Here is a 56906-nt window from a genome sequence, read left to right as displayed (position 1 = left end):
CCAGTTGGTCGGCATATGCGCGACCCGAGTATATAGCTGCGGTTCGGAGCCGACGTCGACGGACCGCGGCGGTTAAGCGGGTCGGGAGGCGGCCGTACCGGCACGCTTTTCGACGCGCCGTCCTCCCGTTCACGTATGGACCGACGCGCGTACCTCGCGAGCGCGGGCACGGTAGTCACGTCGGCGCTCGCCGGCTGCGGGGGGAGCGGCGGCGGTGGAACCGCGGAGTCGACGACGTCGCTGCCGCCGGACACCGTCCAGTGCGATCTCGTGGACTACGCCTTCCGGCCGGGGACGGACGAGACGCTGACGATCGACACGGGGACGACCGTCCGCTTCGTCTGGCAGACGGGCAACCACAACATCGTCGTCGAGGAGAAGCCCGCCGAGTCCGACTGGGACGGCGTCACGGAGATCTACGGGCAGGGCCACACGTACGAACACGAGTTCACGGTCCCCGGGAGCTATCACGTCGTCTGCGAACCGCACGTCAACATGGGGATGGTCGGGGACATCCTCGTGACCGAGTCGTCCGATTCGGGCGCGAACGGCACCGACGCCAACGGCTCGGCCTGACCGGCGATCGGCATCGCCCCTCCCGCGGCAATTCTCTCTCGTTCGTCGAGATCCAAACGACTATTAGTGTTTAGGCTAGCCTAAAAGCATGGTCACCGGACGCGACGGGCACGGAGGTGATCCGTGTGCGAACGACCGCCGTCGGGGAGAGACGCGACGAGAGCGAGACCGACGATCGGCTCCGTCCGCGACGGAGGGCGAACGATGGTAGCGACGGCCGAAGCGAAGACGCCCCCCGTCTCCGCCGGCTCGTGGACGGGGTACGTGATCCTCCTCACGCGCCTGCTGCTCGGGTGGTGGATGCTCCACGCCGGACTGGCGAAGTTCGCGTTCCTCTGGGACGCCGGCGCGAAGCCGTTCGCGGCCAGCCAGTGGCTGGTCGCCGGCACCACCGCCGCGCCCGGGTGGCTGCACGGCTTCCTCGCGTGGGCCGCCAACACCCCGTTCCTGCTCGCGGCCACGAACGTCGCCATCCCCGTCGGTGAAGTGCTCATCGGCCTCGGCGTCCTCATCGGGGCGTTCACCCGGCTCGCGGCCTTCTTCGGGGCCTTCCTCGCCGCCGTCTTCTACCTCTCGACCGTCGGCTACGCCGGCACCTACGTCACCGGCGAGCTCCTGCGGATCGTCCTCTTCGCCCAGCTGATCGCCTTCGGCGCCGGCCGCGTCTGGGGCGTCGACGCCGTCCTCGAACGGACCGCCCTCGTCGAGAATCACCCCCGACTCCGCGCCCTCCTCGGCTGAACCATGACGGGACACACACGCTCCGCCGACCGGATCGCCATGTGGCTCGGCGGCGGTCTCGTCCTCCTCGGGACCGCCGGATTGGGACTCGCGGGCACGTTCGTCGGCGAGCGCGCGTGGCTCTCCGTCGACGTCCGTGGCACGCTCGTCGTTCTCGGACTCGCCGTGCTCGCGTGCTACGCCGTCTACCGGGCCGTCGCCGGGGACTTCGTCTCGCCGCGCTGAGCGCCGATCCGCCCCTCCCCCGTCTCCCGTGCCCTCGTCCGTCCGCGTCTCCCGATCCCGGGCCGGCTCTCGCTCGTCCTCCGTTCCGTCATTCGCCGTCCCGGCCGTCCGCCAGCGACCGATAGACCGCGGCCGTGGCGTCGAGCATCCCGCGTCGCGCGAACGTTCCGTGGACGCGCTCGCGGGCGTTCGCGGAGAACCTCTCGTAGCGCTCGGGGTCGGCGAGCAGGCGGGCCGCGGCGTCCGCGATGGCCGCCGGATCACCGGGATCGACGGTGTACCCCGTCTCGCCGTCGACGCTGACGTACGGGACGCCGGTCGGGAGCGCCGTGTTGACGACGGGGAGGCCGTGCGCCATCGCTTCGAGTTGGACGATGCCGAACGACTCGTTCGCACCGACGGACGGCAGGACGAAGACGTCCGCCTCGCGGTACTGCCGTTCGAGACGCTCCTCGGAGACGTAGCCCGCGAACGTCACCCGGTCCGCCACCCCCCGCGCCGCCGCCCGCGCTTCCAGCGCCTCCCGCTCCGGGCCCGCGCCGACCACGGTGAGCGTCGCGTCGTCGAGGTGCGTCATCGCCGCGACGAGATGGCGGACGCCCTTGAACGGGACGAGGCGGCCGACGAAGAGGAGCTCCCGTCCGTCGGGCCGCCGGCCCTCGCGCGGGACGTCGTCCGTCTCGATGCCGAGCGGGATCACGTCGGTCTTGCCCCGGTACGGCGCGACGCGCGCGCACCCCTCGCGCATGTTGGGCGAGGTGACGAGCAAGCGGTCCGCGGCGTCGAGGAAGCGGCCCAACACCGGCGCGTACGGGTAGACGGCGGGGCCCTTCCCGACGATGTCGTCGTGGAAGGTCACGACGCTCGGCGTCTCGCCCCCCGGGTCGATCAGGGCGCTGACGGGTCCGAGGGGGAACGGCAGGTGGTAGTGGACGACGTCGGCCCACCGGCGCTCGCGGCGGAGGTGGCGCGGGAACGCCGGCGCGAGCGGCGTCGACAGCGCGCTCCCGAGGCTCCCCGCGCGGACGACGCGCGTCCCGTCGACGGTGTCGACCCGGCCCCGACCCTGCCCATCGCGGGTCGTGAGCACGCGGAAGGTGGCGTCGTCGATCCCGGTTACGAGGCTCCGCACGACGTTCTCGATGCCGCCCGTCGCGGGGTGGTAGTGCTTGCACACGTGGAGGACGCGCGGGTGATCGTTGTCGGCGGCCATGGTGAGTCGAGACCGGCCCGGCTCGCGGACCGGCGTCGTCGCGCTCAACGACGAGCGGCACCGAAAGCCCTTCGCGTCCGTCCCGAACCCGGGCACTTACGCCGTCCCATCGCCCACCTCCGCGTGATGACCGACGACGCGGAGCGACGGGGTGCGCGGGCGCCGTGAGCTACCGGCGCGCGCTCCTGACGCGGTGGTCGCTCCGCGACCGCCTCGCCGTCCTCGTCGTCGCCGTGACCGCGGCGTTCCTCGTCGGCGCGGTCCTCGTCCTCCTGGCCGTCTCGGGGCAAGCCACGGCGATGGCGGCCGACCACGGCGCCGACGCCGCGGTCGTCCTCACGAGCGACGTTCCCGACGGCGCGCCCCCGGGCGCGGCGGTCTTCCCGCTCACCACGGCGCGCGTCGCCGGCGACGCCCACACCGTCGTCGGCGTTCCGCGGCCGAACCCGCTCGGCCTCGATCTCCCGGACGGCGTCGCCGGATCGCCCGTCGGGACGACGGTCGAACTCGCCGGCCCAGACGCCACGGTGGCGCGCGCGAGCGCCGATCGCACGGCCGACGCCCCCTTCCCGGACAGCTGGCTCGTCACCGACGCCGCGACGGTGCGAGAGCTCGGTGCCGAGCGCGCGCTCGTCGTCCGCGACGCCGAATCGGCGGTCCCGGACCCCGGCGCGCCGCTCGTCGGCGCGCTGTCGTTCTTCCTCGCGGGGACGGCGGGCGTCCTCGAAACGCTCGGCGTCGTCTGCGCCGGCGTCGCCGTCCTCGTAGGTGTCGTCGTGTTCAGCGTCACGCGGATGACCGTCCGCGAGCGCCGCTCGACGCTCGTCGCGCTCCGCGCCACGGGGGCCTCCGCGCGCCGCGTCCGCCGACTTGTGGCGGCCCGGGCCGCCCTGCTGACGCTCGCGGGGGCGACGCTCGGCTACGGGATCGGCGTGATCGCACCGAACGCGGCCGCGACGGCCGCCGTCCGCTTCGGCCTCCCGGTCGGCCTCCCGCTCTCCCTCGACACGCGCGCCGCCGCCCTCGTCGGTGCGATCCTCCTCGCGCTCGTCTGCGTCGGCGGCCTCGCCGGCGCGCTCGCCGCTCGACCCGTCGTCGGCGGGGCGCCGCTCGACGAGTCCGACACCGGCTCGCGGGGGTGGCCCGGTGGGCCGCGGCTCCTGCCCGCGCGCGCCGTCGTGCCGACGACGGCGACGCTCACCGTCTTCGTCGCGTTCGTCCTCGTCGTCGCCGCGCTCGGCGGCGTTCTCGGCAGTCTCGGCGCGACCGGCGGGGGCGCGGGCGGCGTCGTCACCGAACCCGGGTCCGTCCACCCCGTCGACAGCCACATCCCGGTCGCGTACGCGGACGAACTCCGGCGCTCGGGCGTCGCCGCGAGCCCCGAGATCCTGCTCTTCCTCGCCCACGACGGACGGGCGTTCCCCGCCCGCGGCGTCGACTTCGACGCCTATCGAGCGGTCTCGGACGCCACCCTCGTCGCCGGCCGCGCGCCGACCGCGAGCGACGAGGCGGTCGTCGGGGACGACCTCGCGCGGACGCTCGGCGTCGACCCGGGCGATTCGCTCGCCCTCGGCGGGAGCACGGTGGCCGCCGTCGGCACCGTCGATATCGTCGGCGCCTACGACGCGCGCGGCGCGGCCGACGACCACCTCCTCGTCTCCCTCCCGCTCGCCCGACACTTGGAGGGGGTTCCCGCTGGCGCGGCCAACGTCGTCCGATTCGGCGGCGCGCGGGCCGCGAACGGCACGGTCGCCGTCCTCGGCGTTAGCGCCCCCGATCGCGTCGCGCGCGGCGAGACGGTCACGCTCCGGGTCCGGCTCCGCAACGTCGGTGACGACGCGGCGACGCGGACGGTCCGCGCGGCCTTCGACGGCGCCCGCGAGACCCGGTCGGTCGCGCTCGACGCCGGCGAGCGCCGAACCGCCTCGTTCGACTTCGCCGCGAACGCAGCCGGGACGCACACCGCGCGGGTCGCGGGCGCCACCAGACGGGTGCGTGTCGTCGCGCCGGGGACGCTCACGCTCGCCCCGCTCCCGGCCCGCGGACCGCCGAACGCGTCGCTCGACGTCGCCGTCGGGACGGTCGCGGGCGAGCGCGTCGAAGGCGCGCGCGTGGCGATCGGGTCGAACGCGAACGCGACGACCGCGGACGGCGCGACCCGCGTCCGCCTCCCGGCGACGCCCGGCCGCTACGAGATGCGGGCGTCGGCCGGCGATCGGCGAGCGACGCGGACGGTCCGGGTCGCCGACGGGGCGGTGCGCGGCCCCGGCGTTCGACTGCACGTCCCGGAGCGCGTGAGCGTCTTCGGCGCGCCGCGTGCGGCCCTACGGGTCACGAACCCGTGGCCGGCGCCGCTCGAACGCTCGGCATCGATCACGGGACCGGGCGTCGATCGGACGACGACCGTCGCGCTCGACCCGGGCGCCGAACGGACCGTGACGGCGGCGATCGCGCGCCGGCCACCCGGATCCTACGACGTCGCGGCGCGCGTCGGGAACGCCACGGCGAGCACCAGCTACCGCGTGACGGGCGACGCGCGGTTGGCTAGCGCGCTCGCAGCGAGCGGTCGCAGCGCCGGCGGTGTCGGGACCGCGGGGATCCTCTCACGGGCCTTCGGGAACCTCGGACTCGTGCTGGCGACGCTCCTCGGACTCGGCGTCCTGATGACCGTCGGGAGCATCGTCGCCACGTTCGCCGACGCCGTACAGGCGCGTCGGCGCGACCTCGGCGTCCACCGCGCGATCGGTGCCGACCCGCGCTGGGTCGTCGGGACGGTGCTGGCCGACGCCGCACGGATCGCGCTCCCCGCGACCGTCGCCGGTCTCGCCCTCGCGTGGCTGACGCTCCGCGCGCTCTCGTGGGCCGGCGCGCTGACCGCCTTCGGCGTCCGCGTCGCGCCGAGCGTTCCCCTCTGGACCGTCGCCCCCGTCGCTCTCGGGACGTTCGCGCTCGCGCTCGTCGGCGCCGGTGCGCTCGCCGTGCGCGACGCTCGCCTCGATCCGTCTCGACTCCTCGGAGGTGGCCGATGAGCGGCGACGACGCGGGCGCCGGGCCCCCTCGCGTCGATCCGCTGCTCCTCGTCGCCGTGGTCGCCGTCGGGATCGCCGCGCGCCTCGCCAGCCTCCACGTCTCGCCGCTGCCGTACAACACGGACGCGTTCGTCTTCGCCAGTAGCGCCGAACGTCTCCTCGCGGCCGGCGGCGTCCCGCTCGATCCGACGGCGGCCGCCGCCCCCGCGGCCGATCAGTACCTCTTCGTGACGCTGCTCGCCGCCGCGAGCGCGCTCACCGGCGTCGCGCCCCTGTTCGTCGCCCAAACCGTCGTCGCCTGTCTCGCCGTCGTCCCGCCCCTCGTCGCCGTCGTCTTCGTCCGCGACGTCACCGCCGACCTCCCCGCCTCGCACGGGCGCGCCGCGGCCGCGTTCGCCGGCCTCGCGCTCGCCGTCGAGGGCCCCTTCCTCTTTCGCACGATGTCGGTCAGCGGCGAGGTGTACGGGCTCGCGGTTCTCGCCGTTCTCGTCCTCGCGCTCGGCCGCGCACACGTCACCGGGAGTCGTCGCTGGCTCGCGCTCGCCGTCGCCGCGGGCGCGACGATGCCCGTCGCGCACAACCTCAGCGCCCTCGTCGCCGGCCTCGTCTGTACGACGCTGATCGCGCTCGCCGTCGCGCGCTCGCCCACTTGCCGCCGCCTCGTCGGCGGGGCGATCGGCACGCTCGGGTTCTGGGCGCTCACCGTCGGCTACTACGAGGCGATCGACCTCCCGAAGGCCGACACCGCCGTCGCCTCGCTCGGGCTGTTCGCCGCGTGGCTCGCGCTCGTCGTCGTCCTCGCCCGCTGGCTCGACGCGAGCTCCGCGCGCGTCCAGCGCGCCGTCCCGCTCGCCGCGTTCGCGGGCGGCCTCGCCGTCCTCGCCGCGAACGCCGTCGTCGCGCTCTATCCCGCTCGCGCGACGACCGCCCCGCTGCTCCTGTGTCTCACGCTCCCGCTTTTCGCCCCCCTCGCCGCCGCCGCGATCGGCGTGCCGCGGCTCGCCAGTGACCGCGGCATCGCCGCGCTCGCCACCGTCCTCGGGCCGCTCGCGGCGATCGGGTTCGCCCTCACCGCGGGGAGCACGCCCCGCTATCTCGACCTCGCCGTCCGCGCGACGGGGTTCGTCCACCTCGGCGCGCTCGTCGCCGCGGCCGCGGGGCTGGCCGCGCTCGTCCATCGCCGCCCACACCTCGGCCGGGTCGCCGCCTGTTGCGCGGTCGTCGCGCTCCTCGCCTCCGCGCCCCTCCCCTTCCTCGGCCTGCAGGCCTATCCCTTCGAGCCGATCACTCACCCCGAGACGTTCGACGCCGCGACGTTCGCCACGACGCACCTCGACGGGACGTGGGCCGCCGACGACCACGTCGCGCTCGTCGCCGACAACTACCGCTCGGCGGACGTCGCCCGCGCGCCCGTGACGGCGTGGCTCCGGGGCGACGGCCCGCCGCCCGACTGCCCGACTGTCGCCCGCGATTCGTGGACGACCGTCGGCGCGCCGACGGCGACCGGACCGGTCCGACTACCCCGCTCGACCTACGAGTCGTGGGTGATGAACGGAAGCGTCGTCTACGACGGGGGACCGGATCGCGTCGTCGTTCGCTGGGCACCGGGGACGTGTCGCGCCGGGGTGGCGCCGTGAGCGACGCGCCGCCCGTGCTCGACGCGCGCGATCTGACGCTGACGCGCGGCGAGCGCGCCGTCCTCGACGGGCTCTCGCTGCGCGTCCCGGCGGACGCGCGGACGCTCGTCCGCGGGGCGAGCGGCGCGGGCAAATCGACGCTGTTCGAGGTGCTCGGCCTCCTGACGACGCCGGACGCCGGGACGCTCCGCGTGCGCGGACGGGACGCGACGGCCCTCTCCGAGCGCGAGCGCGCGGCCCTCAGGCGCGACCACCTCGGCTTCGTCTTCCAGTCCTTCCGGCTCATCGACGACCTCACCGCCTACGAGAACGCGCGCGTCCCGCAGGAACACGCGGGCGCGATCGACGAGGCGTGGCTCGACACCCTCTTCGCGCGTCTCGGCGTCGCCGACCTCGCGACGCGCCACCCGCCCGCGCTCTCCGGCGGCGAACGCCAGCGCGTCGCCATCGCCCGCGCGCTCGCCAACCGACCCAGCGTCGTCCTCGCCGACGAGCCGACCGGCCAGCTCGACCCCGAGACGACGGACGCCGTGCTGTCGACGCTCGACGCGGTGCGCGACGACTTCGACACCGCGCTGCTCGTGGTGAGCCACGACCCCCGCCTCGTCGAGCGCTTCGACGACCGGTACGTCCTCCGCGACGGGACGATCGAGGGCGACTGAAGCGGAGCACAACGCACTTGCGCGCGCGGCGGATCTACGGACACGCATGCCGCCTCGCGCCGCGCCGCGCGTGCCCCGCGATCTCTCCGCCGCGATCGGGCTGACGCTCCTCGCCGACGCGTGCGTCCTCCTCTCGCCGCTCGGCGGCGCGCTTCGCCTCCCGCTCGGCCTCGCGCTCGCCCTCCTCGCGCCGGGGTACGCGATCGTCGCCGCGCTCTTCGCTGACGACGAACGCCCGGGGGCGACCCGCCTCGCGCTCGCCGTCGCCGCGAGCGCTGTTGTCACGCCGCTCTGCGCCGTCGGCGTCTCGCTCTCCCCGTTCGCCCTCGGTCCCGTCCCGCTCGCCGGTGCGCTCACCGCCGTGACGTGTCTCGCGGTCGTCGTCGCCGCTCGCCGTCGCTCCGCGGATTCGGCGCCGTCCGAGAGCGGTGCCCCCCCGGGGACCGCCGTCGCGTCGCCCGATGCGACCGACGACCGCTCGCGGCGCACGCTCGACGCCGCGCTCGTCGTCCTGATACTGCTCGCCGCCGCGAGCGTCGCCCACGCGGCGCTCACGCCCGCGACCGCCGGCGCGTCGCTCTCGCTCACGACCGGGGACGGCGGGGCGGTCGCCGGCGGCTATCCGGGCGAGAACGAGACGCTGAGCGTCGGCGTCACGAACCACGGGACGGGAACGGCGACGTACACGCTCGTCGTGCAGCGCCAACGCGTCGCCGCCGAGAACGCGACGCGTGTGCTCGCGCGAGACGAGGTCCGCCGCGAGACGCTCACGGTCCCGGCGGGCGAGACGCGACGCCGGTCGTCGGCCGTCGCGGACGGTCCGGGGAGGACGCGGGTCGTCTACCTGCTGTACGACGGCGGGGTGCCGACGACGCCGACCGCGTCGAACGCCGATCGCGAAACGCACGTCTGGATCGACTAGCCGTCGCCGAATCGGACTCCCTCGCCCGAGACGCGCCGTTTATGCCGCGCTCGAACGTATCGCGGCCCATGCCAACGCTCACGGTCGCGGCCGTCGCCGACGTCGGCCCGCAGACGGTCGCCATCGAACTCGACGCTCCGGCGTCGTTCGACGCCGCTCCCGGTCAGTTCGTCCTCGTGCGCCGCCCCGGCGGGGACGACGCCGGCTACTACACGATCTCCTCGCCGGCGGTCGCCGAGACGTTCGAGATCACCGTCGGCTACCCCGTCGACGAATCCCCGGAAGAGTCGCTCGGCACGTGGCTCGCGCGGCGCGAGGTGGGCGACGAGATCGAGATCGAGGGCCCGCTCGGGACCATCGAGTACCGCGGCGAGGGCGACGTCGCCGTCTACGCGGCCGGACCCGGGATCGGTCCCGCGGTCGGCGTCGCCGAGCGCGCGATCGAGAGCGGCCACGACGCGACGGTCGTCTATCGGGGCGACGCGCCACCGCACCGCGCGCGCCTCGACGCGCTCGCCGAGGCCGGCGCGACGGTCGCCGTCGTCGACAGCCTCGACGACCTCGCTGACTTCGACGCCGATCACCCGTCCGTTCCCACGCCCGCCGTCTACGTCTTCGGCTTCGACGACTTCGTCGCCGAGGCGAAGGCGCTCCTCGAGGCCGCGGATCGCGATCCCGCCGAGGCCGCGATCGAGAGCTTCGGGCCGGCCTGACGCCCGAACTCGAACCCGCAAGCGTTAACCGTCAGTTTAGGGTTGCCTAAATCATGGTAGACCGGACGCCACGCACGACGCGGCGCGCGTATCTCGCTGGCGCGGGAGCCGTCGGGAGCGCGCTCGTCGCCGGCTGTACGGGCGGGAGTAGCGACGACGCCGACGAGACGTCGAGCTCCACGACGGCCGGGGGGACGAGCGCGGCCGACTCGTACACCGCGAGCATCGCGCCCGTCGGCGAGGTGACGTTCGACGAGGTGCCGGAGAGCGCCTTCACGATGTACCCGCAGTACGCGGACATGCTCGTCGCGCTCGGCCACGGCGACGCCGTCAACTCGCTGTTCGTCCCCGAGATGTCCGGGACGACGATGAACTACTACTACGAGCACCTCGACGGCGTCGCCTTCGACTGGGAGGGCCTCCCGAACCCGTTCGACAACTTCACGAAGGAGTTCTTCTACAACCTCGACAGCGACGTCCACCTCCTCGGACCCGCGTGGGCGAGCACGCAGAAGAACTGGAGTCGCAGCGACGTCGACGACGTCGTAGAGAACGTCGGCCCCTTCTTCGGGAACTTCTACAGCGGCACGCGCAGCGCGCCGCCCGAGGCCTACGCCGACGCCTACGAATACTACACGCTCTGGGAGATCTTCGGCCGCGTCGCCTCGGTCTTCCGAGAGCGCCGGCGCTTCGAGCGGCTGAACGCCGTTCACGCCGACCTCATCACCCACATCGAGGAGAACCTCCCGCCGAGAGAAGAGCGCCCCACGGCGGTCCGCGTCACCCTCGGTGACGGCCAGTTCTGGACGTACCACCTCAATCGGCCCGGGTTCTGGCTCGCGGACACCCGCCCGCTCGCCGCGACCGACGCCTTCGGCGACGCGGAGTGGGACGGCCTCTGGGGCTCCGTCGGCTACGAGACGATGGCGGACGCCGACCCCGACGTCATCCTCCACCTCTGGGGGATGACCTCGCGCTACGACATGGCGACCGTCCGCGAGCAGCTCCGCGACCACCCGGTCGGCAAGGAGCTCTCCGCCGTGCAGAACGATCGTGTCTACGCGCAGGGGATGCGCTATCAGGGCCCGCTGATGAACCTCTTCCAGATCGAGATGACGGCGAAACAGCTCTACCCCGACGTCTTCGGCGAGTGGCCGGGCTACACCGACGGCGAGCCCTATCCAGCGATCCCCGAGGGCGAACGGCTCTTCGACCGACAGCGCGTCGCCGACATCGTCACCGGGAACTGACCGACACCGCTCCTCCCGCCGTCGCCGACGCGCCCGTCGTCTCACCGCTCCTCCCGCCCCCGGTCGTACTGTCTCCACCCGCGCCTGAGTGACCAGAGACCGACGAGCATCGCGGTGACCGTAGCTTCGTACGTGTACGCGTCGTCATCGTCTGCTCACACGCTGATCGGATCGACGAGCACGGGCCCGAAGACGGAGACGGAGACGAGGACGAGCACGGGCCCGAGGAGCAATCCCGCTCGAAGCCGATGCGATCCGACGCTATCGGAGAGCGCCGCCCGGGGCACGCAGCCCACCTCTCGCTGTCGGGACCCACACGTCGGGCTACGCGGGGCCGCGACCAAACCGATTACGACCGGCTCGATCGGTCGGCTTCGATCGGTCGCGGGTCGGGCACGGTACCCGACGTACGTACTCTTCCATCTCGCCCGCATCCGAAACGCGAAAGCATCCCCGACACGACCCCTTCGGTGTGTCGCTGGCCTCCAACCTCCTCTACATGTTCGGCCTCCTCGGCGCCGGGCTCGTCGCCCGCCGCCTCGGCCTCCTCACGGCCACGCGCGCGGACTACCTGACGCGCTTTGCGTTCTACGTCGCGCTCCCCGCGCTCGTCTTCGCCTCGACCGCGACGACGGACCTCGTCGCGGTCTTCTCACCGCGCATGATCGCCGCGTTCGTCCTCGTCGAGCTCGCCGTCGCCGCGATCGCGTGGCTCGTCCACCGCCGCCTCGACGACCCCGCGAAACGCAGCGTCGCCATCGTCCAATCGTACCACAGCAACTTCGGCTTCCTCGGGCTCCCGATCGTCACGATCACGCTCGGATCGGTCGCGGCCGGGAAGGCGAGCGTCCTCCTCGGCGTCGGCGCGCTCGTCCAGATCCCGCTCACCGTCCTCGTCCTCATGACGATCAACGACGCCGAGGCCGACCTCCGCGACGAATTCCTCGGCATCGTACGCAACCCCGTGATCGTCACGCTCGTCGTCGGCCTCGGCTTCGCCGCGTTCGGCCTCCCCGTCCCGGACGTCGCTGCGACGGCGCTCGGGTGGCTCGCGGACCTCGCGCTCCCCGCCGCGCTCCTCTCCGTCGCGGCCTCGCTCACCTTCGACGCCGACGGCGTCGACGTTCCGACGGTCGGTGCCGTCGTCGCCCTCAAGATCGTCTGTATGCCGCTCCTCGCCTTCGGCGTCTTCACGCTCCTCACGAGCGATCCCCTCACCGTCCGCACCGGCGTCGTCATGCTCGCCATGCCGACCGCCATCTCGACGTTCATCTACGCGACGCAACTCGGCGGCGACACCCGCCTCGCGTCCGCGAACGTCTTCGTCACCACCGTCACCTCGCTCGCCGCCGTCTTCGTCCTGCTCCAGTTCGTCCTGTGAGCGCCACCCCGTTCACGAGGCCGGCGATCGGGCCGTGGACGCGTCCGCCGTCCGCCGGTGGCCGCCGTCGGCCGTCGGTCTTCGAGACGGTTCGGGGCGTGAGGTACCCGTCGTCCGATCACTCGCCGTGTCCGTTCGGTTACGCGCCGCCGTAGCCGTCTGATTCCCGTCCACTGTGGCCGTTCGGTTACGCGCCGCCGTAGCCGTCTGATTCCCGTCCACTGTGGCCGTTCGGTTACGCGCCGCCGTAGCCGTCTGATTCCCGTCCACTGTGTCCGTTCGGTTACGTGCCGCCGTAGCCGTCTGATTCCCGTCCACTGTGGCCGTTCGGTTGCGGGCCACGGTAGCCGTCCGATCACCCGTCGCCGTAGTCGTTCGGTTGCGAGCCATCGCACCCGTCTGATTGTTCGCTACCGTGTCGGTTCGGTCACGGATCGGTACCGTCCGGTTGGGAGCCGGTGTCGTAGTCCGGTCGGGACCCGGTGTGACCGTCTCGGTGTCCGCCGATCGCGCCGGTCGCGTACGCCGGTCGGTCGCGTTCACCGGACCCTGACCGTGGTCGGGGCCGGTAATCGTTCGTGCGACGCGCGCGACTTCCGGTCCGCTCAGCTCCCCAGCGCGTCGCTGGAGCGTTCTGATCGCGGTGGCGTTGACACCGTTCGCGCGGAGGGCCTCCGCAGGGAGGCCCTCAGAGACGTTCGCGGTCCGGCTCGTCACCGCCGCGACGGCGTTCAACTCGGCACGCGTCTCGGCCACGCGTGCGGCGTACCGACCCTCGCTGATCGTTCCGTTCCGCCGGGCCTGCTGAAGTCGCGTGAGCCGGTCGGCGAGTCGCTCGGCTCGTGCTCGGCTCTCCTCGAACTGTGCGCTGACGATTTCGGCCTTCGCGTCCGGCGTCGCCGCGCTTTCGACCCGTCGACCGAACGTTCGGGATTCGAGATCCCCCTTGAGATCGGCGCCTCGGACACCGACCACGCCCGCGAGGCGCTCCCCGGGCGCGATCGCGTCCGACGCGGTGTCGTTCGTCGTCCCGTTCGGTACGGCATCGCGGGCGTCGCCGTCGACCGAACCGACGCTCGCCGTGACAGACGCCGACCCCGCGACGACGAGGAGACACACGAACAACGTGATGACGGATTGGCGCATCCTTTCGTCTCTAGTCACGGACTCACCGACATATATACGCCCGAGTTCGTCAACCCGAATTAACCGCAGTTACGCCGAATAGCGACGAACGAACGCGCGACGTCGCCGCCCGACTTCCCGATACGGGAACTCGACCCCCGGTCTCGGCGGCCGCGCTCACTCGGACTCCTCGGGCAGTCGTACGACGTTCTCGCGGCCGATTCGGAACGTCTCGATGTCCCCCGCCTCCCGGAGGTCGCCGATGACCTGACTGGTCTTCGCGTCCGTCCACCCGAGTTGCTGAACGACTTGCTGTTGTTTCATCCGTCCGCCGTGGGTTTCGACCAGTCGGAGCACGCGCTCCTCGTTGCTCAGCAGTTCCTCGGGCGGTTCGGTGGATTCCGCCGCCCGCGTGGACTCCTCCGCGTTGGTCGACGCTTTCTCCGCCGTCCGTTCGCTCTCGCCCGTTCCCGTTGCCGGTCCGGGTGATGGGCCACCGGACTCGACGGACGCCGTGTCGTCGGCGTCACCACGCCGATAGAGGTAGAGCGCCCCACCGACGCACGCGAGCAGGACGAGCGCACCACCGGCCAAGAGCGCCGGTGACGGACCCGACGACGTCGGTCGTCGAGACGACGTGGATGCGGTAGTGGCGAGGAGCGTCGGCTGTCCCGCCGTGAACTCCAGCGGCCCCTCCCAGATGACCGCGTTCTCGCGCTCGTCCGTCGGTTGTGGGTCGACGGCCGTGGCGTGATATGCCTCGGGCCACTCGACGAGGAGCGTCGTCTCGGCATCGAGGAAGAGTTGCGAGAGGGCGTCGCCGGCGCGGAGTCGCGGGCCGTCGACCGCCGCGAAGTTTGTCCACGTGAACCGATAGGTGATGACGCCGTAGGACTGCGGTAGCTGGCGCGTCTCCGCGTCGACGGAGACGTTCGTGACTCGCATCTCGCGGCCGGTCGCGTTCTCCGCCGCCAGCGCCGTCGCCCTCATCTGCCGCTCGAACCCGGACGTGTACTCCGCCGGCGACCCGCGGACGTCGGCCGCGAGCTCCTCGAACGCGTCGGTCTCGTTCTCCGTGGACAACCGCATCCTGTACGTGACACGCCACGTCGCGTTCCCGTCAGCGTGTAGGGATACCCCGAGCACGACGTCGTCGGGATCGATCTCGACGTCGCCGACGGTGACCGTCTCGCTCGCCGTCGCCGGCGGCGAGGCGACTGTCGCCGTCGGTATCGCCGCGGCGACGACGAGCGCGAGCACGAGGAGGCGGATCCATCGGCGATCGGGCATACGTTCATCCACCCTTCGAGCGAGGTCGGGAAATCGTTTGCTACAGGCGTCTCCCACCGCCGGGGTGGTCCCGGCCGGCGACGAGCGGCGGCCGAGACGCGCTTTAGCGCCGAGCGTCGTCCGACTCTCCGACCGTGTTCCGCAGGGTACCGACGCCCTCGTAAGTGATCTCGATCTCGTCGCCGGGTTCGATCAGGCCGGGGTTGGCCGGGCTGCCGAACGCGACGACGTCGCCCGGCCGGAGGGTAAATCGCTCCGAGAGGAACGCGATGACCGTCCGCGGCGAGAAGAGCATGTGGTCGGTGTCGGAGCGCTGGCGCTCCTCGCCGTTGACCTCCGTGTGCATCTCGATCCCGCCCGGGTCGACGTCCGTCTCGATCCACGGCCCGAGCGGGGCGGAGCCGTCGAAGGCCTTGCGGGCGGTGCGTCCCGGTTGGTCGAGAGCGTCGACGTCGTTCATGATCGTGTACCCGCGGACGACGTCGTCCGCGTCCGCCGCGGCGACGTCGCTGCACCGCTCGTCGATGACGGCGGCGAGTTCGCCGGCGTACGTGACCTCCTCGGAGAACCGCGGATAGGGGATCGGGCGCTCGGGGCCGAGCACCGAGACCGGCGGCTTGATGAAGAAGTCCGGTTCCGTCGGGCGCTCGTACTCCATCTGATCGAGCGTCGCCGCGTAGTTCCGCCCGACGCAGTAGAGCGTCGAGGGCGCCGCCGGTGCGAGTAACGCCGCCTCGTCGCCGTCGAGGTCGTACGCCTCCGTCTCCGTTTCGAGGACGCCGTCGTCGTACGTTCCAGTCACGATCCCGTCCGGCGTCCGCGCACGAGCGAGTCGCATACCGGCCGTACCGCGACCAGCCACAAGAACGCTCGTGCCGCGGTGATCCTTACCTCACGGCTCGACGAGGATCTTCACCGCCTCGCGATCGGGATCGAGGAGCGCGTCGAAGCCGTCGTCGACGATGTCGTCGAGGGCGATCCGGTCGCTGACGAGGGGGTCGGGATCGAGCGTGCCGTCCGCGAACATGTCGGGGACGGCGTTGAACTCCACGCCGCCGCGCGGTCCAGCCGCGTACGCGGTCGAGCCGCCGATCGCGCGCTCGCCGAGCACGATCTCGTTCGGGTCGAACGCGACGTCGTCCTCGAAGATGCTGACGATCGTCACCGACCCGTCGTGTTTCGCGGCGGTGATGGCGTCCCGTACGGTCTGTTCGATCCCGGCGACCTCGAACGTCGCGTCGACGCCGCCGTCGGTCTCGTCGAGGAGCGTCTCGAGCGCGTCCGTCGCGCTCGGATCGAGCGTGACGTCCGCGCCGACCTCGGCGGCGAGGTCGCGCCGCGTGGCCTGTGGCTCGACGGCGTAGACCGTCCGGGCGCCGGCCGCGCGGGCGGCCTGGACGACGGTGAGTCCGATCGGCCCGGTCCCGAACACGGCGACGTCGTCACCGGCCTCGAAGTCGGCGTTCCGGACGGCGTGGAGACCGACGCTGAACGGCTCGACGAGCGCGGCGTACGCCGGGGGCACGGAGTCGGGGAACGAGACGACCTTCTCCCGAGGGACGGCGATCTGCTCCGCGAACCCGCCGCCGCCCCCGGAGAGGCCGATGAACCCCAGGGACTCGCAGAGGTGGTAGCGACCGGCGGTGCAGTAGCGACAGTCGCCGCAGTAGAGGATGGGGTTGACGGCGACTACGTCGCCCACGTCGACGTCGGTGACGTCGTTCCCGACCGCCGTGACCGTCCCGCCGAACTCGTGGCCCATCGGGATCGGGGCGGTCTCGCCCGAGACCGGATGGGGCTCCTCGCCCGGCACGAAGATCGGCCCGGCGGCGTACTCGTGGAGGTCGGACCCGCAGATCCCGCAGGCGGCGACCTCCACCAGCACGTCGCCGTCGCCGACCGTCGGCTCTTCGATCTCTTCGACGCGAACGTCCTCCCGTCCGTGGTACACTGCGGCACGCATACGCGGCAGTTCCCGGCGGATCCACTAAAGTGTGTCCGGCGACTCAGCGCTCGGTCGCGTCGTAGACGCCCGCGACGCCGACCGGACTCGCCTCGATCGCGATCCGGTCGCCCTCGGCGTACTCCTCGGCGGTGACGACGGTGATCGCGTCGATCGACCCCCCGCGGAGGAGCGACCAGACGCGCCGGAGGAACGAGGGGGAGCCGCCGCGGCGACAGACGACGATGTAGTTGCCGGCGGCGCGCTCGGCGAGCGCGGGGTCGAGGTCGTGATCGTCGCGGTCGTCCGGGGGGACGACGTGGATGACCGTCCCCGTGATCGTCTCGGGCATCGTCGCGGCCTACGCGTCGGGGGTGGGTGAGCCCTCCGACTCGCGTTCCGGGGCGTCGAGTCGCGAGAGCACGGCGTCGAGGATCGCCGTCGTCGCGCCCTTGTGGAGGGGTTCGTTGTCGTTGCCGCACTGTGCGGACATGAGACAGGAGGGACAGCCGGTCGGGTCCGCGCAGTCGCAGCGCGCGACGCGATCGCGGGTCTTCGCGGCGACGGCCTCGACGTGGTCGTAGATGCTGTGCGCGAACCCGACGCCGCCCTCGACGGCGTCGTGGATGAACCACGTCGGCGCGCCCGTCTCGGGGTGCATCGGCGTGCTGAGCCCGCCCATGTCCGAGTTGTCGAGGCGGAGTTCGAGCGGCGCGAGCTTGATCATGCCGTGCTCCGCGCCGTGGAGGCCGCCCGCGAACGTCCAGCCGGCGTCGGAGGCGGGCGCGCCGTCCGCATCGAGGAGCGCCGCCGGTCCGAGCGCGTCGACGACCCGGGACTCCATGTCCGCGGGGAGCTCGACCCACGTCAGGTGCGTTCGCAACTCGATCGGCGGCAGGTCGATCGGGTACGGTCCCTCGACGCTGCCGTCGCCGATGTCGTGTCGGCGGTACTGCGTGTAGTCGATCTCGACGGTGCCCGTCCCCGCGTGGAGCGAGTAGCCGTCGCCGAGGTCGCGCGAGCGCGTCGCCTCGATGTCGTGGACTCGCTTCTCGTGGGCGGTCGTCGTGTACTCGTTCGTCCGGACGCGTTCGAGCTCGACGTACGGCCGGTGGCGGTCCTCGGCGAGGTCCACCACCTCGTACTGCTCGCCGTCGTACATCACGAGCGCGCCCGGGTGGTAGTCTCGATACGCGCGCTCGCGGCCGATCGGCTCCATGTCGATCTCCCCGTCGACGCGTCGGACCTCGTATTCGACGTCCGTCGTCGCGTACAGCGAGATCGACGCCTGCGGGCGCGGGCGACCGTCGTACTGTGCGCCGCGCTCTAAGTCGCCGACGATCTCCCCGGCGTCGCGCCAGACGGAGACGGCGCGTTCGAGGCGCTCTCGCGGGCCGAACCACGCCGCGTCGTCGGCGGTGAGCGGGAGCTCCTCGGCCGCACACCGGACGTGGCGCGCGTAGACGTGGTTGTTCGAGACGTCGACGACCGCGTCCTCGATCTCGTCGCCGAGCAGGTAGTCCGGGTCGTCGAGGATGTACTGATCGATGGCGTCCCGCCGCGGGACGAAGACGGAGAGCGCCTTCGACGTCCCGCGCCCCGCGCGTCCGATCTGTTGCCAGAACGACTGGCGGGTCTCCGGGTAGCCCGCGAGCACCGTCGCGTCGACGCCGCCGATGTCGATCCCGAGTTCGAGCGCGCTCGTCGTGAAGACGGCGTCCGTCCGCCCGCTCTTCAGGGTGTTCTCGACCGCGCGGCGCTTTCGCTTGCTCAGCCCGGCGTGGTACGGCTTCGCGTCGAGGCGCGCGTCCGTCGGGTGCTCGCGCGCCGCGTCCCGCGCCCGCTTCGCCGCGATCTCGACGCCCTGCCGCGATCGGAGGAACGCCAGCGTCTGCACGCCCGAGAGCCCGAGGTGGCTCGTGACGCTCGCGGCCGCCGCCCCCGCGCGCTTCCGGGCGGTCGGGGCGTCCGCGTCCGCGGGGGCGGAGGCGGCCCCCTCGTCGCTCCCGCTCCCGCCTCCGTCGTCGTCCCGCCGCGGCAGCCAGAACGCGATCTCGCGGCGCCCCCGCGGGCTCCCGTCGGTCTCGACGACGCTGAACTCGCGGCCGACCAGGGCCTCCGAGTGGTCCTTCGGGTTGCCGATCGTCGCGCTCGTACAGACGAACTGCGGCGTCGAACCGTAGTGATCGAGGACGCGGCGGAGCCGCCGGAGTACCCACGAGACGTGCATCCCGTGGACTCCCGTGTACGTGTGCGACTCGTCGATCACGACGAGGTCGGTGTTCGCGTACACGTCGCGCCACTTCGCGTGGTTCGAGAGGTAGTGGTTGATCCCCGCGAAGTTCGTGATGACGACGTCGCGGTTCGCCCGGATCAGCGGTTTGCGCTCCGCCTTGGTGTCGCCGTCGTACGTCTCCGCGCTCGCGTCCACGCCGAGGTCGCCGAACAGGTCGTTCAGCGCCCGCTCCTGATCGGTGCTCAGCGCCTTCGTCGGGTAGACGAACAGCGCCCGCGCGTCCGGATCCCGCCGCTTCAACAGCGCGTAGTAGAGCGCGTAGACCAGCGTCTTCCCCGAGGACGTCGAGGTGGCGACGGTGACGTTCTCGCCGTCCCGGAGCGCGTCGAGCGCCGCCGCCTGGTGCGAGTAGAGGTCGTGATCGAGCGCGTCCGCGAGCCACGCGGGGAGGACGTCGCCGGGCGCGACGGTGTCCGCCGCCACCGCCGGCACCGTCTCCACGTGCGCGAGCTGATCCGGTTCGGCGTCGGGGTACGTCGCTTCGAGGGCGGCGGGCGTGAGCTCGTCCGCCAGCCGATCGCGGTCGTCGCTCATTCGAAATCACCCAGCGTCCCCTGCGTGGTCGTCGTCGCCGCCGCGTCTCGCGGCCCGTCGCTCCGGGCGACGCCCGCGATCGGCTCGGCGTCGCGCACGGCCTCGTAGACGTACGCGAGGGCGCGCACGTCGTCCTCGCAGTAGCGCTCGTGGCGCGCCCAGTCGAGTTCTGTCGCCCGCGAGGGATCGGCGAGCCACCGTCGGAAGCGCTGGCCGACGACCGCACCGCTCAGGCCCGTCCCGGCGGACTCCCAGCCGAGCGCGCCCGCGACGTCGTCGAGCGCGTTCGTCGCCCCCGGGAGGACCGCGTTCCCCTCCGTCGAGGCCCACCAGAGCAGATCGAACGTCCACGCGTCGCGCCACGTCGCGGCGTACTCGGGGCAGTGGCGGGTGACGTGCTCGTGGAGGTGCGGGAAGTCGAAGCGCTCGCCGTTGTACGCGACGAGCGGCCGTCCGCTCGCGCGCGTCGCGTACCACTCCGCGAACGCCGACACGGCGCGTCCGCTCGCGTTCGGGTCGGTGGCGAGGAACGAGCGGTACTCCTCGGTACGGCTGTCGTACACGCCGATCAGCCAGATCATCGTCGGGCTCAGCCCGTCCGTCTCGATGTCGACGAACACCGGATCGTTGCCCGGCAGACGCTCCGCGGAGGTTCGGTAGACGACGCCCTCGCTTCGGGCCTTCGCGCTGTAGCGGATCGTCCGCTCCGTCGTCGCGCCGATCCCCTCACAGCGCTGGAGCTCGCCGGGATCGCTCGCCGCGACGGCCGCTTTCGTTGCGTAGCCGGCCTCGCGCAGCGTCGCCGCGCGCGTCGGTCCGACGCCGTCGAGGCCTTCGAGGCCGAACCGCCCCGGATCGTACGTGTCGCTCGCCACGGTCCCGTCGCCGTACAGGCGGAGCGCGGCGATCCGGGCCGGCGGTGACGCGCTCGTCTCGCTCGCGCCCGGCCAGACGCCCGCGACGGCGAGCCCGTCCCAGTCGTTTCGGTATCCGGGGTCCGCGTTCGTCGTCAGGTGCGTGTACGAGCCGTCGATCGCCGCCCCGTCCAGCGCCTCCTCGTACGCCGCGCGGCCCTCCAGCGTCGTCTCCAGCGCCGTCAGGTCGACGTCGACGGCCAGCGCGTCGGAGAGGACGTACGTCTCGCTCGCGGCGTCGAGGTCGCCCCGTCGCTCGTGACCTGCGAGCGTCTCGAACCCGCGCGGCGTCGAGAGACACGCGAGCTGCGGGCCGGACGCACCGGCGACGACCCCCGTCGGGAGGTCGGTCAGACGGAGCACCCGGCGGTCGCTCCCGACGGCCGCGAGCCGCGCCCCGTGTCGCGGCCGCTCGACGAGCACGGCGTCCGGGTCGAGGTACGCGAGGGACTCCCGGAGCCCCCGGTCGGTGAGCCGGTCGAGAACGGTGGCCGGATAGACGGCGAGCGCGACGGACCCCTCCATTCGGCCCGACTGAGGGGCGGCACGCGCTTAAACGGATCGTCGGGCGACCGACGGGGCGTGGCGGGACGCCGGTGACGAAGGGGGAGGAGAGATCGGGATGGCCCGCCCGGACGGGTTCGAAGAGGTCGATGCCGTCGCACTCCGGGAGGTCGTGCCCGGAGACGACGCAGCGACGGCGCCGCACGATCCGGCTCCCGGCTCTCTGCTATCCGTCGTCCGGTCCGGTGACTGCGCGCTCCGCCGGGCGTTCGGGCGTCTCGATCCCCGCCTCCTCGAAGGCGGCGAGGCTCCGCTCGGTGACATCGGAGGCGAACGCGAACTCGTCGCGGAGGTCGGCGACGTACGCCTTCCCCGTGACCGTCCGGTAGTACGCCTCGTCCTCGACGACGACCGCGGTCGGGTGGTCGTCGTCCACGTAGACGTACGGCGAGGTGACGAGGGCGTCCGCGACGACCTCGCTCGCTCGCGCCACGTCCGCGCCCTCCGCGACCGCGAGATCGACGGTCACCAGCATCTCCGGCGCGCCCGCGTTCGCGTTGGCGACGTTCGAGTCGAAGACGGTCGCGTTCGGCACGCGGACCTCGGTGTCGTTCGGCGTCGTCAGCGTCGTCGCGCGCAGCCCGATCCCCGTCACCTCGCCGTAGTGCTCGCCGATCTCGACCTTGTCGCCGACGCGGTACGGCTTCTCGGTGACGAGCACGAGCCCGCCGACCACGCCCGCGACGAGGTCGCGCAGACCGAACCCGAGCGCCGCGCCGAACAGCCCCGAGAGCGCGACGACCTGCGTCGACGACAAGCGCAGGAGGGGGCCGGCGATCACGTACGCGGCGCCGGCGTAGACCGCGAACGTCACCACCGGCGTCAGCATCTTGATAGCGATCCGGCGGCGCGGGACGCGCTCGGCGAGCGCCCCGATCGCCCCGGTCGCGACGCGGACGAGGACGTACGCCGCGACGAGCACCGCGACGCTGTTGCCGAGCAGCACCGGATCGATCGACACCGCGGTCAGCCCCGTCCGGGGCGGGATCATTGGAGCCCCCGCCGGTCGGTCTCGCGCGCGGCGGTCGGGACGGCCGCGGGCGCGAGCCGGACGATCCCCTCGTCGACGGTGACGACGTCGGCGCGGCGGAGGCGGGCGAGCGCGCGCGTCGCGTGGTCGACGAGTCGGTCGAGCTCGGGGCGCGCGACGCGCTCCTTCGAGAGGAGGACGCGCAGGCAGAACGCGGTCTCGCGGTCGAAGTCGAGGCCGTCGCCGGCCGGCGCGACGTCGCTCGGTCGGAGCTCGTCGCGGCGCGTCGCCTCCCAGATGGCCGTGGCGACGCCGACGTTCCCCATCGACACCGCGGCGAGACGCTCGAAGACGACGTCGGTCGGATCCACCTCTCTGCCTTCGGGTCTCGGTCCGAGCACGCGGCGGTTCGGGACCGGGATCGAGACGCCCACCGTCCGCCCGCGAAGCGTGGCCGAGACCCGGCGGGTCGTCACGATCCCGTCGGCCGTCCGGTCGGTCGCGAACGTCGGCAGGTCCTCGTACCGGTCGAGGAGGAGACCGGCGAGGTCCGACGCGCTCGCCGGCGCCGTCTCGACGCGCTCCGCGAACGTCCGATCGACGTCGCGGACGTGCGCCAGATACGTCCACGCGTAGCTGTTCCACCCCGCGACCACCGGCGTCTCCGTCGCCGCGAGGGCGCGCACCGCCGCGTCGAGGTCGTCGAAGCCGCCGATCCGGCGCTCGTAGAGGTGGTGGCAGTCGTCGACGACGAGGGGGCCGTCGCCGAGGGCGTCGCGGACCGCCGCGGCGTCCGCACCGGGGTCGAGGCGGCGATACGTCGCGCCGGCGGCGTCGGCGAGGCGTTCGAGCAGGTCGTGACGGCCCCCGTACGGCGGTCCGCAGACCGCCAGCGGCCCGGCCCGCTCCCCGCGGATCGTCCCCTCGACGGTCGCCGCGTCCTCCTCGTGTAGCGGCGCGAACTCACCGACCGGGTCGCCGGCGTCGTCATCGACCGCCGCGCGGTCGCGCTGTCCCGTCATGTCTCCGGCTTGTGGGAGGAGGACCGTAAGCGTTCGTCGCCGCGCCAGCGTCTTTCAGGTTCTCGAAGGCCGCGACCGTGGACGTCGCCGACGGCATCCTCGTCGCTTATGTGACCGGGAGCCCTCGCCCCGTCCGAATGCGCTCCAGACTCCGCCACCCTCTCACTGCCGTCGCCGTCACGCTCCTGTTGACCGTGCCGTGGCTCTGGTTCTTCGTGACCTACGGTGGCTACGGCGCGGTCCACGTCGGTGAGAACATCACCGCCGGGATGGCCGTCCTCGTCGCCGGAATCGCCATCCTCGGCGCCGCGTTCCTCCTGGCGTGGGCGGCCGAGACCGCCGAGAAGGACGTCCCGCGGGCGTTCGCCATCGCCGTCCTCGCGGTGCTCGCCGTCGCCCCCGAGTACGCGGTCGACGCCCTCTACGCGTGGCAGGCGGGCGCCGGATCGGCCGACGCGGCCAACCTGGCGATCGCCAACATGACGGGCGCGAACCGCATCCTCATCGGCCTCGGCTGGGCGGGAATCGCCCTGTTCAGCATCTACCGGGCGGGCAGTAGCGCGGACGCCGCGGTCGAGAAGCGCGACGGCTTCCTCGCGGACACGGTGACGCTCGATCGGAGCATCGCCGTCGAGATAACGTTCCTGCTCGCCGCGACGGCCTACGCCTTCGTCGTCCCGTTCGGGGGCATCGGTCCGCTCGACACCCTCTTCCTCGTCGGCTTGTACGTCTGTTATCTCCTCATCATCGTCCGCGGCGAAGTCGAGGAGCCCGAGGCTCACGTCGGGGTCCCCGCGTACTTCCAGAACTACCCGCGCCTCCCGCGGATCGCGCTCGTGCTCGTCGGCTTCGTCTTCTCCGGCGCGATCATCTTCACCGCGGTCCACCCGTTCGCGGAGGGGTTGGAGACCCTCGGACTCCAGTACGGCGTCCCCGAGTTCTTCATGATTCAGTGGATCGCGCCGCTCGCCTCCGAGAGCCCCGAGCTCGTCGTCGTCGCCTACCTCGTCAACAAGGCGCGCTCGACCGCGGGGTTCAACGCGCTCATCTCCTCGAAGCTCAATCAGTGGACGCTCCTCGTCGGGACGCTCGCCGTCGTCTACTCGATCTCCGCGGGCGCCGTCGGCGCGCTCCCCTTCGACACGAAGCAGGCGGTCGAGATCTGGGTGACGGCCGCCCAGAGCTTCTTCGCCATCGCCATCCTGACGAACTTCGAGATCGACGCCCGCGAGGCCGTCGCGCTCCTCGCGTTGTTCTCGACGCAGGTGTTCGCGGAGTTCTACGTGATCCGGACGTACGCGGAGCCCGTCGCCACCGAGATCAGCATCACGATCCTCTACGCTTACACCGCCGTCTACCTCGTCCTCGGCGCCGTGCTCTTCTACCTGCGTCGGGACAGTCTCCAGCGGCTCCTCCGCACGACGGTCCGCGACGCGCGCGGTGCATTCAGCTCCGGCGAGAACTGAACGCCGGCGCTGACCGTCCGCTGCCCGCCCGCCGTCTCAGTCCCACTGCCAGCCGCCGAGCGGGGGAACGCCGTCGCCGAGGTAGAGGTACGCCCGCGTGAGGAGCGTCGCGTTGAGAACGGAGACGCCGGCCCCCACGACGAGCGAGACCGCTTGGACGGCGAGGAAGCCCGCCAGCGTGGGGTCGGGGAACGCCACCTGCGTCCCCTGACTCACGAGGAGCGACGCGGCCATCGGACCCAGGAGGAGGGCGAGGATCCGCAGTCGGTTCCCCCGCGTCGTTCGCCAACTCTCGACGAACGCGCGCGCGGCGTTCCGATCCCGCAGGGCGATGGCCTGCGGGACGAACGAGAACGACAGCATCACGAACAGCGCGGGGAGGCTCAGGACGACGAACGCGACGAAGACGACGATCCCCGGCGACGCGACCGCGGTGAGTCGGAGGACCGCCCGGGGCGCGTATCGGAGCGCGACGTAGCCGACGAGCCCGATCGTGAGCACCTCCAGACAGACGAACAGGACGAACTGGACGAGACCCCCCGCGAGCGTGTTGAGCGACGCCCAGCCGAGTCGGTGGAGGACGAGTTCGTCGGAGAGCTGTCGGCGCGGATCGGCGACCATCACGCGCGTGGCGACGACCTGTACGGGCGCGGTCAGGAGCCCGCCGGTGACGGCGCCGAGCGACCCCGCGGCGACGGCGATCGAGAGCGGGAGGGACGTGCCGGGCGTCGGGGCCGCGGCGAGCGGGGTCCCCGGCACCGACATCGGCACGTACGCCGTCGCGAGCGCGTAGACGAGTCCGACCTGCACCGCGGACGCGAGCGCGAACGCGACCACGAGGAGGGCCCCCGTGCGGGTGAACGCGAAGGAGAGACCGGCGGAGAGCGTGCGACGTATCGGGAGATCCATACCGGGCGTACGTCCCTCGATAGTTGAAACCCGCGGGTCGCTTTCCGGGACGGAAAACGTCCGCGGGGCCGGTCTCGTGGACCGTGGAGGGCCGAAGGGGAAGGGATCGGCGGGCGGCCCGCCGACGTCGACACCGAGACCGGCCACTGGCATAACACCCGAGCGCGGTTTTCCGGGCCGGACAACCGGCGGCGGGTATTAAGCCGTCCCGGTCGAACGGTCCGGCGTGAGTGAGGACCGGCCGGACGAGGAACTCTTCGCGCTCCTCAACGACGAGTACGCGCGCGCCATCCTCACTCAGACGAGCACCGAACCGATGTCCGCGAAAACACTCCGCGACCGATGCGACGCCTCGCTTCCGACGATCTACCGGCGGGCGGAACGGCTCGTCGACGCCGGGCTCCTCACCGAACGCACCGAGATCGGCGAGAACGGGCACCACTACAGCGTCTTCGAGGCCCGCCTCGACCGCCTCACCGTCGATCTCGACGACGGCGAACTCACCGTCGCGGTCGAGACGACGGCGGACGACCCGGCGGATCGCTTCACCGACATGTGGGAGGGGATCTAGATGCCGGACGAGACGGCGTACGTCGGCTACCTTGTCCTGCTCGCGGTGACGCTGCTCGGTCTCGTCCTGAGCCTCGCCATCGTCCTCCAAGCGTACCGCGGCTACCGGCGCAACCGCAGTCGCCCGATGCTCTACCTCGCGCTCGGCCTCGGCCTCCTCACGGTCGTCCCGTTCGCCATCTCGCTCGCGGTCGCGTCGCTCGGCCAGCACCTCGGCTTCGGCCCGCTCGTCTACACCTATTACGCGCCCATCGTGAGTCGCGTCGTCGAGATCGCCGGCCTCGCCAGCATCCTCTACTCGCTCTACGTCGGCCGGTAGGGCGTGCCGTCCTCGGACACGGGCGACCCCGCGGGCGACGCCGAAGACGAGGGACGGGATCGCGGTCGCGAGATCCGCATCGGGCGTCGGTTTCCGGGTTGGAACATCGTCGCCGTACTTAAGTCACGGGCACCGAAAGGACTGGTCGTGTCCCTGAACATCGGTTCCTCCCTGACCGGCGGCCTCCGACGCGTCGCCACCAGAAACGGCGCCCTCATCGTGTTGGCGTACGCCGCGATCGGCCTCGTCTGGCAGGTCGCCCTGTATAGCCTGCTCGCCACGCAACTCCCGCGCGACGCCGCGACGGAAGCGACGGCGCTCCCGTCGATCGACGCCCCCCTCTCCGTCGTCGCGCTCGTCGCGGTGCTCGCGTTCGTGGCGCTCCAGTACCTCACGATCGTCGCGGTCCGCGTCTTCGTCGGCGGCGACTCGCGCTCGATCCCCGGCGAGTACTACCGGCGGAACGCCGTCGGCGCGTTCGTCAACACCGTCATCGGCGGTCTCGTCTACGGGATCCTCGTCGCCATCGGGACCGTCCTCCTGATCGTTCCCGGGATCATCGCGTACGTCGCGTTCTGCTTCACGATCTTCTACGTCATCGTCGACGACGAGAACTTCGTCGCGGCGCTCCGCGATAGCTGGCGGCTGACGCGCGGCAACTGGCTCCGCCTGTTCGTCGTGCTCTTCATCCTGTTCGTCGTTGTCGGCATCGTCGGCGCCATCGTCTCCGTCGTCGCGGCGGCGGTCGTCACCGCCGCCGCCGGGGCGTCCGCCGGCACCGTCGTCTCCGGCGTGCTCGTCCTCCCGTTCTCCATCATCACGATCGGCGTGCTCGCCGAGGCGTTCGTCCAACTCCGCGAGGGCGACGGCGCGATCTGAGCTGAGCCGTCTCGCACCTCCGCGTCGCGGTGCGGCTCGCGCCGCGTCACGTTCGCGTGACTCCGACCCGGCCTACCACTCGGCGACGCTGCCGTCGTCGTGTCGCCAGACGGGGTTGTGCCAGTCGACGTCTTCGTCGGCCTGCTCGCGGACGTGTTCCTCGTTGATCTCGACGCCGAGTCCCGGCGCGTCCGGTATCGAGACGTACCCCTCATCGTACTCGAAGACGGACGGGTCCGCGAGGTAGTCGAGGACGTCGCTCGTCTCGTTGTAGTGGATGTTCAGACTCTGCTCCTGGATCGTCGCGTTCGGCGAACAGGCGTCGACTTGGATGCACGAGGCGAGCGCGATCGGCCCGAGCGGACAGTGGGGCGCGAGCGCGACGTCGTAGGCCTCGGCCATCGCCGCGATTTTCTTCACCTCCGTGATGCCCCCGGCGTGCGAGAGGTCGGGCTGGACGACGTCGACCGCGCCGCTCTCGAAGACCTCCTTGAAGTCCCAGCGGGAGTACATCCGCTCGCCCGTCGCGATCGGGATCGAGGTGCGCGCGGCGATGTCCGGGAGCGCGTCGTTCTGCTCGGGGAGCACGGGCTCCTCGATGAACATCGGCTCGTAGGGTTCGAGGGCGACGGCGAGGCGCTTCGCCATCGGCTTCGTGACGCGCCCGTGGAAGTCGACGCCGATGTCGACCTCGTCGCCGACGGCCTCGCGGACCTCGCGGAGGCGGTTCACGGCGGCCTCGATCGCCGCGGGGTCGTCGAGGCGCTCCAGCTCCTCCGTTGCGTTCATCTTCAGCGCCGAGAACCCCTGCTCGACCTTCCGCTCGGCCTCGGCGGCGACGTCGCTCGGGCGGTCGCCGCCGATCCACTGATACACCTCGATCCGATCGCGGGCCGCGCCGCCGAGGAGCTCGTACACCGGTACGCCGAGTGCCTTCCCCTTGGCGTCCCAGAGTGCCTGATCGATCCCCGCGATGGCGCTCATGAGGACCGGCCCACCGCGGTAGAACCCCCCGCGGTACATCGTCTGCCAGTGGTCCTCGATGGGGTGAACGGGCTCGCCGAGCAGGTAGGTGTCCATCAGTTCCTCGACGGCCGCCCGCACGGTCTTCGCGCGTCCCTCGACGACCGGCTCGCCCCAGCCGACGAGACCGTCGTCCGTCTCGATCCGGAGGAAGAGCCAGCGCGGCGGGACCTCGAAGAGTTCGTAGTCGACGATCTGCGTCATCTGCCGACATCTGCGGCCACCACGCTATTGTAGGTTCCCGTCTCCGGCTCGCGCGACGGCGCAGGCGTCGACGCGTCGTCCGGGGACGCACCACGGCGACGATCCGCGGCCCGTCGGGGCGTCACGATCCCGAGCGCGTGGCGGCGCGTCCGAGGGCGGCGACGAGCGCCATCGCGACCACCCCGGTGAGCGAGAGCGCGAGCACGCCGGCGAGCGAGTCGGCCATCCGGAACGTCGCCGCGGTGTCGATGAGGTAGCTCCCGAGGTCGCCCGCGTAGAGGAACAGCTCGGCGGCGACCATCCCGCGGATCGCGCGCCCCGCGCCGAGTCGGAGGCCGGTCAGGATCGACGGGAGCGCCGAACGGAGGTACACTTCGCCGTAGACGACGCACGGTCCGGCGCCGAAGACCCGCGCGGCGTCGACGGCGCCCCGATCGGTCTCGCGGACCCCGGTCTCCGTCGTGACGATGATCACGAACACCGCGAAGAGGAAGACGAGTACGGTTTTCGCCAGCGGCGTCAGGCCGAACCAGACGACGAACAACGGGGCGAGCGCGACGACCGGCGCGGCGTAGAGCGCGTCGACGGCCGGGTCGTAGGCCGCGGCGAGGCGCTCCGAGAGGCCGAGCGCGAAGCCGAGCGGGACGCCGACAGCGACCGCGAGCGCGTAGCCGAGCGCCGCGTGGACGAGGGCGTCCGCGATGGCGCGCCGGAGCGTCCCCGTCACGACGAAATGCTCGACGAACGAGGCGGCGACCGCGACCGGCGACGCGAGCAGCGTCCGGGCCGCGGTCGTGTAGGCGTACCACGCGAGGAGGAGGGCGACGACTGACGCGACGCGGAGCAGGACGCGGCGCCGGCGGTCGGTGAGCGCGCGCGTATCGGACACCGTCAGCGAACACCCCCCTCGACGTGGTGCCACGGGGCGTAGCGGCGTTCGAGCGCGCCGAGGCCGCCCGCGATCCCGACCGAGAGCGCCATTAGGACGAGGACGACGGCGAGCGCGCTGTCCGTCTGACCGTACCGCTGATAGCCGTGGAGGAGACTACCGAAGCCGGCGTACACCCAGAGCTCGCCGACGACCATTCCCTTCACGGCGCGGACGGCACCGAGTCGGAGCGCGGCCGCGACGTGCGGGAGCGACGCCGGGAGGAGGACGTGTCGATAGACGCCGAGCCGCGACGCGCCGAAGACGCGGCCGGTCTCGACGAGCGCGTCGTCCACGTCCCGCACGCCCGCGCGGAGAGTGAGGGTGACGTGGAAGACGGCGAAGAGGAAGACGACGACGACGTAGAACCCGATTCCGGCCCCGAAGACGGCGATGAGCAGGGGGAGGAGGCTGGCGACGCTCGTCACGAACAGCGTCGTCACGGGCGTGTCGGCGAGCGCGTCCGCGGTCGACGAGAACCCCATGAGGAGCCCGAGCGGGACGCCGACCGCGACGGCGAGCCCGTAGCCGAGCGCGAGCTTCGGGAGGCTCGCCGCGAGCGCCACGAACAGCTCGCCGGAGGCGACGAGACCGACGCCGGCCGCGAGGACGTCCGAGAGCGGCGTCAGTCCGTCGACGGCGAGCCGGGCGAGGAGCTCCCACGCGAGCGCGAGCGAGCCGACGCCGAACAGCGGGTAGCGGACGCGTTCGTTCATCGCGGTCATCGGTTCCGTCGTCGCGGGCGTCGATCCGTCCGCCGCGAGCGTCGCCGGCTCGCTCGCGTGATCCACCGTGTACGCTCGGCGCGTCGGGCGTCAGTGATCACTGTTCGTCCCGGAGGTGATCCCAGATCTCGCGGCGGTAGTCGGCGAACGCGGGCGTCGTCTCCAGCTCGCGGCCGTGGCGCGGGCGTTCGAAGGGGACGTTGACGGTCCGCGTCACCGCGTTCGGTGCCGCGCCCATCACGAGCACGCGATCGGAGAGCAACAGCGCCTCCTCGATATCGTGCGTGACGAAGAGGACGGTCGTCCGCCGGTCCTCCCAGAGGTCGAGGAGCTCGGACTGGAGGACGGCGCGCGTCTGCGCGTCGAGCGCGCCGAACGGTTCGTCCATCAGGAGGACGTCCGGGTCGACGGCGAGCGCGCGCGCGAGACCGACGCGCTGGCGCATCCCGCCGGAGAGCTCGTCGGGATAGGCGTCCGCGAAGTCGGTGAGGCCGACGGTGTCGAGCCAGTCGTCGACCCGCTCGCGGCGCTCGGCCTCGGGGACGCCCCGCCGTTCGAGCCCGAACGCGACGTTCCCGCGGACGGTCCGCCAGTCGAAGAGGTTGAACGACTGGAACACCATCGCGCGCTCCGGCGAGGGGCCCTCGATCCGATCGCCGTCGACGAGCACGCGCCCATCGGTCGGCGCTTCGAGCCCGGCGAACAGCCGGAGGAGCGTCGTCTTCCCGCATCCCGAGGGACCGACGACGGAGACGAACTCCCGGTCGGCGACGGTGAGCGAGACGTCCGCGACGGCCGTCACGTCCCCGGCGTCGCTCCGGTAGGTCTTGCGGACGCGCTCGGCGCGTAGCGTCGTCATCGCGGCTCACCGCGCTCCGACGCGCGCGAGCGCGTCGTCGAGGATCGAGCGGTCCATCACGTCGTCCGTCGGGATGCGTTCGTCCGTGAGGCCGACCCGCGCGGAGAGGTCGAGCATGTAGTCGACCTCGTCCCTCCCGAGCCCGCCGCCGGGCGGCCAGACGTCGACGTCCGTGAGGAAGTCGTAGGTCCGGCGCTGGACGCGTTCCTCGGGACCGCCGCCGTCGACGTACTCGTCGATCAGCGTCCCGTAGCGCTCGTAGTCGTCGGCGAGGCGTCGGTTGGCGAGCAACTGGGCCGCGACGAAATCCACGAGCTGCGGGCGCTTCTCGTCGATGACGGACTGCGGGACCATGTAGGTCTCCTGAATCCACGACGTCAGCACGTCGCCGAAGGTGGCGAGGCGCGTGAGGCCGTCGCCCTCCTCGCGCATCGCCAGCCACTGCGCGTAGTGCTGGGGCGAGACGTCGATGCTCCCCTCGGCGAGCGCGGCCCGGCGCGCGCTCGAATAGCCGACGCGCTGGAAGTTCAGCTCGTCCGCGCTCTCGATGACGCCCTCCTCGCTGAGGAGCGCGATCGTCTGCACGGCGTCGAGCCCGTTCGGCGCGGACATTCCGATGACGGCGTCCTGCTCGACGATCGCTTCGAGCGAGTCGATCTCGCCGTCGGTGACGAGGACGTAGTCGGTCGATCGGATCGGAACGGAGACGAACGTGAACTCCCGCCCGGCCGCGACGAGGTTCGCGGCGGCCGTGACCGACCCGCGCGCGACGTCTGCGTTCCCCGACAGGACGGACTGTGCGGCGAGGTCGACGCCCTCGAAGACGTCGATGGAGGTGTCGAGGTCGTACTCCGCGGGCGCGACCCGATCGGCCGCGTCCCACGTGTTGACGTCGACGGTCTCCGCGGGAGCCTGGAACGCGAGCCGGAGCGTCCCGCCGTCCCCGCCGCCACCCGATCCGCCACAGCCGGCGAGGCCCGCGATACCCGTGCTCCCGATCACCGCCGCCCCGGTTCGGAGGTACGCTCTGCGACGCATTCATCGATGATATTGACCTCGAATACAAATCACTTCTGCATTTTCTCGCCATCGGGGTCTTTCGGAGAACAATTCTCTTCAGAGTACGTCGGAACCACCACCTACTGATTCAGGTACGAGACCCGGAGCGTTTTGTGGCTACGGACTGTCCGTTCGATATGGACACGAGACCACACGCTTTCCTCGAAGAAGACGGGGCCGGCTGGCGGGACGTGACGAGCGCGCTCGTCGAGGGCCACGACGCCGACGCGGTCGTTCGGACCCGCGATTCTGGGATCGCCGCGGGCGTCGCGGAGGCCCGCTCGCTCTTCGAGCACGTCGGTCTCACCGTCGAGACCGTCGTCGACGACGGGGACGCCATCGCGGCTGGCGACGACGTCCTGCGAGTGTCGGGCGACGCACGCGCGCTCCTCGAAGCCGAACGCCTCGCCCTCAACTTCCTCGGGAGCATGAGCGGGATCGCCAGCGCGACCCGGACCTGCGTCGATCGGGCCGGCGAGACGCGCGTCGCCGCGACCCGCAAGACGACGCCCGGCTTTCGCTACTTCGAGAAGAAGGCGGTCCGCGTCGGCGGCGGCGACCCGCACCGCTACGACCTCGCGGACGCCGTGCTCATCAAAGAGAACCACATCGACATCGTCGGATTGGAGACGGCCGTCCGCGAGGCCTGCGAACGCGCCTCCTTCACGACGAAGGTCGAGGTCGAGGCGGAGACGGAGCCCCAAGCCCGCCGCGCCGCGGCCTACGGCGCGGACATCGTCCTGCTCGACAACATGACGCCCGCCGAAGTCGCGGACTGCGTGGAGACGCTCCCCGACGACGTGCTCACCGAGGCCTCGGGCGGGATCACGCCGGAGACCGTCGCGGACTACGCCGCCGCCGGCGTCGACGTGGTCTCGATGGGGAGCCTGACGCACTCCGCGAACTGGCTCGACGTGACGCTCCTCACCGAGTAGCGGGCCCTCACCCGGCCGGCGGACCCCGTCCGGCTTCCCCGCCGGCGATCGCGTCGCCGAACCCGTCGTCGACCGCACGAGCGACGTCGCGGTTCGCGTCGTGCTCCTCCGGGTTCCGGTCGTACGTCTCCGCCCGCTCCTCGCGCACGTCGCGTTCGCCCGCGACGCGCTCGAAGATCGCGGCGAGCTCTGAGACGTATGATGACGTTCCGCACGGTGGTTCTCCGGGCGTGTCTATGTACGCCCCGGCGGGTCAGCCGGTCGAACCGCTCGACCGGTCGACTCGGTCGGTGACCGACTTCCCGCCCGACGCCCCTCCGAACTTATCCCCATGCGGAGCTAACGCACGCCAATGAGCGTGCTGGCGGATCGGCTGGACAGAGCCGAGCTGGCCGTCTTCGCCTCGGGGGTCGTCAGCATGGGCCTCGAAATCCTAGCGGGACGGATCGTCGCGCCCCAGTTCGGCAGTTCGATCTACACGTGGGGGAGCGTCATCGCCGTCTTCCTCGCCGCGCTGAGCGTGGGGTACCACTACGGGGGAAAGCGGGCCGCCGAGGAGGCGACGAACGGTCGGCTCGTCCGCCTGCTGCTCGGCTCCGCGGTGTACGTCGCCGTCCTCATCGTCTTCGCCGATCAGCTGTTGGCGTCGGCGGCGGCGCTCCCGCTCCCCGCGCGCTTCGCGTCCCTCCCCGCCGTCGTCCTCCTGTTCGGACCGCCGACGTACCTGCTCGGATTCATCAGCCCGTACGCGGCCGAACTCACCGACCGGGAGGGGATCGGCGAGGCCTCCGGGCGCGTCTACGCGCTCGGGACCGTCGGGAGCATCGTCGGAGCGTTCGGTACGACCTTCGTCCTCATCCCCTCGCTCTCCGTCTCGCGGATCGCCTTCGCGCTCGGGGCGACGCTCGTCGTGACCGCGGGCGTCCTCGCGTGGCCGTCGGACCGACGAGCGACGCTCTCGACGCTCGTCGTCGCGCTCCTCCTCGTCGCGGCGACCGCGACCGGCGCGTTCGGCTACACCGCCCGCGGCGACGTCGTCTACGAGACGAACACGGCGTACCAGGACCTCGCGGTCGTCGACGACGGCGACACGCGGACGCTCTACCTCGACGGCCAGCGCCACAGCGCGATGGACAAGAGCGACCCGACGCGACACGTCTTCGAGTACACCCAGTACTTCCACATGCCCTACCTCCTCGCCGACGACCCGGACGACATCGACCGCGTGCTGTTCGTCGGCGGCGGCGGGTTCACGGGGCCGAAGCGCTTCGCCGCCGAGTACGACGCGAGCGTCGACGTCGTCGAGATCGACCCCGAAGTCGTCCGCGTCGCCGAGGCGTACTTCCGGGCGGACGAGTACGACGTCACCGCCCACGTCGGTGACGGCCGTCAGTTCCTCCGGGAGACGGACGAGACCTACGACCTGATCGTCCTCGACGCCTACAAGAAGGACAAGGTACCGTTCCAGCTGACGACCCGGGAGTTCATGTCGCTCGCGTCGGATCGCCTCTCCCCGAACGGGGGGGTCGTCGCCAACGTCATCTCCGCGCCCACGGGTCCCGCCTCGCAGTTCTACCGCGCCGAGTACGAGACGATGAACGAGGTCTTCCCCCAGGTGTACAGCTTCCCGACCACCGACACGAACGTCGTGCAGAACGTCGAACTCGTCGCCACGAAGCGCGGGACGCACGTGACGCAGGCCGAGTTGCGCGAGCGGAACGCGGCGCGCGACATCGGCATCGACCTCGGCGACGCGATCGAGCAGTACGCCGTCGACGTGCCGACGGACGACGTGCCGACGCTCCGCGACGACCGGGCACCCGTCGACACGCTCCTCGATCCGATGGTCGGCCAGCGCTACGTCATCGAGGAGACGGGGAACGTGACGAACGCGACGGACTCGACGGACGCGCCGACCGCGACCGGTGTGACGCTCGCCGCGCGCGTCGCCGGCTAGTCCGCCGGTCTCGCCGCTCAGTCGGACTCCCCGTAGCCGTCCGCGTGCGCCGTCTCGGCCCGCCGTTGTGCGAGCGTGCCCGCGGTCCGCGCCCACTTCTGCACGCACGCGATCACGTACCAGACGAGGAGGTCGCGGCGGCGCGCCGCGGGCGCGTCGAGGGAGTCGGCGAACCGCCCCGGGTGGACCGGGAGGACGTTCCGCGGGTCGGCGAGCGGCCGGACGTCGAAGCGCTCGCCGTGGTAGCGTCGCAGTTGCTCGCGCCCGCGGCCGATTCGGTAGTTCTGCGAGAGCACGCTCCGTAGCGTCGAGCGCGCCGGGTGATACAGCGTGACGTCCGGCTCGTACGTCAGCGCGAAGCCGGCCCGGCGCGCCCGGCGGCCGAACTCCAGGTCGCCGTTCGACACCAGACGGGCGTCGAAGCCGCCGATCTCGTCGAGTAGGTGACGGGTGACGACGAGACAGCACGTCGGAGCGAAGCCGTGTTCCTCGACGTACTGCTCGATGGGGAAGCCGCTCGCGCGCCGGTAGCGCGCGACCGTCCCGTCGCCGGCGACGAGCTCGACGCGACAGCCCACGTACTCCCGATCCGCCACCGCCCGCGTCACTCCGCGCACGTAGTCGCGCTCGACCCACATGTCCGCGTCGACGAAGGCGATCACGTCGCCCGCGGCGGCCTCGATGCCGGCGTTGCGCGCGGCGTACGAACTCTGGACGTCGCCCTCGACGACGTGGCGGACGCGGGGCTCCGAGTCCGCGAACGCCGCGGCGATGTCGGACGTCTCGTCCGTCGAGCCGTTGTCCGCGACGACGATCTCGTAGTCGTCGGTGTCCTGCGCGAGGAGCGACTCGACCGTCGTCGAGAGCCCGTCGGGGTCGTTGTAGACGGGGACGACGACGCTCGTCGTCACCGCCGTCACGGTCCACCACCGCGGCGGCCGGCGTTCGACGTCGCGCGGCCGCCCCCGCCCGCGGCGGTCGGCCCGCGTGTCGCGTCCGGTCCCTCTCGACGACGGTGCTGAACGTGGCGCACGAGTGGTCGCCGGGGGGAGGCGCCGGAGGCGAATGACGGTTTCGATGGCGTCGCCGGCTCCGACCCGCACCGATCCGACCGCCGCGTCGCTCGCCACTGCGGCACCGACGGGTCGGAGTAACATATCGGGCACTTCGGGGCGCGAAACGAGCAGAATGTCGCACTCGTTCGGTTCGCTCGAAAAGAGACCCGCCTCGATCACGGACATCCGCCCGAATATTACGAACGACACGGAAAGTATTATTGACCTCCTCGCACTCGATCCGGACACGCATGCACATCCCCGACGGCTTCCTCGACCCGTGGGTCGCGGGCCTCTTCTGGCTCGGCTCCGGCGCCGCGATCGGTCTCGCGGTCCGGCGCGCCCGCGATGAGCTCGGCGACGAGCGGACCCCGCTCCTCGGCGTCGTCGCCGCCGGCGTCTTCGCCGCACAGATGTTGAACTGGCCGATCCCGGGCGGAACGAGCGCGCACTTCGTCGGCGGCGCGTTCGCCGGTGTCCTGCTCGGTCCCTCGCTCGGCGTGCTCGCCATGACCGCCGTCGTGACGATTCAGGCCCTCGTCTTCGGCGACGGCGGGATCATCGCGCTCGGCGCGAACCTCTTCGCCATGGCCGTCGTCGACGTCTTCGTCGGCTACGCGCTCTTCCGCGCCTGCCGGGGCGTCCACGAGACGGGCGCCGCCTTCGTCGCCGGATGGGGGGCGATCACCGTCTCCGCGCTCGTCGTCGGCCTCGGCGTCGGCTTCTCCTCGGCCTTCGCCTACGCCGTCGGGACCACGGTGCCGATCATGGTCGTGGGCCACGCGCTGCTCGGCCTCGTCGAGGGCGCCATCACCGCCGCCGTCTACGGCTACGTCGCGGACGCCCGTCCGGACCTCGTCCTCGGACGCTCGGCCGACGAGGTGGCCGCCCCGGAGGTGGGCGCATGAGTGCCGGCGTCCCCTTCACGCGCCCGTGGGTCCGGCGCGCGCTCGCGTGTCTCCTCGTCCTCGTCTTCCTCGCGCCCGTCTTCGGGTGGGCGTCGGGCGCCGTCGGCTACGCCGAACCGCTCGAGAACGCCGCCCACGCGACGGGCGCCGCGGACGCCGCCAGTACCGTTCTCCCGGGCCTCCTCCCCGACTACACCGTCGCCGGCCTCGACGGCCCGCTCGGCACGCTCGCGGCCGGCGGGATCGGGACGCTCCTCACGCTCGGCGTCGCGCTCGGCGCCGGACGCCTCCTCGAACGGTGAGCGGCGTCCTCGGTCGCTCCGTCGAGACGATCACGGGCGCGCTGCGCGCTCTCTTCGCGGCCGAACAACTCGCGACCGCCGACGGGTTCCTCCAGCGCCGCGACCCGCGCGTCTCGCTGTGCGCGATCACCGCGCTCGCGCTCGGCGTCGTGCTCACGCGCACGCTCGGCGTCGCGCTCTGCTTCGCCGCCCTGACGGCCGGCTTGGCCCGCCTCTCCGCGGTCCCGCTCCGCCGACTGCTCGCGCGGTCCGCGGTCGTCCCGCTCGTCTCCGCGCTCGTCGTCCTCCCGCAGGCGATCCTCCTGCCGGGCGACGCGCTCGTTCGGCTCTTCGGTGTGACCGTCACCGAGGCCGGCGTCGCCTACGTCCTCCTGTTCACCGTCCGCGTCGGCGTCGGCGTCGCGCTCCTCTCGCTGCTCGTGTTGACGACGCCGTTCTCGGCCCTCGTCGCCGCGCTCCGCGAGCTTCGCGTGCCGGTCCCGCTCGTCTGGGTCGTCGCCGTCACCTACCGCTACCTCTTCCTCTTCTTCGACGAACTCCAGCGCCTCGTGCTCGCGCGCAACAGCCGAACGACGGGCGAGACCGGTCTCCGCGACGGCTGGCGCGACGCGCGGCGGATCGCCGGGACGTTCGTCCTCCGCACGCTCGATCGGGGCGAACGCGTCGGGCGGGGGATGCGAGCGCGCGGCGGCTCGCGTCCGCCGTCGCCGTACGGTCGCTCGCGTCGCGTCGGCGTCGCGGACTACGCGCTGCTCGCGCTCGCGGCCGTCGCCGTCGTCGTCTCGGGGGTGATCCGGTGGACACCGTGATCGACGCTCGCGGGCTGACCCACGCCTACCCGGACGGCACGACGGCGATCAGCGACGTCGATCTGACGATCGAGCGCGGCGAGCGCGTCGCCGTCGTCGGCGCGAACGGATCGGGCAAGAGCACGCTCCAGCTCGCGCTCGGCGGCCTCGTCGCCCCGACCGCGGGCGAGGTGACGTACTTCGGGGAGACGACCGACGCCGAGGCCGTCCGCGAGCGCCTCGGCGTGCTCCTCCAGGACCCGAACGACTACCTGTTCAACACGACCGTCCGGGAGGACATCGAGTACGGCCCGGCGCAGCTCGGGCTCCCGCGCGAGCGCGCGGAGCGACGCGTCGCATCGCTCGCCGACGAACTCGGACTCACCGACCTGCTCGACCGGCCGCCGTTTCGCCTCTCCGGCGGCGAGAAGCAACGCGCCGCGGTGGCGAGCGTCCTCGCCTTCGATCCGGACGTCCTCCTCCTCGACGAACCGTTCGGCGCCGTCGACGCGCACTACCGCGCGCGCATCCGCGACCTCGTGCGCGATCACGACGGCACCGTCGTCGTGTTCACGCCGTCACTCGACGCCGTCCCCGAGATCGCGGAGCGCGTGCTCGTCGTCGACCGCGACGGGTCCATCGCCGCCGACGCGTCCGCCCGCGCGGTCCTCACCGACGGCGACCTGCTCGCCGACGTCGGACTCCGGCCGCCGACCACGGTCCGGGTGTTCGCGGGACTCCTCGACGATTCGGACGTCCCGCTCACCGTCCCCGAGGCGCGAGAGCGCCTCCGGGACGCGCTGTGAGACCCCGTGGGAGCGGGAGGGGCGGTCGTAGGACGCGCCGGCCGTTGACCTGTTCCGTCACCCGCGCCCGACCGACAGCGAGATCTCGGTCGCGCTCGCGGTGTACGTGAACAGGTGGGTGAGCGTTCCGGGCGCCCCGTTCGTCAGCGACGCGACGGCGAGGACGTCGAGCGCGCTCGTCCACCACCTGAGTCCGGGGTGCGCTCCGTCGATTCCACGGAGGGACGTCCGCCGGCAGGCGCATATATCGGTCGGTCGTGACGGGTACCGGTCGGACGCGCCGTCGGTCGCCGCGGCAAGAGGTATTAAGCCCGGAGGGTCGGTACACGTGGATATGACGACGCCGACGCCCGGGAGGGGGACAGCGGACAGGGAGTACGCCGCGCGCGCGCTCGACTCCCTCTCGAACGGGATCACCATCGTCGACGACGCCGGGACGGCCGTCGTGGCCAACGAGGCGTGGCGGACGTTCGTCGACGCGACGGGGATCGATCCGGCGGTCACGCGAACGGCGGCGACCTACCTCCGCACGCTCCGCCGGGGCGACGCGTCGCTCGACGACATCGCGGACCCGACGACGCCGCTCGACCTCACGCTGACGCTCCCGTATCAGGAGAGCGACGACGCGCGCTCGCATCGCCTCCGTATCTCGCCGTTCGTCTACGACGGCGAGGCGTTCGCGAGCCTGAGCGTCGCGGAGGACGCGCGCGAGAAGCTGCCGACGACGCCGCTCAAGACCGGGGCGATCGACGCCGCGCCCGTCGGGATCACGATCTCGGACTACACCCGTCCGGACAACCCGCTGATCTACGCCAACGCCGCGTTCGAGCGGATCACCGGCTACGACGTCCTGGAGACGCTCGGCCGGAACTGTCGGTTCCTCCAGTGCGAGGCGACCGAGGAGGCCGCGGTCCAGCGGTTCCGCGACGCGATGGCGGCCAACGAGTCGACGACGGTCGAACTCCGCAACGAGCGCGCGGACGGCGAGGAGTTCTGGAACGCCGTGACGATCGCGCCCCTCCGCGACGAGCGGGGCGTCGTCACGAACTGGGTCGGGTTCCAGCAGGACGTGACCGCGCGCAAGCGGGCCGAGGAGGCGCTCAGCACCGAGCGCGATCAGTACGAACTGCTCAATCAGATCATCCGTCACGACATCCGTAACGACATGGCGGTGATCCGCGGGTGGGGCGAGGAGTTACGCGGGAACCTCGACGCCGACCAGCGCGAGACGCTCTCGCGCGTGATGAACGCCGCCGTCCACACCCAAGAGCTCACGGAGGAGGTGCGCGATCTCACCGCGATTCTCGGGAGCGAGGATCCCGCGCTCGAACCGATCGACCTCGGAGACGTGTTGACGCGCGAGATCGAGCAGGTGCGCTCGACGTTCGAGTACCAGGCGGACTCGCTCGTCGTCGACGGCCCGGTCGATCTCCCGGACGAGTGTCTGGTGTCGGCGACGCCGCTGCTCTCCTCCGTCTTCACGAACCTCTTGGACAACGCGGTCCTCCACAGCGACGGCGGGGCGGTCCGCATCGACGTCTCCGTCGTCGCCGACGCGGAGACGTGTACGGTCCGCATCGCGGACAACGGCCCCGGAATCCCGGACTCGCAAAAGCGCGCCGTCTTCGACCACGGCGAACAGGGCGAGCGGAGTTCGGGCACCGGGCTCGGACTCTACCTCGTGGACGAACTCGTCACGCAGTTCGGCGGGCGCGTGTGGGTCGAGGACAACGACCCGCGCGGCACGATCGTCTGCGTCGAACTCCAACGGGTCCGATGATCCGCGTCCGATCACCGGGACCCCGCGGGCGTCGGGTCACTCGTCGCGCGTACCGGCTGTGGGGAGCACGATGTCGCTGACGCGGTTCCTCGATCGCGTCCCGGATCGGGAGCGCTCGCTCGTCGTCGCCAACGCGACGGGACCGGACGTCCTCCATCGGATGCTCGAATCTGCGTTCGCGGAGCAGCCGATCGACGTCGAGAAGGCCGCGGTCCCGGACGTCGACGACGACGTCGTGTTGCTCGTCGAGGACGGCGAGGTGGTGGCGACGTCCCCCCTCTCGGCCCTCCAGGAGACGCTCCTGTTCGTGAACTCGGACCTCTACCGGACCGGCGCACAGGGGATCGAGACGCTGGAGCTCCCGGACGTGCTGATGGGGCTCGATGAAGTCCGCTTCTCGCTGCGCTCGTACCCCCAATCCGACACCGAGAAACTCCTGTTGATCGTGATCTCGCGGTACATCGAGCGCGTGTCGTGGCGGGCGAACGGCGGACATCACCGGGCCTCCTTCCAGTCGCTCTCGCGCATCCGGGACGAGCGGGGGACGCGGGAGGTGTACGAGACGCTCGGCGACACCGAGACGGACGTCCACGTCTACGGCGTCCCGAACTGGGTCCCTCCCGAGTCGCTCGGCGTCACGATGCACGGCGGGTACACGGCGGACTTCACGGACTCGTGGTTCGTGCTCTTCCGACCGGACGCAGAGGCGCGGACGGAGCCGTCGGCGGCGTCCGAAGGGGCGTCGGAGGCGTCGCGGACGCCGGATCCGGTCGCGCTGCTCGCCATCGAACAGGAGTCCGGGACCTGGGACGGCTTCTGGACGTTCGACCCCGACCTCGTCGACGACATCGCGTCGTACATCGTGACGCGTCTGTAGACGACGAGCGTTGCAATTTTTGGCGTTTTCCGATAGATTTGATATCACATGGCATAGATTGGTCGACGTATGCCGAGTGATCGAGCTGACGACGGGACGCCGATCCGGTTGGTGCTGTACGTCCGGCGACCCGTCGCCGGCGAGCGGACCGTGGCCATCGACCGTCTCAGCGCGCTCGCGGCCGCCGGCGTCGTCGACGAGTTCGAGATCGAGACGGTCCAGGGGGAGGTCATCCTCTCCGAGGGAGGCGACGACGACACCGCGGACCTGCAGGCGCTCGCCGCGTGGTCGGCCGGCGACGTCCGCTCGACGCTCTCCGTCGAGACCCGCACCTCGCGGTTGGGGCGGAGCGTCCGCACGATCGCGCTCCCAGAGGTGACGCTCGCGGTGTACGAGGGCGACACGCTGGCGTGGGTGTTCCCCTGTACGGACGGGACCCGGACGTGGAGCGTCGCGGACTGCTTCGACGGCTACGAGACGGCCGAATCGGTCCCGCAGGGCGTCAGTTAAGCCCGCCCGGTCGCCGCCGTGGCCGCCCGCAGTCGCTCCGCGAGGGCGTCGTCGAGGGCCGCGGGGTCGAACCGCCAGCGCCAGTTGCCGGCCGTCGTCCCCGGCGTGTTCAATCGCGCGTCGCTCCCCGCACCGAGGAGGTCCGGGACGGTCGTCACCGCGAGAACGGCGTCGGACTCCCAGACGCCGTCGATGACGTCCCACGCGACGCCGTCGCCGCTGACGCCGAGGGCGTACTCCAGGCAGGCACGCTGAGTGTCGTCGAGGCCGTCGTAATACCCGACGATCGTGTCCGTGTCGTGCGTCGACGTGTAGGCGACGCAGTCGCGGGGGTAGTCGTGGGGCTTGTGCCGGTGGTGGTCGGCACACCAGTCGGCGTACTGCGCGACGCGCATCCCCGGGAAGTCGAAGCGCTCGCGGAGCGCCTCCAACGGCGCGTCGAGGAACCCGAGGTCCTCGACGATGAACGGGAGCCCGCCGATCTCGTCCCGTACCGTCTCGAAGAAGTCCGCTCCCGGGCCGGTGCGCCAGTCGCCCGCGGCGGGGTCGTCGGCGTCTCCCGGGATCGCCCAGTACGACTCGAAGGCCTTGAAGTGATCGAGGCGTGCGACGTCGACGCGTTCGAGCAGTCGGCGGAGGCGCGCGCGCCACCAGCCGTAGTCGTCGTCGGCGAGCGCGTCCCAGTCGTAGACCGGCATCCCCCAGCGCTGGCCGTCGTCGCCGGGGTTCGGCGGGACTCCCGCGACGGCGGTCGGGCGGCCGTCCGCGACCGCGAACGCCTCCGGGTTCGCCCATACGTCCGCGGAGTCGAGCGCGGGGTACATTGGCACGTCGCCGACGAGCGTCACCCCGCGGTCGTCGGCGGCCGCGCGGAGCGCGCGCCACTGCTCGTCGAAGCGCCACTGGACGAACGCGTGGTAGCGCACCGCCTCGGCGAGGTCGTCGCGGGCGCGAGCGAGGGCCTCGGGGTCGCGCTCGCGGACGCCTGCCGGCCACGACGTCCACGGCGCGCCGTCGTGTTCGTCCTTGAGCGCCGCGAACAGCGCGTAGTCGGCCAACCAGTCGCCCTCACGCTCGCGGAAGGCGTCGAACCCGGGCGACCCCGAGGCGTCGAAGCGCTCGAAGGCGTGCCGCAGGCGGTCGCGCTTGTACGGCGCGACGACGTCGTAGGCGACCGACGAGCGATCGCTCCCCGCTGGCGGTTCCGTCTCCGCGGCGGTGAGCCACCCCCGCTCGCGGAGCGCGTCGAGGTCGACGAGCAGGGGGTTGCCCGCGAAGGTCGACGGCGAACTGTACGGCGAGTGGCCGTGCGCGCCCGACGTCGGTCCGACGGGACAGAACTGCCAGACTGACTGGTCGGCGCGCTCCAGGAAGGCGAGGAAATCGCGTGTACCGTCGCCGAGATCGCCGATCCCGTGTCGTCCCGGTAGGGAGGTGAGGTGACAGAACACGCCGCTCGCCCGCTCGAAATCCATGCGAACGTTTTTGCGGCCCCCCTGCATCAACGTTACCGACCGTGACGAAACGAGAGCTGCGAGGGAAGACCCCGTGTCGCTGACGGTTGCGATGCTCGGATGGGGGTTCCCGCCGCGCGTCACCGGTGGACTCGACACCGTCGTCGGGGAGTTGTACGCGGAGTTCGAAACGCGCGACGACGTCGACATCGAACTCGTCCTCCCGGCGGAGTACGCCCCCGACGACGACCCGCACGTCCACGGCGTCCCGACGGGCGACGGCGACATCATCACCCGGATCGGCCGCCTCTCCGAGGAGTTCGTCGACGTCGCGGCCGACGCGGACGTCGTCCACACCCACGACTGGTTCGGCTACAGTCCCGGCGCGCGAGCGAGCACGGCCCACGACGTACCGTGGATGACGACGTTCCACTCGCTCTCCGCCGACCGGAACCTGAACCCGCCGACCCGCGAGGTCAGAACGGAGCAGCGGATCGTCGACGCCGCCGACCGGCTCGTCGCGGTGAGCGAGCTGACCGCGCGGCGGCTCGTGGCGCGCTACGGCGGCGATCCCGCCGTCGTCCACAACGGCTTCAAGCGCGTCCGCCCGACGGGACGGGACCTGAAGGCCGAACTCGGGATCGACGGCGAGATGCTCTTCTTCGTCGGCCGGCACACCCACCAGAAGGGGATCGCCTACCTCCTCTACGCGACCGCGAAACTCCGTCGGCCGGGGCTGACGCTGGTCGTCGGCGGGAGCGGCCACCTCACCGCACAGCTCCGCCGGTTCGCCGAACTGCTCGGCATCGAGGACCGAGTCGAGTTCGTCGGCTACGTCCCGGACGAGGAGCTCGCGGACTACTACGCGAGCGCGGACCTGTTCGTCTCGGCGTCGCTCGCGGAGCCCTTCGGGATGACGGTGGTCGAGGCGCTCTCCGCGGGGACGCGGATCGTGACGACGGAGTGCGGGGCGGCCGAACTCCTCCCGGAAGACTGTCTCGTCCTCGTCGAACCGGAGTCCGACTCCATCGCGGACGGCGTGGACCGGGCGCTGGCGATGTCGGGCGAACCGACGTACGAGAGCCGCTCGTGGGCGACGGTCGCGGACGAGTACGCGACCCTCTACCACGAGCTCTGCTAGTCGCGCGCCCCGACGACGCGCACGTCGTGGACGGGCTCGGGGTGAACGATCCGGAACCCCGTCGGCGTCGACGTGACGCCGAGCACGCGGGTGTCCGTCTCGGGGCCGTGCGGGTCGCTTCCCGCGTCGGTCCCCCCGCTGCCGTACGCGTCCTCCCCGCCGTACGCGGTCGTCTCGTCTTCGGCGGGGTCGCGTCCGCCGTCGTACGGGCTGACGGTCGACGGCGGTCCGTTCGTCGCGGGCGCGTCCGCGAAGTCCTCCGGCGGGAGGTAGATCCGTTCGCCGGATTCGGAGGAGACGATGACGGCGGCGTCGCGCGTCCCCGTGACGGTGACGACCGTCCGATCGTCGTCGACCGTGACGTCGATCGTCGTCCCCGTCGGGGTGTCCTCTGCCATACGGTCTCACGGGCGACCGACGACTAAGGCGTTGCGGTGACGGCGGGCGCGATCGGACACCGCCATTCAAAAGGGTCGGCGTCGTACCCACGACCCAGCGATGCATCACCCAGGGCCCCCGCGGTTCGTATCGGTCGGTGACCGCGTGGAGCTGGCGCCGCGCGACCCGGACCCCGCGGCGACGTACGCGTGGCGGATCGAGCGCGCGCCGGCGGGATCGGACGCCGCCGTCGACGACCGACCGGTCCAGTGGTTCCACCCGGACGTCCCGGGGCGATACGTGCTGACGCTCGACGCGCCTGACGGCGTCCACAGACAGACGATCCGGTGCTTCGACGTCGGCGGTGAGACGGATGCGGGCGGCGAGCGCGACGCCCGCGGCAGCGGCGGGGCCCTCGACGTGGCCGCCGAGGGCGACGCCGGGACGAGCGGCTACGGGCACGACGCGACGGGCGGTGGCGATCGCGGCGGCGGCCGACCCCGGGTCCACCTCGACGGGCGGGTCGCGGGCGACAGCGTCGTGATCGAGGCGGACGCGCGGACGAACCCGGCGGGCGGCGGCTCGGCGGCGTCGCTCGACGTCACGTTCGCGTTCGACGACCGCGACGACCTCCGGGCGGCCGACGCGAGCGCGGACGGCCGGCGGCTCCGAATCCCGCTCGCGCGGCTCCCGGAGCGCGCGCGCGTCCACGCGGTCGCGGTCTCGGAGACCGGATACAGCGTCCCGGACGCGGTCGATATCGTGCGGGACGACGCGGCGCCGGGCGGCGTCGCCGTCCGCCGGCCGTACGACCCCCCCGCGTGGGCGACGGACGCGGTCTACTACGAGGTGTACCTGCGGACGTTCGCGCCGGAGGCCGAGCACGGCGGGACGTTCCGCGCGATCGCCGACCGCCTTGATCACCTCGCCGACCTCGGCGTCGACGTGCTCTGGCTGACGCCGGTGCTCGCGGCCGACCACGCCCCGCACGGGTACAACATCACGGACTTCTTCTCGCTCGCCGCGGACCTCGGCGACCGCGAGGACTATCGCCATCTCGTCGAGCGCGCGCACGACCACGGGATGCGGGTACTCTTCGACCTGGTGTTGAACCACTCGGCGCGCGATCACCCCTACTTTCGGGACGCGTATCGAAACCCCGAGAGCGACTACCGCGACTGGTACGAGTGGCAGCCCTCCGGCGAACCCGGGACGTACTTCGACTGGGAGCACATCGCCAACTTCGACTTCGAGACGCTGGACGTTCGGCGCCACCTCCTTGACGCCGTGGACACGTGGGCGCCGCTCGTTGATGGCTTCCGCTGCGACATGGCGTGGGCGGTCCCGGACGGCTTCTGGCGCGAGGTCCACGACCGGGTGAAGGCCCGCGACGCCGAGTTCCTCCTGCTCGACGAGACGATCCCGTACATCCCGGACTTCCAAGCGGGGCTCTTCGACGTCCACTTCGACTCGACGACGTACGCGGCGCTCCGGAGCGTCGGCACCGGCTGGGCGCCCGCCTCGGCGCTCCTCGACGCGATCGAGGAGCGTTCGGCGATCGGGTTCCCGGATCACGCGCGATTCTTGCTCTACGCGGAGAACCACGACGAGACGCGCTATCGCGTCGAATGCGGGCGGCCGGCGGCGCTCGCGGCGGCTGGCGCGCTCTGCACGCTCCCGGGCGCGCCGCTCGTCTACGCCGGACAGGAGACGGGACAGCTCGGCCGCCGCGACGCGCTCGTCTGGGACGCGACGGACGACGCGCTCACCGACCACTATCGACGGCTCCTCTCCCTCCGCCGGACGATGCCGGCGCTCGCCGCCGACGCGGCGCTCGAACGGATCGACTACACGGTGCGCGAGGGCGACCCGGAGCGCGTCGTCGCTTTCGGTCGAGCGAACGGCGGTCGCGGCTCCGACCCCGAACGCGACGCGGGCGCGGGTGGGGGTGAGAGCGCGGCCGACGAAGCGGGCGTGACGGGGGACGAGCGGGACGCGGCGGCCGCCGTCGTCGTCTGCAACTTCGCGGCCGAGCCGGTGACCGTCGATCTCGGCGTGCCGACGGGAGCGCGCGACGCCGCGACGGGCGAGACGGTGGCGGCGAGCGGCGGCGTTCGCGTCGATTCGGTCGCGGTCCTCCCGACGTCCCCGGACGCGTTCGACGGCGGGGCGTGACGTCCCGCGAGGACGACGCCGCTCACGCGGGCGAGCGACGCCCCGGTTAACCAATTACGGTCCGCCGGCCGGGAGAACTACTTATGTAGTCGGCGTGGGTGGTAGTCGCATGCGGTTGACAACGGCGCTGAACGAGTACAAGCGCCAACACGACGAGCGGTTCCCGGAGGAAACGCGGACGACGACGGGGGCGTTCTCGGGACACGGGGACCGCCTCGTCCACGTCTCGCCGTCGGGCGCGCTCCGCGACTACTCGGACGCGCTCTCCGGGTTGCACGGGATCGACCGATCGCGGTTCGGCATCGAAACGGCCGATCGGACGTACTGGTTCGACGAGCTCGACGTCCTCCGCCAGCACTACTACCGCGGGACGCGGCTCGTCGAGACCGAGTTCGACGCCGACGGCTTCACCGTCCACCAGTTCGACCTCACGCTCGGGCGCGCGCACGTGACGCACGTCGAGCTCCGCGGCGTCGTGCCGGCGGAGAGCCGGCTCGTCGCGTTCCTGACGGCGGCCCCGGAGGGCCGCGAGGGCCGCGTCGGCGCGCTCGTCCACGAGAACGGCGGCCCGGACGGGTCGCAGGCGCTCGAGGTGTTCCACCGACGCGAGCACGACTACGTGACGGCCTCGACGGGACTGCGCGACGTGCGCGGGCAGCGCCCGGAGCGCTTCGCGGAGATCGTCGACGACGCCCCGGTGTCGTTCCCCCGCGGCGGCGTCGAACCCTACGACGAGACGCGTCTGAGCGGGAACTTCGTCGTCACCGCGCCCCTCGAACGCGAGGGCCGCGGCGTTCGGACGACGCTCGTCACGCAGCTCTCCGATCACGACGACATCGACCGGGAGACGGCGCTCACTGACCTCCGGGCGTGCGCGAGGAACCACGAGAGCGCGGCGAGCCTCCGCGAGGCCGCGATCGCGCGGACGCCGATCAGCGTCCCGGAGGACGTGCCGCGCGCGGGATCGGTGCGCGCCGACCTGCGCGTCGTCGACCTCCTCGAAGGGCCGACCGGGGGCCGCATCGCCGGCCCCGAGTTCGACCCCTTCTACGCCAACAGCGGGGGGTACGGCTACGTCTGGTTCCGCGACGACGCGGAGGTGTCGCGTCGTCTGCTGGACGCGGGCGATCGCCTCGACATCGGGACGGGCGCGGATCCCGTCCAATCCGCGCTCTTCTACTGCGAGACGCAGCTCGCGGACGGCACGTGGCCCCACCGCGTGTGGGCGACCGACGGCTCGCTCGCCCCCGGATGGGCGAACGCGAAGGTCGAGCGCAAGCGACGCTCGCACGAGTATCAGGCCGACCAGACGGCGACCGTCGCGGCGTTCTTAGCGACGGTGCTCACCGAGCGCGGCGACGCGCTCGACGCGCCGGTGGCGGCGGCGATCCGGGAGTCGATCGGGGACGCGCTCGACGCGCTCGACGACGGCCTCGCCGAGAACGGGCTCCCGGAGCGCTGTCAGAACGCGTGGGAGAACGCCGTCGGCCAGTTCGCGCACACCGCGGCGACGTTCGCGGAGGCGTACGCGACGATCGCGGCCGCGCCCGTCCCGGAGGACGTGGCGACGCGCGCCCGCGAGGGCGCGGCGACGGTCCTCGACGGCCTCGATCACCTGTGGGACGCGGAGCACGAGCGCTACGGGATGCGGCTCATCGACGGCGACCTGGACGACCGCCTCGACGCGGCCTCGCTCGCGCTCGTCGAGGCGGTCGTCGCGTGCGAGGACGCGTCCGGAATCGCGGTGTCGGAGCGACAGGTCGGTCGGCTCGCGCGCCACGTCGATGCGGCGCTGAGCGGGCTGTTCCGCGATCCGCCGGGGAGCGACGTCGCGGGATTGATCCGCTACGAGGGCGACGACTGGCGGGCGGCGAACCAGTCGTCGCCGAAGGTGTGGTCGGTCGCCACCGGGCTCGGCGCGGTCGCGGCGGCGCGGCTCGGCGTCCTCCTCACCGAGCGCGGACAGGGCGGCGCGGGGTTCCTCGAACGGGCGGGGGGACTCTACGAACTGCTCGGCGCGGACGGCCCGTTCGCCACCGACGCCGGCTACCTCGCGGAGCAGGTGTACGACGACGGCACGGCGGACAGCGCGACGCCGCTCGGCTGGTCGCACGCGCTCCGACTGCACGCGATGGCGCTCCTCGACGACGCGGGCGCGCTCCCCGCGCCGGCCACGGAGGCCGTCACGCCGCCCGAGCGTCCCCGGTGGACGACGGGCGAGAAACACGGGCTGTGCACGCCCGCGGACCACGACGCGGCGGAGCCCTCGCGGGTGTGGTTCACCCTCACGGAGGGGGCACTGACGGAGGCGCGGTTCCCGCGCATCGACGTGATGAACCTGCGGACGATGGACTTCCTCGTCCGGTGCCGGGACGACGGCTACACGGTGCGGACGCACACGCGCCGGGGCGAGGAGACCGACGCGGTCCTCCGCCGGGTCGAGCCCGTCGCGGACGACGCCCTCCTCTACCGGCACGTGTTCGTGGCCGACGACGTCGGTGACGGCCACGAGTGGACGCTGACGGTCGAGTACGCGGTCGACACGGATCACGACGCCGTCGTCGCGGACGTGACCTTCGAGGCGGCGGACGGCGCCACGTACGACGTGTTCTCGGTGGCGGACCTCTCCCTCGGCGACGTCGCCGACGACGTCAGCGGCCTCCGCGTCGGCGAGGCGGGCAGTTACAACCTCGTCGCGAGCGAGCGGGCGACCTACGCGGCCGACGCGCCGGATCCGCTCCTCGTCGACGAGAATGGCGAGGCGTACTCGGTGGCGCTCGCGCTGGCGACGACCGGCCGCTTCGACTGGGCGACCGTCGACGCCGCCGGAAGCGACCGCCTCGCCGACCTCTTCGACGGGGCGATCCCCGACGGGCGGTCGTCCGTCACCGACGGGAACGTCGTGTTGGTCGGGAAGGTCGGATCGGGATCGTCGATCGAGGAGACGGTCGCGCTCGGGTTCGCGGAGCAGGCGAACACTGCGGCCGCGCTCGGGGAGGCGAACGGCGCCCTCGAACGCGGCTTCGAGACGGTGCGCGAGTCGTACGTCGGGACGTGGCGCTCCGCGCTCGCGGGCACTGACACGCCCGCGTCCGTCCGCGGCGACTACGAGCTCGAAGCGCAGTACGACGCGGCGCTGATGTGTCTCCTCGCGGTCGAGGACAAGACGTACGCGGGCGCGTCCATCGCCTCGCCGTCCGTCCCGTGGGGGCAGGCGGTGGTCGCGGACGAGCCCAAGGGGTACGGTTACAACTTCGTCTGGTCGCGCGACCTCTACCAGGTGTTCACGGTCTTCGACACCGTCGGCTTCCACGACATCGCCGTCGACCAACTCGCGTACATCTACGAGTACCAGCAGGACGAGGCGGGGTTCATCCCGCAGAACACCTACGTCAACGGGACGACGCGCTGGGGCGGCGAGCAGATGGACAACATCTCCTTCCCGCAGGTGATGGCGTATCAGCTCCGCGAGGCCGGCTTCGACTTCGACGACGTTCCCTACGGCTACGAGAACGTCCGTCGCTCGGCGGATTACGTCGCGCGAAACGGCCCTTCGACGGCCCAGGAACGCTGGGAGGAGGAGTCGGGGTATTCGCCGTCGTCGATCGCCACCGAGATCGCTGGGTTGGCGTGCGCGGCGATGCTGGCGGACGACGCGGGGCACGCGGCCGACGCGCTCTGCTGGCTGGCGCTCGCGGACGACTGGGCGGCGAACGTCGAGTCGTGGACGGCGACGGAGACGGGGACGGCGCGTCACCCGGAGACCCCCTACTACGTCCGCGTGACGCGCGACGGCGACCCCGACGCCGGCCACTACCGGACGCTGGCGAACGGCGGGCCGACGCTCGACGAGCGCGACATCATCGACGCGGGATTCCTCGAACTCGTCCGGCTCGGCGTCCTGCCGGCCGACGATCCGACGATCGAGAACTCGATCGCGGCCGTCGATCGCTCCATTCGGGTCGAGGCCGATTCCGCACCCGGCTTCTACCGGTACAACGGCGACGGCTACGGCGAGCGCGCGACCGGCGACCAGGGCGGTCCGTGGTCGGCCGAGAACGCCGGCAAGGGGCGTCTCTGGCCGCTCCTCACCGGGGAGCGCGGCGAGTACGAACTGCTCGCGGACGCGCCGAGCGCCGGGACGGACGTCGATCCCGCGGGCTGTCTGCGCGCGATGCAGGAGTTCGCCAACCCCGGGCGGATGATCGCCGAGCAGGTCTGGGACCGGGAGTACGGGACGGGGTACGACTGGGCGTTCGGCGAGGGCACGGGGTCGGCGACGCCGCTCGCGTGGGCGATGGCGCAGTACGTCCGCTTGGCGCACGGGATCGACGCGGGCGAACCCGTCGAGACCCCGGCGGTCGTCGAGCGCCGCTACCGCGATCGCGGTCTCCACGAGGCCGCGGGGCCGACGCTCGACGTCACCACGCACGTTCAGGGCGGCGAGCTCCGCGTCTCCGGGCGGACGACGGGCGAACGCGTGGCGATACGGACGCCCGTGGACGCGGCCGTCGTCACGCCGAGCGACGGCGCGTTCGAGGCGACGGTCGAGGCCACCCACGACGGGGGGCACGTCACGGTCGCGGCGGCGGACGACACAGAGCTGGAGACCGCGGCGACTACGGTCCACCGCCGAACGCTGTGAGCGGGTGACGGCGTCGGGACGGCCGTGGCGTCGCCCCCCGGCACGGCGTCGACCACGGCGGTGACGCCGCCGGTCTCGGAAGCGCCGCTCCGAGTGCGGGGGCAGTGTCACGGATCTGCTCAACCGGTCGGCGATCGCTGTGCGTCGCTATTCCGGACAGAACGCCGTGGCGGCGTCGACCCACCGGATCCGAGAGACGCGTATCGGATACCGGGTGCGGGACGGGTACGGGTATCGACCCACGATGGGAGCGGGGGCGTGCCTACGCGATGTAGCCCGCCTGTCCCATGAATGCGAGGGAGAGCGAGAAGACGGTGACGAGCACCGCGATCAGCATCTCGGCGTAGAGGACGCGCCGGCCCCAGCGGTACCAGGGTTCGCGCGCCGGGTCGACGTCGGCGTCGGTCATTCAGTCGTCACCCCCGGGGGCGGTCTCGGTGCTGGGGCCGAGCCAGCGTTCCCGCGAGCCGATGCCGTGCGTGGACAGCCCCCGATCGGAGCGCATCGCCCAGACGTAGAACAGCGTGAACGGCACGAAGAGCCCGATGGCGACGAGTGCGTACCCGCTGTGGATGTTCGGCATCCAGCCGAACGCAAGCGGGTAGACGATGCCGCCGGCGGTCGAGACGCCCCCGACGAACCCCGCGGCGACGCCGGGACGCTCCTCGAACATCACGGGGACGATCGCGAAGACGCCTCCCGTCCCGAAACTCACGCAGACCCCGAACCCCGCGAGAATGACGACGGAGAGCGGGAGGACGCCGAGGTAGCCGGCGACGCTGAGCGCGCACAGGGACGCGATGATCAGACAGAGCGCGGTGAACAGCCAGTGGACGCGCGGGGCGTACCCCTGCTCGACCGAGAGGAAGGGGTACGGCGTCCACCCCTTGCGCTGCCAGAGGTCGGACATGTAACCCGAGAACGGCCGGAAGAGCGACGCGTTGAACGACTGGACGGCCGCGAACGTCCCCGCGGCGGTCTGGATCGCGGCGACGCCCGTGAAGCCGAGGCCGGCGATCGCGTCCCCGAACCCGGTCGCGTAGTAGGTCGGGAGCCACGAGTTCATGGCGATTTCGAGGCCGAACGACATCGCGTACGCGAGCATGAGGCCGATGGCGGCGAAGCGCGTCCAGACGTAGAGCGTGGACTTCAGATTCGAGTTCGCGCGCGCCGTCTCCGCGGTCGCGCGGTCCTTCGCGGGCCTCCCGCGCCACTTGTAGACGGCGGCGATCAGGAGCGCGACGATCCCGAGGTGGAGGAACGCCTGATCGAAGTTCGTCCCGTAGAGCCGCGGGAGGACGAGCGCGCCGACGCCCGCGCCGGCGTTCCCCGTGCCCGCGTAGATCCCCTCCGCGGTCCCGATCTCGTGGGAGTCGAACCACTGCGAGACGTGCTGGATCCCGACGACGAAGCTGATCCCCGCGGAGGCGACGATCAGCCGCTCGACGAAGAGGACGTCGTAGTTCACGGCGAACGCGGAGGCGACGCTCATCAGTCCCGAGTAGGCGAGGATGAACGCGAAGATGTTGTGCGCTCCGAAGCGGTCGGCCGCCCATCCAGCGGCGACGCGGCCGGGCGGGGCGAGCCAGAGCGCGCTCGACGCGAGCAGCGCCAGCCCGCCCGTCGTGAGGGTGAACGCGCTCGAAATGGAGGTGCTGAACGCCGCCGTCGAGAACCACATCAGGAACGCCCAGAAGAACCCGACGGTGGCGATGATGAGTTGTTCGGTCTTCTCCTGCACGCGTCAGTGCACCTCCGTGTCCCCCGGGTCGGTGAGGTAGTACGCGTCGTGCTCCTCGGCCGTGAGCTCGGCCGGACGGGCCGTCGGACCCACGCGCGCGGCGTCACCGCCGAGACCCGGGTCGCCACCCGGTGAGTCGCCGCTCTCGGCGTCCGCGCGCCGCGTCGATCCGTCGCGGGCCGCCGTCACGTCGCGGTCGTACCGCCGACCGGCGCGCTCGCCGTCAGTCATCGCCCCCCACCTCGATCGGGGTACCCTCGGCGTCCGTCGGCGCCGGCCCGTCGCCCTCCGCGAAGGGGTACCACGCCTGTTTGGCGTCGGTGAGACACGGATCGGCGTAGTCGGTCTCCTCGGGCTCGGCGAGCTCCGCGATGGTCTCGTGGCCCGTCGCCTCGACCCACTCGCGGAACGTCTGGCCGTCGTTGCGCATCTCGGCGTACGTCTCGATGACGTTCTTGAGGAGGCCGGGCACCTCGTCGGCCGGGACGCGCTGGTGGATCCAGTCGATGAACGTCGGCTCCCGGCCGATGCCGCCGCCGACGCCGACGTCCATCGCCTCCACCATCTCGCCGTCCTTGCGCGCGCGCATCCCCTGGAGGCCGATGTCGGCGCTCATCGCCTGCCCGCAGTCCGCCGTACACCCCGAGCAGTGGATCTTCAGCTGCGTCACGTCGTCCGGGACCTCGACGTTGCGCTGGAGCCACCCCAGCGTCTCCGCCATCCGGGTCTTCGTCTCCGCGAGCGCGATGGAGCAGAACTCCGTGCCCGTACACGCCATCCCGCCGCGCGCGAAGACGCTCGGATCCGGCGAGTAGGTCTCCAGGAGGGGCTCATCGAGCAGGTCGGCGACGCGCTCGTCCGGGACGTCCATGACGAGCGGGTTCTGCCGGCGCGAGAGCCGAATCTCGCCGCTCCCGTAGCGATCAGCGAGGTCTGCGAGCGCGAGCGCGTCCGCCGCGGGCATCCGGCCGACCGGGACGGAGAGGCCGACGTAGCTGCGCTCGTCGGTCTGATCGTGGACGCCGACGTGGTCGTGTCGGCCCTCGGCGTCGCGCTTCCCGGCGTTGTAGGTGTACTCGCCGCGGAAGTCGGTGCCGGCGTGCAGCAACTCGAAATCGAGGCGCTCGTCGAGCTCCTCGCGGATCGCCTCCGTCCCCCACTCGTCGACGAAGAAGCGCGCGCGGTTCTCGTTCCGGTTCTGCCTGTTACCCTCCTCGCAGTAGAGTTCGACGAACGCCCTGACGGTCTCGTAGGCGTGCTCGGGCGTGACGAAGAGATCGAGGGGACGCGCCTTCCGCGGTTCGCGCCCGCCGAGGCCGCCGCCGACGCGGACGTTGAACCCCCTCGTGTGCTCGCCGTCGACCGGGCGGTGGGCGGGCTCCAGGGCCACGTCGTTGATCGAGTCCTGCGCACAGCCCACCTTACAGCCCGTCACCGAGATGTTGAACTTCCGCGGGAGGTTGGCGAGGTCGTCGTCGCCGCGGATGCCCTCCTCGATCTCGTCGAGGAGGTCGCGCGTCGGGACGTACTCGTCGGCGTCCTTCCCGGCGACGGGACACCCCGAGATGTTCCGCATCGTGTCGCCGCCGGCGGAGCGACTGGAGACGCCGACGGCCTCCAGCTTCCCCCAGATCGCGGGGATGTCCTCGAGTTTCAGCCAGTGGAGCTGGATCGACTGACGCGTCGTGTAGTCGACCCACCCGTTCCCCCACCGGGGGTTCTCCGCGGGACCGCGGGCGTACTCGTCGGCGACTTCCGCGATCGCGCGTAACTGCTCGGGTTCGAGAACGCCCCCGCAGTTGTTCAACCGCATCATGAAGTAGCTCTCCTGTCCGTCCCGCTGGTGGAACACCCCCCAGAACTTGAAGCGCGTGAACCACTCCTCGCGCTCGTCCTCGGGGATCGCCTCCCACCCCCGCTCCGCGAACTCCTCGATCTTCTCCCGCACCGCGTCACCGTACATCTCCGATTTGACGTCCTCTTTGTAGTTTGCCATTGTTGTGAGTCGTATGGCCACTTCATACCGTTAGAAGTGGACGAAATTTGTCTGTATTCGATTACAGTGTGACTGACGGGGAGTGAAAAAGGTTGTGAGTGAATTGCATCAATACCCTAAATCAGACTAAGGTCGTCAACAAGAACCGCCATCAGGAGACCATTCGATTACGATATCTGGATATTCCTAGTCATTCGTCACCCTAAAGAGGGCGTGCGAGCCGTCGCGGCGAACGGAGTGTCGCGTCAGTCGGAGGCCTCGCTCGCCGCGCCGGCGTCGCTCGTCTCGGGCACGTCCGCGCCGTCCGTTCGCGGGACGAGGCGGGCCGCGCACTGCTTGTAGTTCGGCTCCGCGGAGCGCGGATCGACGGCCGGGAGCGTGAGCCGGTTCGTCGCGGGGTGATGGATAGAGAGCCAGAGGACGCCCGGCGGCACCGCGGAGTCCGCCGCGACGACCGCCGCCACCGATCCGCGTCTGGTCTCGACGGTCACGCGATCGCCGTCCGCGGCGTCCGCGGGGTTCGCCCGGACCGTGGGGATCGCCGTGTCGCCGCCGCGCGAGCGGACGCCCGTGTTGTAGCCGTCGCTCTCTCGGCCGGTGGTGAGCGTCAACGGGTACGCGTCGGTCGTCGGTTCGGGGAGATCGTCCGTCGGCGCGCCCGTCGAGAAGCGCGCGTCCCCGCTCCGCGTCTCGAACGCCCAGCCGTCGCCGTCGCGGTAGCGGTAGGCGACCGACGTCTCCGCGTCCGGGGCGGGCCAGCGCACCGCGCCCTCGTCGTCGAGGCGGTCGTAGGAGAGCCCGGAGAGATCGGCGGGCGCCCCGGCCGTCAGCGCCGTCATCTCGTCGAAGACGGCCGCGGGCTCGGGGTGGCGCTCGAACGTGCCGCGGCGCACGCCGTTAGCGACCGCCGCGATGACGTCGAGGTCGGTCCGGACGCCCGCCGGGAGGTCCGTGACGGCGCGGACGCGCGAGACCGTCCGTTCCATGTTCGTCGTCGTGCCCTCGCTCTCGCCCCACGTCGCGGCCGGCAGAACGACGTCCGCATGCTCGACCGTCTCCGTGTGGAAGGCGTCCTGTGCGACGAGGAAGACGTCGTCCAATCGCTCGGCGGCGTCCGCGGCGTTCGGGAGCCCCGCCGCCGGGTTCGTCGCCACCGTCCACAGCACGTCGATCGAGTCGCCGACCGCCTCGAACATGTCGACCGGGCCCGGCCCGGAGTCGTCGGGGAGGCGCGCGACGTCGATCCCCCACGCGTCCGCGACCTCGGCGCGCGCGTCCGGGTCGTCGTAGTCGCGCATCCCCGGCCAGCCGCCCTTCGACGAGCAGACCCGCGTCCCCATCGAGTTCGCCTGCCCGGTGAGCGAAAAGGGGCCGGTCCCCTCCCCGAGGTTGCCGGTGGCGAGACAGAGGTCGATCAGCGCGCCCGCCGTCGCCGTCCCGCGCGTGCTCTGATTGACGCCCATCCCCCAGTAGAGGAGGGTCTTCGCGTCGAGGGCCGACGCCAGCGCCTC

At 71.7% G+C, this 56906-nt stretch carries 51 protein-coding genes (1 of these 51 cut by a window edge); 26 read left to right on the top strand and 25 right to left on the bottom strand.

From position 1 onward, the window contains the following. The first annotated feature begins 135 nt into the window (after window positions 1-135). The 3 genes from IEX91_RS03475 (at window position 136) to IEX91_RS03465 (ending at window position 1542) form a co-directional block, all read left to right on the top strand. Window positions 136-576 (top strand): plastocyanin/azurin family copper-binding protein, encoded by a 441-nt coding sequence (locus tag IEX91_RS03475; RefSeq protein ID WP_188877125.1) that lies wholly within the window; start codon window positions 136-138, stop codon window positions 574-576. Window positions 577-780: 204 nt separating this feature from the next. Next, window positions 781-1317: a TQO small subunit DoxD gene (locus IEX91_RS03470; RefSeq protein ID WP_188877124.1), complete on the top strand. Its 537-nt coding sequence runs from the start codon at window positions 781-783 to the stop codon at window positions 1315-1317. Window positions 1318-1320: 3 nt separating this feature from the next. Next, a complete protein-coding gene (locus IEX91_RS03465; RefSeq protein ID WP_188877123.1) occupies window positions 1321-1542 on the top strand; it encodes a hypothetical protein in 222 nt (73 codons plus the stop codon). An 88-nt stretch (window positions 1543-1630) separates the two neighbouring features. Here the strand turns inward: IEX91_RS03465 and IEX91_RS03460 are convergent, their stop codons facing one another. Continuing rightward, window positions 1631-2755 (bottom strand): glycosyltransferase, encoded by a 1125-nt coding sequence (locus IEX91_RS03460; protein WP_188877122.1) that lies wholly within the window; start codon window positions 2753-2755, stop codon window positions 1631-1633. Window positions 2756-2919: 164 nt separating this feature from the next. On the opposite strand from IEX91_RS03460, the gene IEX91_RS03455 reads away from it, so the two are divergent. The 6 genes from IEX91_RS03455 to IEX91_RS03430 all read left to right on the top strand — a co-directional run bounded on the left by IEX91_RS03455 (window position 2920) and on the right by IEX91_RS03430 (window position 10968). Further along, window positions 2920-5784: an ABC transporter permease gene (locus IEX91_RS03455; protein ID WP_188877121.1), complete on the top strand. Its 2865-nt coding sequence runs from the start codon at window positions 2920-2922 to the stop codon at window positions 5782-5784. Beyond that, a complete protein-coding gene (locus IEX91_RS03450) occupies window positions 5781-7421 on the top strand; it encodes a hypothetical protein (protein WP_188877120.1) in 1641 nt (546 codons plus the stop codon). The genes IEX91_RS03455 and IEX91_RS03450 overlap by 4 nt, the downstream gene beginning before the upstream one ends. After that, window positions 7418-8083, top strand: a complete 666-nt coding sequence (locus IEX91_RS03445) for an ABC transporter ATP-binding protein (RefSeq protein WP_188877118.1) — start codon at window positions 7418-7420, stop codon at window positions 8081-8083. Before IEX91_RS03450 ends, IEX91_RS03445 begins: the two co-directional genes overlap by 4 nt. A gap of 46 nt (window positions 8084-8129) precedes the next feature. Then, window positions 8130-9005 (top strand): DUF1616 domain-containing protein, encoded by an 876-nt coding sequence (locus IEX91_RS03440; protein WP_188877117.1) that lies wholly within the window; start codon window positions 8130-8132, stop codon window positions 9003-9005. A gap of 68 nt (window positions 9006-9073) precedes the next feature. After that, a complete protein-coding gene (locus IEX91_RS03435) occupies window positions 9074-9718 on the top strand; it encodes a ferredoxin reductase domain-containing protein (protein WP_188877116.1) in 645 nt (214 codons plus the stop codon). A 53-nt stretch (window positions 9719-9771) separates the two neighbouring features. After that, entirely contained in the window at window positions 9772-10968 is a 1197-nt protein-coding gene (locus tag IEX91_RS03430; RefSeq protein WP_188877115.1) for an ABC transporter substrate-binding protein, read from the top strand. Between the two features lie 155 nt (window positions 10969-11123). Here IEX91_RS03430 and IEX91_RS03425 read toward each other — a convergent pair whose 3' ends face one another. Next, window positions 11124-11264, bottom strand: coding sequence for a hypothetical protein (locus IEX91_RS03425; protein WP_188877114.1), 141 nt, complete (start codon window positions 11262-11264; stop codon window positions 11124-11126). A 176-nt stretch (window positions 11265-11440) separates the two neighbouring features. On the opposite strand from IEX91_RS03425, the gene IEX91_RS03420 reads away from it, so the two are divergent. Then, window positions 11441-12349, top strand: a complete 909-nt coding sequence (locus tag IEX91_RS03420; RefSeq protein WP_188877113.1) for an AEC family transporter — start codon at window positions 11441-11443, stop codon at window positions 12347-12349. A 1302-nt stretch (window positions 12350-13651) separates the two neighbouring features. Here the strand turns inward: IEX91_RS03420 and IEX91_RS03415 are convergent. The 8 genes from IEX91_RS03415 to IEX91_RS03380 form a co-directional block, all read right to left on the bottom strand. Continuing rightward, window positions 13652-14764 carry a helix-turn-helix transcriptional regulator gene (locus IEX91_RS03415; RefSeq protein ID WP_229772774.1) on the bottom strand — a complete coding sequence of 371 codons (1113 nt, stop codon included), beginning with the start codon at window positions 14762-14764 and terminating at the stop codon, window positions 13652-13654. A 103-nt stretch (window positions 14765-14867) separates the two neighbouring features. Continuing rightward, window positions 14868-15602, bottom strand: a complete 735-nt coding sequence (locus tag IEX91_RS03410; protein WP_188877112.1) for a fumarylacetoacetate hydrolase family protein — start codon at window positions 15600-15602, stop codon at window positions 14868-14870. A gap of 54 nt (window positions 15603-15656) precedes the next feature. Continuing rightward, window positions 15657-16727, bottom strand: a complete 1071-nt coding sequence (locus tag IEX91_RS03405) for a 2,3-butanediol dehydrogenase (RefSeq protein WP_188877111.1) — start codon at window positions 16725-16727, stop codon at window positions 15657-15659. A 43-nt stretch (window positions 16728-16770) separates the two neighbouring features. Next, window positions 16771-17058, bottom strand: coding sequence for a DUF7526 family protein (locus tag IEX91_RS03400; protein WP_188877110.1), 288 nt, complete (start codon window positions 17056-17058; stop codon window positions 16771-16773). A gap of 9 nt (window positions 17059-17067) precedes the next feature. Beyond that, the gene (locus tag IEX91_RS03395) at window positions 17068-19536 is read right to left on the bottom strand and encodes a DEAD/DEAH box helicase (protein ID WP_188877108.1); all 2469 of its coding nucleotides are present in this window, start codon (window positions 19534-19536) and stop codon (window positions 17068-17070) included. Continuing rightward, window positions 19533-20975: a ribonuclease H-like domain-containing protein gene (locus IEX91_RS03390; protein WP_188877107.1), complete on the bottom strand. Its 1443-nt coding sequence runs from the start codon at window positions 20973-20975 to the stop codon at window positions 19533-19535. The genes IEX91_RS03395 and IEX91_RS03390 overlap by 4 nt, the downstream gene beginning before the upstream one ends. 205 nt (window positions 20976-21180) lie before the next feature. Continuing rightward, window positions 21181-22005 (bottom strand): mechanosensitive ion channel family protein, encoded by an 825-nt coding sequence (locus tag IEX91_RS03385; protein ID WP_188877106.1) that lies wholly within the window; start codon window positions 22003-22005, stop codon window positions 21181-21183. Continuing rightward, a complete protein-coding gene (locus IEX91_RS03380) occupies window positions 22002-23006 on the bottom strand; it encodes a hypothetical protein (protein ID WP_188877105.1) in 1005 nt (334 codons plus the stop codon). The genes IEX91_RS03385 and IEX91_RS03380 overlap by 4 nt, the downstream gene beginning before the upstream one ends. 137 nt (window positions 23007-23143) lie before the next feature. Here IEX91_RS03380 and IEX91_RS03375 point away from each other — a divergent pair, with 137 nt between their 5' ends. Continuing rightward, the gene (locus IEX91_RS03375) at window positions 23144-24472 is read left to right on the top strand and encodes a sodium:calcium antiporter (protein WP_188877104.1); all 1329 of its coding nucleotides are present in this window, start codon (window positions 23144-23146) and stop codon (window positions 24470-24472) included. Between the two features lie 36 nt (window positions 24473-24508). Here the strand turns inward: IEX91_RS03375 and IEX91_RS03370 are convergent, their stop codons facing one another. Continuing rightward, window positions 24509-25381 carry a hypothetical protein gene (locus IEX91_RS03370; protein WP_188877102.1) on the bottom strand — a complete coding sequence of 291 codons (873 nt, stop codon included), beginning with the start codon at window positions 25379-25381 and terminating at the stop codon, window positions 24509-24511. A gap of 226 nt (window positions 25382-25607) precedes the next feature. Between IEX91_RS03370 and IEX91_RS03365 the strand changes: the two genes are divergently transcribed. From IEX91_RS03365 to IEX91_RS03355, 3 genes are all read left to right on the top strand, one after another. Beyond that, a complete protein-coding gene (locus tag IEX91_RS03365; RefSeq protein ID WP_188877101.1) occupies window positions 25608-25952 on the top strand; it encodes a winged helix-turn-helix domain-containing protein in 345 nt (114 codons plus the stop codon). Next, window positions 25953-26270, top strand: coding sequence for a DUF7521 family protein (locus tag IEX91_RS03360; RefSeq protein ID WP_188877100.1), 318 nt, complete (start codon window positions 25953-25955; stop codon window positions 26268-26270). Between the two features lie 147 nt (window positions 26271-26417). Continuing rightward, window positions 26418-27149 carry a hypothetical protein gene (locus IEX91_RS03355; protein WP_188877099.1) on the top strand — a complete coding sequence of 244 codons (732 nt, stop codon included), beginning with the start codon at window positions 26418-26420 and terminating at the stop codon, window positions 27147-27149. A 72-nt stretch (window positions 27150-27221) separates the two neighbouring features. Here IEX91_RS03355 and dgoD read toward each other — a convergent pair whose 3' ends face one another. The 5 genes from dgoD to IEX91_RS03330 form a co-directional block, all read right to left on the bottom strand. Next, on the bottom strand, window positions 27222-28376 hold the full coding sequence (dgoD, locus tag IEX91_RS03350) for a galactonate dehydratase (protein ID WP_188877098.1): 1155 nt from the start codon (window positions 28374-28376) through the stop codon (window positions 27222-27224). 121 nt (window positions 28377-28497) lie between these two features. Further along, window positions 28498-29265 carry an ABC transporter permease gene (locus tag IEX91_RS03345; protein WP_188877097.1) on the bottom strand — a complete coding sequence of 256 codons (768 nt, stop codon included), beginning with the start codon at window positions 29263-29265 and terminating at the stop codon, window positions 28498-28500. Window positions 29266-29267: 2 nt separating this feature from the next. After that, a complete protein-coding gene (locus tag IEX91_RS03340) occupies window positions 29268-30095 on the bottom strand; it encodes an ABC transporter permease (protein ID WP_188877096.1) in 828 nt (275 codons plus the stop codon). Between the two features lie 31 nt (window positions 30096-30126). Continuing rightward, a complete protein-coding gene (locus IEX91_RS03335; protein ID WP_188877095.1) occupies window positions 30127-30888 on the bottom strand; it encodes an ABC transporter ATP-binding protein in 762 nt (253 codons plus the stop codon). A 6-nt stretch (window positions 30889-30894) separates the two neighbouring features. Continuing rightward, a complete protein-coding gene (locus IEX91_RS03330) occupies window positions 30895-31926 on the bottom strand; it encodes an ABC transporter substrate-binding protein (RefSeq protein ID WP_188877094.1) in 1032 nt (343 codons plus the stop codon). Between the two features lie 158 nt (window positions 31927-32084). Here IEX91_RS03330 and nadC point away from each other — a divergent pair, with 158 nt between their 5' ends. Continuing rightward, the gene (nadC, locus tag IEX91_RS03325; RefSeq protein WP_188877093.1) at window positions 32085-32882 is read left to right on the top strand and encodes a carboxylating nicotinate-nucleotide diphosphorylase; all 798 of its coding nucleotides are present in this window, start codon (window positions 32085-32087) and stop codon (window positions 32880-32882) included. A 7-nt stretch (window positions 32883-32889) separates the two neighbouring features. Here nadC and IEX91_RS03320 read toward each other — a convergent pair whose 3' ends face one another. Beyond that, window positions 32890-33030: a hypothetical protein gene (locus tag IEX91_RS03320; RefSeq protein ID WP_188877092.1), complete on the bottom strand. Its 141-nt coding sequence runs from the start codon at window positions 33028-33030 to the stop codon at window positions 32890-32892. Between the two features lie 204 nt (window positions 33031-33234). Between IEX91_RS03320 and IEX91_RS03315 the strand changes: the two genes are divergently transcribed. Then, on the top strand, window positions 33235-34839 hold the full coding sequence (locus IEX91_RS03315; protein WP_188877091.1) for a spermidine synthase: 1605 nt from the start codon (window positions 33235-33237) through the stop codon (window positions 34837-34839). Window positions 34840-34856: 17 nt separating this feature from the next. Here the strand turns inward: IEX91_RS03315 and IEX91_RS03310 are convergent, their stop codons facing one another. Continuing rightward, window positions 34857-35996 (bottom strand): glycosyltransferase, encoded by a 1140-nt coding sequence (locus IEX91_RS03310; protein ID WP_211086451.1) that lies wholly within the window; start codon window positions 35994-35996, stop codon window positions 34857-34859. A 149-nt stretch (window positions 35997-36145) separates the two neighbouring features. On the opposite strand from IEX91_RS03310, the gene IEX91_RS03305 reads away from it, so the two are divergent. The 7 genes from IEX91_RS03305 (at window position 36146) to IEX91_RS03275 (ending at window position 41865) form a co-directional block, all read left to right on the top strand. Continuing rightward, window positions 36146-36802, top strand: coding sequence for an energy-coupling factor ABC transporter permease (locus IEX91_RS03305; RefSeq protein ID WP_188877089.1), 657 nt, complete (start codon window positions 36146-36148; stop codon window positions 36800-36802). After that, the gene (locus IEX91_RS03300) at window positions 36799-37104 is read left to right on the top strand and encodes a PDGLE domain-containing protein (protein WP_188877087.1); all 306 of its coding nucleotides are present in this window, start codon (window positions 36799-36801) and stop codon (window positions 37102-37104) included. Before IEX91_RS03305 ends, IEX91_RS03300 begins: the two co-directional genes overlap by 4 nt. After that, on the top strand, window positions 37101-37913 hold the full coding sequence (gene cbiQ, locus IEX91_RS03295; protein WP_188877086.1) for a cobalt ECF transporter T component CbiQ: 813 nt from the start codon (window positions 37101-37103) through the stop codon (window positions 37911-37913). Before IEX91_RS03300 ends, cbiQ begins: the two co-directional genes overlap by 4 nt. Then, on the top strand, window positions 37901-38698 hold the full coding sequence (locus tag IEX91_RS03290) for an energy-coupling factor ABC transporter ATP-binding protein (protein ID WP_188877085.1): 798 nt from the start codon (window positions 37901-37903) through the stop codon (window positions 38696-38698). The genes cbiQ and IEX91_RS03290 overlap by 13 nt, the downstream gene beginning before the upstream one ends. Window positions 38699-39032: 334 nt before the next feature. Continuing rightward, complete coding sequence (locus tag IEX91_RS03285) at window positions 39033-40478, top strand: sensor histidine kinase (protein ID WP_188877084.1); 1446 nt, start codon at window positions 39033-39035, stop codon at window positions 40476-40478. Window positions 40479-40548: 70 nt separating this feature from the next. After that, window positions 40549-41355: a histidine kinase gene (locus IEX91_RS03280; RefSeq protein WP_188877356.1), complete on the top strand. Its 807-nt coding sequence runs from the start codon at window positions 40549-40551 to the stop codon at window positions 41353-41355. 69 nt (window positions 41356-41424) lie between these two features. After that, window positions 41425-41865, top strand: a complete 441-nt coding sequence (locus IEX91_RS03275; RefSeq protein WP_188877083.1) for an HTH domain-containing protein — start codon at window positions 41425-41427, stop codon at window positions 41863-41865. On the opposite strand, the gene malQ is transcribed toward IEX91_RS03275, so the two are convergent. After that, entirely contained in the window at window positions 41862-43367 is a 1506-nt protein-coding gene (gene malQ / locus IEX91_RS03270) for a 4-alpha-glucanotransferase (RefSeq protein WP_268238657.1), read from the bottom strand. The two genes, IEX91_RS03275 and malQ, sit on opposite strands and share 4 nt — an antisense overlap. Window positions 43368-43413: 46 nt before the next feature. Between malQ and IEX91_RS03265 the strand changes: the two genes are divergently transcribed. Continuing rightward, the gene (locus IEX91_RS03265; RefSeq protein ID WP_211086456.1) at window positions 43414-44460 is read left to right on the top strand and encodes a glycosyltransferase family 4 protein; all 1047 of its coding nucleotides are present in this window, start codon (window positions 43414-43416) and stop codon (window positions 44458-44460) included. On the opposite strand, the gene IEX91_RS03260 is transcribed toward IEX91_RS03265, so the two are convergent. Continuing rightward, window positions 44457-44858, bottom strand: coding sequence for a DUF7510 family protein (locus tag IEX91_RS03260; protein ID WP_188877081.1), 402 nt, complete (start codon window positions 44856-44858; stop codon window positions 44457-44459). The two genes, IEX91_RS03265 and IEX91_RS03260, sit on opposite strands and share 4 nt — an antisense overlap. A gap of 100 nt (window positions 44859-44958) precedes the next feature. Between IEX91_RS03260 and malA the strand changes: the two genes are divergently transcribed. Then, on the top strand, window positions 44959-47013 hold the full coding sequence (malA, locus tag IEX91_RS03255) for an alpha-amylase MalA (protein ID WP_188877080.1): 2055 nt from the start codon (window positions 44959-44961) through the stop codon (window positions 47011-47013). Between the two features lie 109 nt (window positions 47014-47122). Continuing rightward, window positions 47123-51658: a glycoside hydrolase family 15 protein gene (locus IEX91_RS03250; protein WP_188877079.1), complete on the top strand. Its 4536-nt coding sequence runs from the start codon at window positions 47123-47125 to the stop codon at window positions 51656-51658. Window positions 51659-51920: 262 nt separating this feature from the next. Here IEX91_RS03250 and IEX91_RS03245 read toward each other — a convergent pair whose 3' ends face one another. The 5 genes from IEX91_RS03245 to nasA all read right to left on the bottom strand — a co-directional run. Then, on the bottom strand, window positions 51921-52067 hold the full coding sequence (locus IEX91_RS03245; RefSeq protein ID WP_188877078.1) for a hypothetical protein: 147 nt from the start codon (window positions 52065-52067) through the stop codon (window positions 51921-51923). Then, window positions 52068-53399 (bottom strand): MFS transporter, encoded by a 1332-nt coding sequence (locus IEX91_RS03240; protein WP_188877077.1) that lies wholly within the window; start codon window positions 53397-53399, stop codon window positions 52068-52070. Between the two features lie 3 nt (window positions 53400-53402). Beyond that, window positions 53403-53630 (bottom strand): hypothetical protein, encoded by a 228-nt coding sequence (locus tag IEX91_RS03235; RefSeq protein WP_188877075.1) that lies wholly within the window; start codon window positions 53628-53630, stop codon window positions 53403-53405. After that, window positions 53623-55395, bottom strand: coding sequence for a nitrite/sulfite reductase (locus tag IEX91_RS03230; RefSeq protein WP_188877074.1), 1773 nt, complete (start codon window positions 55393-55395; stop codon window positions 53623-53625). Before IEX91_RS03230 ends, IEX91_RS03235 begins: the two co-directional genes overlap by 8 nt. Before the next feature lie 245 nt (window positions 55396-55640). Next, window positions 55641-56906 carry the 3' portion of an assimilatory nitrate reductase NasA gene (gene nasA, locus IEX91_RS03225; protein WP_188877073.1) on the bottom strand. Its footprint extends 810 nt past the window's final position, so only the last 1266 of its 2076 coding nucleotides appear in the window; its start codon lies off the right edge, out of view; it ends in the stop codon at window positions 55641-55643.

This window comes from Halarchaeum nitratireducens (assembly GCF_014647155.1).
In the GTDB taxonomy this organism is placed as follows: Archaea; Halobacteriota; Halobacteria; order Halobacteriales; family Halobacteriaceae; genus Halarchaeum; species Halarchaeum nitratireducens.
This window is presented reverse-complemented; position numbering and strand designations above follow the sequence as displayed.

Coding starts and splice junctions, on each gene's coding strand:
- IEX91_RS03475 (WP_188877125.1), top strand. CDS start 136: ATGGACCGACGCGCGTACCTCGCGAGCGCGGGCACGGTAGTCACGTCG.
- IEX91_RS03470 (WP_188877124.1), top strand. CDS start 781: ATGGTAGCGACGGCCGAAGCGAAGACGCCCCCCGTCTCCGCCGGCTCG.
- IEX91_RS03465 (WP_188877123.1), top strand. CDS start 1,321: ATGACGGGACACACACGCTCCGCCGACCGGATCGCCATGTGGCTCGGC.
- IEX91_RS03460 (WP_188877122.1), bottom strand. CDS start 2,755: ATGGCCGCCGACAACGATCACCCGCGCGTCCTCCACGTGTGCAAGCAC.
- IEX91_RS03450 (WP_188877120.1), top strand. CDS start 5,781: ATGAGCGGCGACGACGCGGGCGCCGGGCCCCCTCGCGTCGATCCGCTG.
- IEX91_RS03440 (WP_188877117.1), top strand. CDS start 8,130: ATGCCGCCTCGCGCCGCGCCGCGCGTGCCCCGCGATCTCTCCGCCGCG.
- IEX91_RS03435 (WP_188877116.1), top strand. CDS start 9,074: ATGCCAACGCTCACGGTCGCGGCCGTCGCCGACGTCGGCCCGCAGACG.
- IEX91_RS03430 (WP_188877115.1), top strand. CDS start 9,772: ATGGTAGACCGGACGCCACGCACGACGCGGCGCGCGTATCTCGCTGGC.
- IEX91_RS03415 (WP_229772774.1), bottom strand. CDS start 14,764: ATGCCCGATCGCCGATGGATCCGCCTCCTCGTGCTCGCGCTCGTCGTC.
- IEX91_RS03410 (WP_188877112.1), bottom strand. CDS start 15,602: ATGCGACTCGCTCGTGCGCGGACGCCGGACGGGATCGTGACTGGAACG.
- IEX91_RS03405 (WP_188877111.1), bottom strand. CDS start 16,727: ATGCGTGCCGCAGTGTACCACGGACGGGAGGACGTTCGCGTCGAAGAG.
- IEX91_RS03400 (WP_188877110.1), bottom strand. CDS start 17,058: ATGCCCGAGACGATCACGGGGACGGTCATCCACGTCGTCCCCCCGGAC.
- IEX91_RS03395 (WP_188877108.1), bottom strand. CDS start 19,536: ATGAGCGACGACCGCGATCGGCTGGCGGACGAGCTCACGCCCGCCGCC.
- IEX91_RS03390 (WP_188877107.1), bottom strand. CDS start 20,975: ATGGAGGGGTCCGTCGCGCTCGCCGTCTATCCGGCCACCGTTCTCGAC.
- IEX91_RS03385 (WP_188877106.1), bottom strand. CDS start 22,005: ATGATCCCGCCCCGGACGGGGCTGACCGCGGTGTCGATCGATCCGGTG.
- IEX91_RS03380 (WP_188877105.1), bottom strand. CDS start 23,006: ATGACGGGACAGCGCGACCGCGCGGCGGTCGATGACGACGCCGGCGAC.
- IEX91_RS03375 (WP_188877104.1), top strand. CDS start 23,144: ATGCGCTCCAGACTCCGCCACCCTCTCACTGCCGTCGCCGTCACGCTC.
- IEX91_RS03370 (WP_188877102.1), bottom strand. CDS start 25,381: ATGGATCTCCCGATACGTCGCACGCTCTCCGCCGGTCTCTCCTTCGCG.
- IEX91_RS03360 (WP_188877100.1), top strand. CDS start 25,953: ATGCCGGACGAGACGGCGTACGTCGGCTACCTTGTCCTGCTCGCGGTG.
- dgoD (WP_188877098.1), bottom strand. CDS start 28,376: ATGACGCAGATCGTCGACTACGAACTCTTCGAGGTCCCGCCGCGCTGG.
- IEX91_RS03335 (WP_188877095.1), bottom strand. CDS start 30,888: ATGACGACGCTACGCGCCGAGCGCGTCCGCAAGACCTACCGGAGCGAC.
- IEX91_RS03330 (WP_188877094.1), bottom strand. CDS start 31,926: ATGCGTCGCAGAGCGTACCTCCGAACCGGGGCGGCGGTGATCGGGAGC.
- nadC (WP_188877093.1), top strand. CDS start 32,085: ATGGACACGAGACCACACGCTTTCCTCGAAGAAGACGGGGCCGGCTGG.
- IEX91_RS03315 (WP_188877091.1), top strand. CDS start 33,235: ATGAGCGTGCTGGCGGATCGGCTGGACAGAGCCGAGCTGGCCGTCTTC.
- IEX91_RS03310 (WP_211086451.1), bottom strand. CDS start 35,996: ATGTTACTCCGACCCGTCGGTGCCGCAGTGGCGAGCGACGCGGCGGTC.
- IEX91_RS03305 (WP_188877089.1), top strand. CDS start 36,146: ATGCACATCCCCGACGGCTTCCTCGACCCGTGGGTCGCGGGCCTCTTC.
- IEX91_RS03300 (WP_188877087.1), top strand. CDS start 36,799: ATGAGTGCCGGCGTCCCCTTCACGCGCCCGTGGGTCCGGCGCGCGCTC.
- IEX91_RS03285 (WP_188877084.1), top strand. CDS start 39,033: ATGACGACGCCGACGCCCGGGAGGGGGACAGCGGACAGGGAGTACGCC.
- IEX91_RS03280 (WP_188877356.1), top strand. CDS start 40,549: ATGTCGCTGACGCGGTTCCTCGATCGCGTCCCGGATCGGGAGCGCTCG.
- IEX91_RS03275 (WP_188877083.1), top strand. CDS start 41,425: ATGCCGAGTGATCGAGCTGACGACGGGACGCCGATCCGGTTGGTGCTG.
- malQ (WP_268238657.1), bottom strand. CDS start 43,367: ATGCAGGGGGGCCGCAAAAACGTTCGCATGGATTTCGAGCGGGCGAGC.
- IEX91_RS03260 (WP_188877081.1), bottom strand. CDS start 44,858: ATGGCAGAGGACACCCCGACGGGGACGACGATCGACGTCACGGTCGAC.
- malA (WP_188877080.1), top strand. CDS start 44,959: ATGCATCACCCAGGGCCCCCGCGGTTCGTATCGGTCGGTGACCGCGTG.
- IEX91_RS03250 (WP_188877079.1), top strand. CDS start 47,123: ATGCGGTTGACAACGGCGCTGAACGAGTACAAGCGCCAACACGACGAG.
- IEX91_RS03245 (WP_188877078.1), bottom strand. CDS start 52,067: ATGACCGACGCCGACGTCGACCCGGCGCGCGAACCCTGGTACCGCTGG.
- IEX91_RS03235 (WP_188877075.1), bottom strand. CDS start 53,630: ATGACTGACGGCGAGCGCGCCGGTCGGCGGTACGACCGCGACGTGACG.
- IEX91_RS03230 (WP_188877074.1), bottom strand. CDS start 55,395: ATGGCAAACTACAAAGAGGACGTCAAATCGGAGATGTACGGTGACGCG.